The organism is Pseudomonas sp. TE31087 (assembly GCF_057284075.1).
Map to the genome: position 1 here is coordinate 3332083 of NZ_JBXVNN010000001.1, position 54513 is coordinate 3386595.

The following is a 54513-nucleotide window of genomic DNA, read 5'->3' on the forward strand; positions in this document are numbered from 1 at the left end:
AGTCACTGGACCTGGGTGACCTCGACCTTTCACCGCTGCAGGCGCAGTTCGATGAACTGCAGCTGCACGCCGCCACCGCTGCCGATCAGGTCGCCGAACGCCTGCAAGGCGCCACGGCGGTGATCAGCAACAAGGTGATGCTCGACGCCGCGACGTTGGCCGCCGCCACCGATCTCAAGCTGATCCTGGTGGCTGCCACCGGCACCAACAATGTCGACCTCGCCGCCGCCCGTGCCCAGAGCATCACCGTGTGCAACTGCCAGGGCTACGGCACGCCGTCGGTGGCCCAGCACACCCTGGCCCTGCTGCTGGCCCTGGCCACGCGCCTGTGCGACTACAACCAGGCGGTGAAGGCCGGACAATGGGCCAAGGCCAGCCAGTTCTGCCTGCTGGACTTCCCCATCGTCGAGCTGGAAGGCAAGACCCTCGGCCTGCTCGGCCACGGCGAGCTGGGTGGCGCGGTGGCGCACCTGGCCGAGGCGTTCGGCATGCGCGTGCTGAGCGGGCAGATTCCCGGCCGGCCGCCCCGGGCCGATCGCCTGCCGCTGGACGAACTGCTGCCGCAGGTCGATGCCCTGACCCTGCACTGCCCGCTCAACGAGCAGACCCGGCACATGATTGGTGCCAACGAACTGGCCCTGCTCAAGCCGGGCGCGCTGGTGGTCAACACCGCCCGCGGTGGGCTGATCGACGAACAGGCCCTGGCCGACGCCCTGCGCCGCGGTCACCTGGGCGGCGCCGCCACCGATGTGCTGAGCGTTGAACCGCCGGTCGAGGGCAATCCGCTGCTGGCGGCGGACATCCCGCGCCTGATCATCACCCCGCACAGCGCCTGGGGCGCAGTGGAGTCACGCCAGCGCATCGTCGGGCAGCTGGCCGAGAACGCCCAGGCCTACTTCGCCGGCCAGCCGCGGCGAGTGGTCGGCTGATCCGCCGACGCCTCTGCTACACTGCGCCACTTTTTCAGGAGGCGTCGTCCATGGACCCGCGCAGTGAAGTGTTGCTCCGCCAGGCAGAGCTGTTCCAAGGCCCGCTGCTGATCGCCGGCGCCCAGGCCGACGGCCTGCTCGGCCAGCTGCCCGGTGCCCATGGCTGGACCTGGCATGCCGGCGACCAGGCGCTGCTCGAGAGCCGTTTCGCCGGGCGCAGCCACTACGGCGTCGAGGTGCCCGAGGTGGCCTTCGATGCCGCCGTGCTGTTCCTGCCCAAGTCCCGCGAGCTGGCCGCCTACCTGCTCAACGCCCTGGCCTCGCGCCTGGGCGGTCGCGAGCTGTACCTGGTGGGGGAAAAGCGCGGCGGCATCGAAGGCGCGGCAAAGCTTCTGCAGGCGTTCGGCAAACCACGCAAGCTCGACAGCGCCAGGCACTGCCAGCTGTGGCAAGTAACCGTGGACAGCGCCCCTGAGGCCAAGCCGCTGGAAAGCCTGGCCGAACGCTTCGAACTGCCGCTGGAAGATGGTCCGCTGCAAGTCATCAGCCTGCCCGGGGTGTTCAGCCATGGGCGCCTGGACAAGGGCACCGCGCTACTGCTGGAGCACCTTGACGGCCTGCCCGGCGGCCATGTCCTGGACTTCGGCTGCGGCGCCGGCGTGCTCGGCGCCACGATCAAGCGCCGTTATCCGCAGAGCCGAGTCACCTTGCTCGATGTCGATGCCTTCGCGGTCGCGGCCAGCCGCCTGACCCTGGCGGCCAACGGTCTGGAAGGCCAGGTGATCAGCGGCGACGGCATCGATGCCGCGCCGGCCGATCTTGACCTGATCCTGAGCAATCCGCCATTCCACACCGGCGTGCACACCGACTACCAGGCATCGGAAAACCTGCTGAAAAAATCAGGCGAACATCTGCGAAAAGGCGGCGAAATGCGGCTGGTCGCCAACAGCTTCCTGCGCTACCAGCCGTTGATCGAAGGCGCCCTGGGCAACTGTGAAATCCGTGCCGAGGCACAAGGCTTTCGCATCTACCGAGCGACCCGCGGCTAAAATAAAAACAGGGCTTGCCGAAAGCGTTTCGCCTAGGCAGAATCCGCTCCGTCCTAGGGGAGTAGTCTCCCGCGAGCGCCCTGCTCGCCCGGCACGCGTCAACACACTTGGCCCACAGGCCATGGCGCGTGCGACCCACGATCTGCGCAGACAGGTCCAGGGTTTGACAAGACCTATGACACGCACACCTTACCCGGGGCGGGAAGGCTGTACGTGTCATAGCCGTGTCGACCCGCCCCCGTAGGAATCCTGATGCTGGAATCGTTGCTCGTCCCCACCGCCATCGTTGCCCTCGCCGAAATCGGCGACAAGACGCAATTGCTTGCGCTCATCCTCGCCGCACGCTTTCGCAAGCCTTGGCCGATCATTGCCGGGATCATCGCCGCGACCCTGGCCAACCATGCCGCCGCAGGTGCCGTGGGCGCCTGGGTCAGCGGTTTCTTCAGCGAGTCGGTGCTGCACTGGATTCTTGCCGCGAGCTTCACCGCCACCGCGCTGTGGACCCTGGTACCGGACAAGATGGACGATGACGAAACCAGCAACGCGCGCCGCTTCGGGCCGTTCGTCACCACGCTGATCGCGTTCTTCCTCGCCGAGATTGGCGACAAGACCCAGGTGGCCACGGTGATGCTGGCCGCCCAGTATCCGCACCTGATCATGGTCATCATCGGCACCACCTTGGGCATGCTGATCGCCAACGTGCCGGTGGTCCTGGCGGGCAACTTCGCGGCGGAGAAACTGCCGCTGACGCTGATCCGTCGCCTGGCGGCGACCGCGTTCATCGTGCTGGCCATCGTCGCGGTGTATTCGGCGATGAAGACCAGCGGCTGGATAGGGTGAAGCAGCGACAAGTGGCAAGCTACAAGCGGCAAGAAAGAGCAGATGCGTCCTTACTTGCCGCTTGAAGCTGCTTTTACTTCTTGGCCGCTTGATACAACGGCATCACCTTCGGAATCGCTGCCTGCAGCGAGGCGATCCGGCTGCTCGACGCCGGGTGGGTGCTCATGAACTCAGGCGGCGCGCCTTCGGACGCCTTGCTCATCTTGTTCCACAAGGTGATCGCGGCGTTCGGGTCGTAGCCGGCGCGGGCCGACAGCTCGAGGCCGATCAGGTCGGCTTCGTTCTCGTTGGCCCGGCTGTTGGGCAGGGTCATGGCGTAGTTCACCACGGTGTCGGCCATGGCCATGCTGTCCTGGCCCAGGCCGAAGATCGCGCCGGCACCCTGGCGGGCCATTTCCACGCCATAGGCCTTGGACATCGCTTCACGGCTGTGCTCGCGCAGGGCGTGGGCGATCTCGTGGCCCACCACCGCGGCGATCTCGGCGTCGGTCAGCTTGAGCTGATCGATCAGGCCGGTGTAGACGATGATCTTGCCGCCCGGACCGCAGTTGGCGTTGAGCTCGTCGCTCTTGATCACGTTGACTTCCCAATTCCACTGCGCGGCATCCGGCCGGAACTGTGGTGCCTGGGCAATCAGGCGCTTGGCGATGGCCTGTACGCGCTTGGCATCATTGCTGCTCTTGTCCAGCACGCCCTTGCTCGACGCCTCGCCGAGGGTCTGCTGGTAGGACTGGGCGTACATCTGGTTGACCTCATCGGTCGAGAGCATGCTGAACATGTACTGCTGGCGCTGGACGCCCACGGCACCGCCACTGGTGGTATTGACCGCCTGGCAGCCGCCGAGCAGGACGCTGGCCGTCAGCATGCTGACAACGAATGACTTACGCATGAAAACACTCCCTATTTACGTGCCGCGTATCCTAGGCCCTGACGCCCGTGCCTGCCAGAGCCACAGGTAAGATTTCTGACAAGCCCCTCATGCTTTGGTATTAGCCCGCCGATAACCCTCGGTAACGACCTCCTTGCGCGCGGAGCTTTGCCATGAAGTTCAAGTCGATCCAGTTTTCCGTGGCCGCCCTGGCCGGTGCCATCGTGCTGAGCATTGTCGCGGCCCTGGTGCTGTACGCCGTGTATTCCGGGCAGCGGACCCAAACACTGGTGCAACAGCGCACGCAACAGCAGTTCGAGACCGTCATCGAACAGCGTCTCTCGGCCCTGGCCCGCACCCAGGTCAGCGAGATCCAGCGCGGCCTGGAAGCGCCCCTGGCGATCGCCCGCGGCCTGGCCACCGGCAACGCCATGCTCGGCATGCAGGGCGCCGATGGCCAGCCGCTGATGCGCATTGATCGTGAACACCTGATCAACCAGCTCAAGCGCACCGTGGAGGTCAACCCGAGCGTGCTGGGCGCTTACCTGGGCTGGGAGCCGAACGCCCTCGACCATGCCGATGGCCGTTACGTCGGCAGCCACCTGGTGGGCATCGACAGCGCCAGCGGGCGCTTCCTGCCCTGGTGGTTCCGCAATGGCGACGGCAGCCTCGGCCAGGACAAGCTGGCCGATGTCGACGACCGCACGGTGCTCGCCACCGGCGTGCGCGCCAGCGAGTACTACCTGTGCCCCAAGGAGTCGAAGAAGGCCTGCGTGATCGATCCCGCGCCTTATAAGGTGGGCGACAAGATGGTCATGCTCGCCTCGTTCGTCGAACCGATCATGATCGACGGCCAGTTCCAGGGCATGGCCGGCGCCGACCTGTCGGTGAACTTCATCCAGGACCTGCTCAATGCCGCCGACCGCCAGCTCTACGACGGCGCCGGCGAACTGGCGCTGGTCTCCAGCAACGGCCGCCTGGTGGCCTACACCCGCGATCCGGCCAAGTTCGGCGAAAAGGCCGGCGACGTGCTGGACAGCGACGAAGCCAACACCCTCAAGAACCTGAGCGGCGAGGCGCTGCACTATGAAGTGGACGCCGCCAAGGACCGCATCGAGCTGTACCTGCCGTTCAAGATCGCCGGCACCGACGCACGCTGGACCCTGCTGCTGGAGCTGCCGCTGAGCACGGTCATGGCCGACGTCAACCGCCTGCAGCAGGACCTGGCCGAACAGCGCCGCACCGATATCGCCGGCATGACCGTGGTCGGCCTGGGCATCGCCGCTCTCGGCCTGCTGGTGATCTGGTTGCTGGCCCTGGGCATCGCCCGCCCGCTCAAGCAGATGGTGAGCATGCTCGACGACATCGCCCAGGGCGAAGGCGACCTGACCCGGCGCCTGCAGAGCGACCGGGCCGACGAACTGGGCGCCATCGCCAAGGGCTTCAACACCTTCCTGGCCAAGTTGCAGGCGATGATCAGCCAGGTGGTCAGCTCGGTGCAGAAAGTCAGCGACTCCTCGGAACACACCGCCGACATCGCCATCCGCACCAACCAGGGCGTGCACAAGCAGATGGCCGAGATCGACCAGGTGGCCACCGCCGTGCACGAAATGACCGCCACCGCCCAGGATGTGGCGCGCAACGCCACGCAAGCGGCCCAGGCCGCCAGTGAAGCCGACCGCGCCGCCAACCAGGGCCTGGACATCGTCCGCGATACGTCGCACTCGATCAGCGAGCTGGCCGCCGAGATCGGTCGCGCCGTGACCGTGGTCCAGGACCTGGCCCGCGACAGCGAGAACATCAACGCCATCCTGGTGACCATCCGCGCCATTGCCGAACAGACCAACCTGCTGGCGCTCAACGCCGCCATCGAGGCGGCCCGGGCTGGCGAGCAGGGCCGCGGTTTCGCGGTGGTCGCCGACGAGGTGCGCAACCTGGCGCAGAAGACCCAGCAGGCCACCCAGGAAATCCAGCAGATGATCCAGCAACTGCAACTGGGCACCCGCGAAGTGGTCAAGGTGATGGAAGACAGCCAGGGCAAGACCGACATCAGCGTGCAGCAGGCCAGCCGCGCGGCCGAGTCGCTGGCGAGCATCACCCAGGCGGTGTCGGTGATCAACGACATGAACACGCAGATTGCCAGCGCCGCCGAGGAGCAGAGCGCCGTGGCCGAGGACATCAACCGCAACGTGATCAACATCGGCCAGGTAGCCGGCGAGGTGGCCGGCGGCGCCGACGAGTCGAGCCAGGCCAGCGCCGAGCTGACCAAGCTGGCCGAGCAGCAGCGGCGGTTGATCAATCAGTTCAGGGTTTGACCCGGGGGCGCACAGGTACTCCTGTAGGAGCGGCCTTGCGTCGCGAAAGGGCCGCACAGCGGCCCCGGCGATCTTTGCGTCAACGCTGAAACCCTGGGGCCGCTTTGCGGCCCTTTCGCGACGCAAGGCCGCTCCTACAGGGGGTAGCGCACGCCACCTAAGCGGGAGTCAGGCACTCCGGCCCATTGAGCTTCGGATCGTTGACGAAATTCGCCAACGCCCGCTCACGCAGTGCCGTCGGCGGTTTGGCCAACAACTCGTGCAATCTGGCCATCGGTGTTTCAGGATCCAGCCACAGCGCCTGCTCGGCCTCGTCGAGGATCAGCGGCCGACGCTGGTTCATCGCCGCTTGCGTCACTACCACGCAACTCAGCCATTGCTGTTCCTGCACCGGATAGACCTCCCACAGCGCGGCGAAGAACAGCGACGCGCCCTCCCCCGGTGTCACCCAGTACGGGCGCTTGCGCGCCGTGCCGCGCCATTCGTAGAAACCGTTGGCCGGCATCAGGCAGCGCCGCTGGCGCAAGGGTTCGCGAAACATCGGCTGCTCGGCGAGGGTCTCGGCACGGGCCTGGGCCGGGGTGCGGGACAGGTCGGTGAGCCAGGCCGGGGTCAGCCCCCAGCGCGCACCGGCCAGCTGCAGCTGGCCGTCGAGCTGGCGCTGGATCAGCACCGTGGCACCGGGCGAGATGTTCCATTGGGCCTGCTGGCCCGCGGGGAAGCCCGGTAGGCCGGCGAAGCTCTGGGACCAGCGAAACAGGGCGTAGCGTCCACACATGGGCGAAATCAAAACCTAGCAGATCAGGGTTCCGGGATAACTCTCCGGTTCGTCGCCGGCAAGCGGCTGGGCGGCATTGTACGCATCGATCAACTGCCGTGCGTAGCCTGCCTGCTCATCCGGCACCGCCAGCCCCAGCAGTCCGTGCATCGGTAACTCGCCTGCGGCGCCCATCAGGTCGCGCCCGACCAGGTGCACCTCGATGCCCTCGCTGGCCAGCATGCCCACCAGCACCTGCGCCTCCAGCAGGCTTTCCGGCTCATAGATCCGTTGCATCAGTCGTTCTCGCCGTAGACATCGAGCATCCACTCCTCGCCATGCACCTGCAGCACGAAGCGGATCGGCTTGCAGCACACCTGGCAATCCTCGATGTACTCCTGGTCGCCGCCGGACAGGTCCACCGTGGTTTCGACTTCTTCGCCACAATAAGGGCAATCATAGATCGCAGTTTCCAGCATCGCGGCCTCCGAAGTGACTTGTGCGTATAATTGCCGGTCTGTTTACAGGGCCTGTGTGCGTCCGAGCCGTTTTTCGGAGCCCGCCCCTACCTAATTACCCTAGCCGTTTCCAACAAGAGAGCATGATGGGCGAATTCGATGCCATCCGACCGTACGACGACGCTGAGGTCCCTGCCGTTCTGGCACGCCTGCTCAGCGACCCGGCATTCCTCGATATCCTCACCCACTTCCGCTTCCCGCGCGCGGCCGGCGCCTTCGGCTGGCTGCTCAAACCGCTGATCGCCCGGCGCCTGCGCAAGGAATTCGCCGGCGTGAGCTGCGTCTCCACGCTGCAGGACAAGGTCGAGTACTACGTCGACCGCACCATCGACCGCGCCACCGACGGCGTCACCTATACCGGCGTCGAACAGCTCAAGTCGGGGACCGCCTACCTGTTCCTGGCCAACCACCGCGATATCGTGATGGACCCGGCCTTCGTCAACTACGCGGTGTACCACGCCGGCCTGCCGACGCCGCGCATCGCCATCGGCGACAACCTGCTGCAAAAACCGTTCGTCAGCGACATGATGCGCCTGAACAAGAGTTTCATCGTGCACCGCTCGATCAGCGGCCGCCGCGAGAAGCTGGCCGCCTACCAGTTGCTCTCGGCCTACATCAACCACTCGATCCGCAACGATTGCGTGTCGATCTGGATCGCCCAGGCCGAAGGCCGCGCCAAGGACGGTGACGACCGTACCGATTCGGCGATCCTCAAGATGTTCCACATGAGCCGCAAGGACGAGCCGTTCGGCGCGGTGGTCCAGAGCCTGAACCTGACCCCGGTGTCGATCAGCTACGAGTACGACCCCTGCGACCAGGCCAAGGCCCGCGAGCTGTACATCCGCGCCACCACCGGCAGCTACACCAAGGCGCCGGGCGAGGACGACAACAGCATCGCCCAGGGCATCACCGGCTACAAAGGGCGGGTGCACATCAACTTCGCCCCACCGGTGACCGATTACCACGAGGACACCAAACAACTGGCGCAGGCCATCGACCGGCAGATCCTCGGCGGCTACCGGCTATTCCCGGTGCACTACCTGGCCTATGCGATGTGGGCGGAGAAGGACGCGACGCTCGAGGTGCCGAGCGCGGAGAAACTGTTCCCGGCCGACGAGTTGGCCAAGGCGAAGGAAGAATGGCAGCGCCGGCTGGACGCCTGCCCGGTCGAGCATCAGCCGTACCTGGTGCAGCAGTATGCGACGCCGGTGCGTAATCAGTATCAGGTGAAGCGTCAGCCCGCGTCGGCCTGACAACGCAACTGTAGGAGCGGGCTTGTCCCGCGAAGGCGTCAGATCAAGCAATGATGTGATCTGATATGACGCCTTCGCGGGGCAAGCCCGCTCCTACACAGAGCAGGTATCGCCTTCAGATCCAGGTACTGAACCAGGACAAAAGCAAGGCCATCGCCAGGCAGCAGAAGCCCAGGATGTAGTAATAGCGCGGTATCCGCTGCTCCAGCGCATCCACCACGCCTTCATCCACCGCCAGGCTTTCCCGGCTCAGCGCCTCGCGACGCCGGGCGCTGTGCAGCAGCAGCCCGCCAGGGCAGGTAATGAGCAGGGCCAGCAGGTTGATCAGCTTGGCCGGATGGGCGGCCAGGAAGCCCCAGAACACTTGCAACGACATTGCGCGACCTCGGTATCACGTGCGGCAAAGCCCGGCATTCTACCCAAGCCCAGGTTCACTGCCGCCACTTTGCGACCAGCTGTCATTTAATTTCATCTGTCACACGCTCGTCATCAAGGCAGGCCACCCTGTCGGCCTTCAACCGAACCGGAGCTTGTCATGCTGCACGCCGAAAACCAGGACCGCCTCTACCTTGTCGCCCAGAGCGACGAGCAGCAGGCACTGATCGATGGCTTCGCGATCAATGTCCAGGACCGCCAGTGGCTGGTTTACTGCGCGCTGGGTGGGCATGCCCACCAGGACCTGCCTGAGGTCGACCCGTACACCGGGATCAGCCTGTTGGACTTCAATGTGCTGGCTGCCTGAACCGCGCTGCCTGCTCTCCCACTGAAGCCCCACAGCACGCGTGGGAGCGGGCTTGCCCCGCGACAGGCCAGTACAGACAACAAAAAACCCACAGCCTGATCACAGGCTGCGGGTTTTCTTCACTGCAAAAACCTTACTCGCCCAGAACCTGACCGACGGTCGGGTCCTTGAACAGACGGGTCAGGGCATCGCTGAGCACATCACTCACCAGCTTGGTGTTGGTTTCCTGGTTCGGCGCCATGCCGAAGCGCTGGTCCAGCGAAGCACCGTAACGGCCGCTGTAGCGGCGGTTGGCGTTGGACACGTCGGCACGGAAGGTGGCGCCGATGGTCGCCTCGGTCACGTACATCTTGTCCTTGGGCGACTGGTACTTGAGCTCGGCCAGGGTCACGGTCAGCTGCGGCGCGTTGTAGGCGTTTGGCGTCGGGGTAAAACCAAGCAGGCGCACCGCCGCCTCGGCCTGGGCCTGCAGCTTGGGCACGACATCGTTGCCATTGACGGTGATGGTGCTGGTCTCGGGGTACATGCCACCACGGGTGCCGAGCGATTGCGAGGCGCGCCCGTCGACGACCTTGACCACCACCGGCTGGCCATGGCCGACCGGGGCCAGTTGCTGGGTAAGCTTGGGTTGCGGGCTGAGTTGCTGCGGGCTGTGGGCACAACCGGCCAGGCTCAGGCTGGCCACCGCGAACAAACCGACCAACAGACGTTGCAACATGCGCGTTTCTCCAGAAAAAGCGGCAAAGGCCCACAGTATACCTAGCGGCAAGCTTCCAGCGGCAAGCTGCAAGCAAAAGCACCTACGCTTTTCCTTGCAGCTTGCCGCTGGAAGCTTGCAACTGCCCTTCTGTCACAATCGTTTCATGCCCCCCGGTTACTCTGGCGCCAGCCCTCACACACAGGACTGACCACCATGGCCTCGCTCTGGACCCTGCTCTTGCACCGCCCGCGCCACGCCACCTACGCCCGTCTCGACAGCGACGGCATCTGCCTCGGTTTCAAGCACTGCGCCACGCCACCGGGCAACGGCGCCTGGGTGCAGGTGAACGAGGCGCAACTGGCCTGGCTCGGCCGCCCGCTGCCGGCCAGCGCCCGGATTTGCGCCCGTGCAACGCAGCGTTGGCAGCAACGCACCCTGTCCGCCTGACAAACGCTGCAATAAAAACCCAACAAGTACGCCCTTTCCGCCCGCGACATCGTTATAATCTCCCCCCGATTATAAGGACGTCTCCTGATCGGGCCCCGCATTCGCCGCTTGACCCCGGCACCCTCGACGCTTCGCCCACAGAGAGCCTTCCACTCAGGTCTTGCATTGGCTGTCGTGCCTGCTGTTTCCGGCCTTCTGCTTCGCATGAACCTGCGGGTTGCCATCGCGCAGTCCACTTTTGAGGTTCACGACTCCAAAAGAGCGTGAAAAAACGGTTTTTCACAACTTCACGAGAGTGTGGCGAGCAAATGAACAGTCTGGCATGTGCAAGAGCGGCAGATGTGTCCCGAACAGCCCTGAACAGACGGCAAAAGCGCTCATCCCCGATGAGCCTCTGAGGCCGGTCCATAACGCACGACGGAGCACTTGACCATAAGTCGAATTGCCGCACCCGTGGCAATGGGCGTTCAATAGCCGAACACCCAAGACTGATTGGCGGTATCCGCGGAAGTTGCAAGAACTGCGAAGAGTCGGACATGGCGATCCTGGCCCCCCCACGGATCCTATGCTGTCAATTAGGTGCTGTAGATTGTGGAGACGCGTTAATGGCGCAGAACGAATCGGTTGATGTGGTACTGGTAGGCGCGGGCATCATGAGTGCCACCCTGGCCGTACTGCTCAAGGAGCTCGACCCGACCCTGAAGCTTGAGGTCGTCGAGGCGATGGACTCCGGGGCCGCGGAGAGCTCCAACCCCTGGAACAACGCCGGTACCGGCCATGCCGGCCTGTGCGAGCTCAATTACACCCCGCAGGCCGCCGATGGCAGCATCGACATCAAGAAGGCCGTGCACATCAACACCCAGTTCGAGGTCTCGCGCCAGTTCTGGGCCTACCTGAGCCGCAAGAGCGGCTTCGGCTCGCCGCGCGCCTTCATCAACCCGGTACCGCACCTGAGCTACGTCGAGGGTGACAAGGGTATTGCCTTCCTCAAGAAGCGTTTCGAGCTGCTCAAGCAGCACCACGCCTTCGCCGAGATGGAATACACCGAAGACCAGGCGGTGATGAAGGAGTGGATGCCACTGATGATGCCAGGCCGTCCGGCCGACCAGCGCATCGCCGCCACCCGCGTGATGAAGGGCACCGATGTCAACTTCGGCGCCCTGACCAACAAGCTGCTCAAGCAACTGGGCAACAGCCCGGACGCCCAGGTCAAGTACAGCAAGAAGGTCGTCGGCCTGCGTCGCAAAGGCAGCGGCTGGACCGTGAGCATCAAGGACGTCAACAGCGGCGGCAGCCGTGAGGTCGACGCCCGCTTCGTCTTCCTCGGCGCCGGCGGCGCGGCCCTGCCGTTGCTGCAGATGTCCGGCATCCCGGAGAGCAAGGGCTTCGGCGGCTTCCCGGTCAGCGGCCAGTGGCTGCGCTGCGACAACCCGGAAATCGTCAAGCAGCACCAGGCCAAGGTCTACAGCCAGGCCGCGGTCGGCGCCCCACCGATGTCGGTACCGCACCTGGACACCCGCGTGGTCGATGGCAAGACGTCGCTGCTGTTCGGCCCTTACGCCGGCTTCACCACCAAGTTCCTCAAGCACGGCTCGCTCCTGGACCTGCCGCTGTCGGTGCGCGCGGGCAACCTCGGCCCGATGTTTGCCGTGGCCCGCGACAACATGGACCTGACCAAGTACCTGGTCAGCGAAGTGATGCAGTCGATGGAACAGCGTCTGGAATCGCTGCGCCGCTTCTACCCCGAGGCGAAAGCCGAGGACTGGCGCCTGGAAGTGGCCGGTCAGCGCGTGCAGATCATCAAGAAGGACCCGAAGAAAGGCGGCATCCTGCAGTTCGGCACCGAGCTGGTCTCGGCCCAGGACGGCAGCCTGGCCGCGCTGCTCGGCGCCTCGCCGGGCGCCTCGGTGACCGTGTCGATCATGCTCGAGCTGATCGAGCGCTGCTTCCCCGAGCAGGCCAAGGGCGCCTGGGCCGCCAAGCTCAAGGAGATCTTCCCGGCCCGCGAAAAGGTCCTGGCCACCGATGCCGCGCTGTACCACAAGATCAGCGCCGACAACGACGAGGCACTGGAACTGGCGGAAAGCAGCCCGACCAAGCACTACGCCTGATCCGGCTGAAACGAAAAAACGCCCCTCGGGGCGTTTTTTTGTGCCTGTCTCTTTGCCAGCCTGTACTGGCCTCTTCGCGGGTAAACCCGCTCCCACAGGAGCCACCCAATACCTGTGGGAGCGGGTTTACCCGCGAAGAGGCCAGTACAGGTCGTGGATCAGCCCCGGGCGTTGTCGATGATCTCGATGTACTCCGGCGCATTGCGCTGGTCGGCGATCGCCTCGACGAAGGTCTTGCCGTGCTCATCCTTGCCATCGAGGTCGTAACCGGCGGCGACGAAGAAGCCCACATAACGCTCGAAATCATCGACGCGCAGGCCGCGGTAGCCCTTGATCAGCTTGTGATGAGACGGCGAGGTCAGGCCATCGGCCGGCTCGAACTGCAGGAACGTCTTGATGTACTCGTCGCTGATCTCGTCACCAATCACTTGTTTCTTGTCTTTACGCATCGCCGACTCCAACTGGGCCATCACGGACATTTTCGAAGGCCGGCAGTTTACCCCCCGAAACCTGCGGCCCTCAACGCGTACGTACGGTACCGGTGTGCAGGTCGGCCCAGATGTGGCCATTGGCGTAGGTAAGGAACTGCACGTACAGGGTTTCGTTGCGCAGCAAGTCCATGATCACCCGGTAGTCGGCCATCGGGTAGTTGAGGGTCAGGGTCCGGCTCTTGTCGTCATAGGCCGGCTTTTTCAGGCTCTTGCCACCCTCACCGTCGAAGTTGAGCAGCACCTGCGTGATGGTCGAGCCCTTGCTCAACGGCTTGCCCTTCAGGCGCATCTGCAGGGACGAGGTGATCGGAATCGGTTGCTGGTCAGACTGGCGCTGGGTGCCCACCACCACGCTGTAGTCGGTGACCTGCAGCAGTTGCTGGCTGGCCGGAGCCTCCTGGCGCAGGGACAGGTCGTCAGGCGGGAGGAACTGGCTGTGCAGCGGCGCAGCGGAAAGCGGCAGGCTCACCGCCAGCAGGAGGGGGACGATCGCACGCATGTGGGGCTCCTAGGCATGAGCAGGCACTCTACGCACAGGCCCTGTCGCGGGGCAAGTCGCAGCGGCGAACCACCACCCCCACGACAAGGGGGCGCAGGCTCAATCGAACTGCGCGCGCATCCAGGCGTGATACTCGGCAACGCCCGCTTCACCGTCGCGTGGCGCCCACTCGGCCAGCTCACCCTCGCCCACCGGACGGTACGGCCCGGCCTTGCACTCGAACATGATGCTGTCGTCTTCCAGCACCACCAGGCCATGGAAGACCCCCGGCACCAGGTCGACCCCCAGGCAGTCGCCACCGGCCTCGAGCACACGCTTGTCAGTCAGCGTGCCCTGGTCGTCGAAAATCAGCAGGCCCAGGCGCCCCTTGAGCACGATCAGCGTCTCGGCCTTGTCATCGCTCAGATGACGGTGTGGCTGGATGTAGGTCCGCGGCTGCAGCCCCACGGCCATGCGATGACACGGCTCCTCCATCTCGTGGAAGTTGTGGTTCTGCCGACCGCGCGGGCTGGCGGTGGCCCGCTCTGCCAGCCCGGCGAACAACGACTGATCGAGGAATCCGGGCTGGCGCATGATCACAGCCCCTTGACCGCGAAGATGCCGTTGGCGTTGCGCCAGTAGCCCTTGTAGTCCATGCCGTAGCCGAAGATGTAGCGGTCAATGCATGGCAGGCCGGTGTAGGTGGCCTTCAGGTCCGGGCTGGCCTTGCGGTCGTGGTCCTTGTCGATCAGCACCGCGGTGTGCACCGCGCGGGCGCCGGCGTGCTTGCAGAACTCGATGATCGCGCTGAGGGTGTGGCCCTCGTCGAGGATGTCGTCGACGATCAGCACGTCGCGGTCGATGAACGACACTTCCGGCTTGGCCTTCCAGAACAGCTCGCCGCCGCTGGTGGTGTTGCGGTAGCGGGTGGCATGCAGGTACGAGGCTTCCAGCGGGAACTGCAGGTGGGTGAGCAGCTTGCCGGAGAAGATCAGGCCGCCGTTCATCACGCAGAAGACCACCGGGTTCTTGTCGTGCAGGTCCTTGCAGATCTGTTTGCCGACCTCGGCGATGGCGGCCTCGACCTCGGCTTCGTTGTACAGGCAATCAGCCTCGTGCATCACTTGACGGATATGCTCGAGATCGGCGGACATGGCGCTCTCCAGGGGGTGCGTTTTGGAAAAGCGGGCAAAGGTACGCATCCGCTCGTCCCAGATCAAGCCTTTATGGACTAACGTGCACAATGACTGCACGACATCAAGGACTGAATAGATTAATCTAGCGCGGTTTTTTTGCCCGCCTCCCGGAGCCCTCCCCCTATGCCTACTCGTGAGATCCGCCATCCGCTGATCCGCCACAAGCTCGGCCTGATGCGCCGTGCCGATATCAGCACCAAGAATTTTCGCGAACTCGCCCAGGAAGTCGGTGCACTGCTGACCTATGAAGCCACCCAGGACCTGCCGCTCGAAACCTACGAGATCGACGGCTGGTGCGGCAAGGTGCAAGTCGAGAAGATCGCCGGCAAGAAGATCACCGTCGTGCCGATCCTGCGCGCCGGCATCGGCATGCTCGACGGCGTGCTCAGCCTGGTCCCCGGGGCCAAGGTGAGTGCCGTGGGCGTGGCCCGCAACGAGGAAACCCTCGAGGCCCACACCTACCTCGAGAAACTCGCGCCGGACATCAACCAGCGCCTGGCCCTGATCATCGACCCGATGCTGGCCACCGGCGGCTCGATGGTCGCCACCATCGACCTGCTGAAAAAGGCCGGCTGCAAGGAAATCCGCGCCATGGTCCTGGTCGCGGCGCCCGAAGGCATTGCCGTGGTGGAGAAAGCCCACCCCGACGTGCAGATCTACACCGCCTCGATCGACCAGCGCCTGAACGAGCACGGTTACATCGTCCCAGGCCTGGGTGATGCCGGCGACAAGATCTTCGGCACCAAGCAGAAGGACGCCTGACCATGCAGGACGGCTTCAACGACCCGCTCTGGCGCCAGGTCGTCTCGGGCGCGCAGATGCTCTTCGTGGCATTTGGCGCGCTGGTGCTGATGCCGCTGATAACCGGCCTCGATCCGAACGTGGCGCTGTTCACCGCCGGCATAGGCACCCTGCTGTTCCAGCTGGTCACGGGCCGTCAGGTCCCGGTATTCCTGGCCTCGAGCTTCGCCTTCATCACCCCGATCATCCTCGCCAAGGGCCAGTTCGGCCTGGCCGAGACCATGGGCGGCGTGATGGCCGCAGGCTTCGTGTACACCTTCATGGGCCTGATGGTGAAGATCAAGGGCACCGGTTTCATCGACCGCATGCTGCCGCCGGTGGTGATCGGCCCGGTGATCATTTCCATCGGCCTGGCCATGGCACCGATCGCCGCCAACATGGCCATGGGCAAGGGTGGTGATGGCGCTGCGCTGATGCCGTACAAGACCGCCATGCTGATCTCCATGCCGGCACTGCTGACCACGCTGGTCGTCGCCGTGTTCGGCAAGGGCATCTTCCGCCTGGTGCCGATCATTTCCGGCGTGCTGGTGGGCTTCGCCTTGTCGTTTGCCTTCGGCGTGGTCGACACCGCCAAGATCGCTGCGGCCCCTTGGCTGGAACTGCCCAATTTCACCGCGCCGGCCTTCAACTGGCAGGCCATCCTGTTCATCGTGCCCGTGGCCCTGGCCCCGGCGATCGAACACATCGGCGGGGTGATTGCGGTGGGCAGCGTGACCGGCCGCGACTACCTGAAAAAGCCCGGCCTGCACCGCACGCTGCTGGGTGACGGCCTGGCGACCACGGCAGCCGGCCTGTTCGGCGGCCCGCCCAACACCACCTACGCCGAAGTAACCGGCGCGGTGATGCTGACCAAGAACTACAACCCGAAGATCATGACCTGGGCGGCGGTATTCGCCATCACCCTGGCCTTCATCGGCAAGTTCGGCGCGCTGCTGCAGAGCATTCCGGTTCCGGTGATGGGCGGCATTCTCTGCCTGCTGTTCGGTTCGATCGCGGCGGTGGGCATGAACACCATGATCCGCCACAAGATCGACCTGGCCGAGGCGCGCAACCTGGTGATCGTTTCGGTGACCCTGGTATTCGGTATCGGCGGCGTGCTGATCGGCAGCGGCGACGGCCCGGACGACTGGGGCCTGAAGGGCATCGCCCTGTGCGCCGTGGTGGCGATTGCCCTGAACCTGATCCTGCCGGGCAACGATGGCTGGAAGAACAAGAAGCTGGATGATCAGTTGCCTTGAATGACTAGGTAGAAGCACCTTTGTGGGAGCGGGCTTGCCCCGCGATGGCGCCAGCCCAGGCCATCGCCATCGCGGGGCAAGCCCGCTCCCACGAAGCACCACGAACTCACGCTCAAGCCCGCTCGCACATCCCCGCCAACACCCTCACCCACTCCGGGTGATCATTCAGGCACGGCACCAGCACCAGCTCCTTCCCGCCCGCCTCGATGAACTGCTCCTTGCCCCGATCGCCGATCTCCTCCAGCGTCTCGATGCAATCGGCGACGAACGCCGGGCACATCACCAGCAGCTTCTTCACCCCCGCCTTGCCCAGCTCGTCCAGGCGCGTCTCGGTGTAGGGCTCGATCCACTTGGCCCGGCCCAGGCGCGACTGGAACGACACCGACCACTTGCCGTCCGGGATGCCCATCTTCTCGGCGAATGCCCTGGCCGTGGCCAGGCACTGGCCGCGATAGCACACCGCACGCATCTCGGCGCTGGCGTCCTTGCAACAGTCGGCGGCCTGGAAGTCGTGGTTGCCGGTGGGGTCGAGCTTTTTCAGGTGCCGCTCGGGCAAACCATGGAAGCTCAGCAGCAGGTGATCGTAATCCTGTTCCAGGTACGGGCGGGCGCTGGCCACCAGGGCATCGATGTACTCAGGGTGGTCGTAGAACGGCTGCAGAATGCGGGTCTGCAAGGGCAGCTTGCGCTCGGCAATGGTCTGCTTCGCCAACTCCACGACCGTGGTCACGGTGCTGTCGGCGAACTGTGGATAAAGCGGCGCCAGCGTCACCTTGCGCACACCTTGCGCGGCCAGGCGCTCCAGGACCTCCGGCAGCGCCGGCTGTCCGTAGCGCATGGCGATCTCCACCGGCCCATGGGGCCAATGGGCGGTCATCGCCTGCTGCAGACGGCGGGTCAGCACCACCAGCGGCGAGCCCTCGTCCCACCAGATCGAGGCGTAGGCATGGGCCGACTGCTCGGGGCGCTTGATCAGGATCAGCGACACCAGCAAGCGCCGTACTGGCCAGGGCAGATCGATCACGTACGGGTCCATGAGAAACTGGTTGAGGTAACGGCGCACGTCGGCCACCGAGGTGGAGGCCGGCGAACCCAGGTTGACCAGCAGCAGGGCGTGATCGGTCATGCAGCGTCCTATGTCAGAGGCGGCTGGACAGGTTGTCCAGGGCCGATTGCAGATCGTTGAAACGGAACGTGTAGCCCGCCGCCAGCAGGCGCACCGGGCGCGCGCGCTGGCCACCGAGCAGCAGCGTCGACAACTCGCCGAGCCCGGCCTTGAGCAACAGCGCCGGCATCGGCATGAACGCCGGACGATGCAGGATGCGGCCCAGGCGCTTGGCGAACTCGCGGTTGCGCACCGGCTCCGGCGCGCAGGCATTATAGGGACCGCTGGCTTCGTTGTGCTGCAAGAGAAAATCAATCAGGCCGATTTGGTCGTCGATATGCACCCAGGGCATCCACTGCCGACCATCGCCCAACGGCCCGCCCAGGCCCAGCTTGTACGGCAGGCGCAGGCGCGACAAAAAGCCGCCATCGGCAGCCAGCACCAGGCCAGTGCGCACCAGCACCACGCGGATCCCCAGGACCTGGGCGCGCTGGGCGGTTTCCTCCCAGGCGATGCACAACTGGCTGGCGAAGTCCTCCTTCACCGGCGGCGAAGCCTCGGTGAGTTCTCGCTCGCCGCCATCGCCGTACCAACCCACCGCCGAGCCGGAAATCAACACCTGCGGGCGGCGCTCGCGGCGCTCCAGCCAGGCCAGCAACTGCTCGGTGAGGGTCACCCGGCTGGCCCAGAGCAAGTTGCGTCGCGCCGCGGTCCAGGGCCGGTCGGCGATCGGTGCGCCGGCCAGGTTGACCACCGCATCCACGTCGTCGTCATCGGCAATGTCTTCCAGCCGGGCCACACCGCGAACGCCGCTGCCGCAGATTTTCGCCACCTGTTCGGGGCGCCGGCTCCAGACCGTCAGGCGATGCCCTTGCTGGCGCCACAACTGGCACAGGTGTTGGCCAATCAAACCGGTACCGCCGGTCAGCAATATATGCATGGTTGTGTCCTCGCACTTGGCGGCCGTGGTCTATTTTTAAGATCAAGGCACTTTTTTGACCGAACGCTCTCGGATAAACATAGGCCAACCTGCCTATCGAGCGGAATAACCTTATACAAACATTGTGCATTGTACAGGTTTGCCTGGCAGCGTAGGCTGCGTATAGCTAGGTTCGAAGAGGCCATCATGACAGTACCTATTGCCATCATCGGTGCCGGAATCGCCGGCCTGTCCGCCGCCCAGGCCCTGCAGAAAGCCGGGCAGACCGTCCACCTGTTCGACAAGGGCCACGGCAGCGGTGGCCGCATGGCCAGCAAGCGCAGCGACGCCGGCGCCCTGGACCTCGGTGCCCAGTACTTCACCGCCCGCGACCGGCGCTTCGTCGAGCAGGTCCAGCACTGGGTGGCGAACGGCTGGGCGCAGCAGTGGAAGCCGCAGCTGTACAACTACCGCGATGGTGAACTGACCCCCTCCCCTGATGAACAGATCCGCTGGGTCGGCGTACCACGCATGAGCGCCATCACCCGCGGCCTGCTCAAGGATGTCACGGTGAACTTCGGCTGCCGCATCGCCGAGGTGTTTCGCGGCAAACAGTACTGGCACCTGCAGGACACCGAGGGCTGCAGCCACGGACCGTTCAGCCAGGTGGTGATCGCCGTGCCGGCGCCTCAGGCCACCGCGCTGTTGACGGCCGCCCCCAAACTCGCGGCGGTCGCCGCCGGGGTGCAGATGGAACCGACCTGGGCCATCGCCCTGGGCTTCCAGACACCGCTCGACACCCCCATGCAGGGCTGCTTCGTGCAGGACAATCCGCTCGACTGGCTGGCCCGCAATCGGAGCAAACCAGGCCGCGACGAGCATCTCGACACCTGGGTGCTGCATGCCACCTCCAGCTGGAGCAAGCAGCATATCGACCTGCCCAAGGAGCAAGTGATCGAGCAGCTGTGGGGTGAGTTTGCCGAGCTGGTCGGCTGCATAGTCCCCGCGCCGACCTTCGCCCTGGCCCACCGCTGGCTGTACGCCCGTCCTGCAGTCAATCATGAATGGGGCACGCTGGCCGATGCCGACCTGGGCCTGTACGCCTGTGGCGACTGGTGCCTGTCAGGCCGGGTCGAAGGGGCCTGGCTCAGTGGCCAGGAAGCCGCCCGACGGCTGCTGGAGCATCTGGAATAATCGACGGAAAACTTATACAAAAAATTCTACTTGTATAAGTTTTTATCTGTGCTGGAATAGACTTGTACAAACCGTGCAGCCTGTACAAGTCATTCCGGAGACCGCGATGAACGCTTCACCGCCCAGCGGCAAGCCACGCCTGGCCATCAGCGCCTGCCTGACCGGCCTCAACGTGCGCTACAACGCCGGCCACAAAGCCTCCAGCCTGTGTCTCGAGCTGCTCGGCAAGCATTTCGACTGGGTCCCCCTGTGCCCCGAGGTCGCCATCGGCCTGGGCACGCCCCGTGAACCCATCCGCCTGGTGGGGGACCCGGACCACCCCGCCGTCACCGGCACGCGCAACAGCGCCACTGATTTTGCCGGCCCGCTGCGTGCCTACGGCGAACAAATGGCCGACGAACTCGACGATATCTGCGGCTACATCTTCATGCAGAAGTCACCGTCCTGCGGCCTTGAACGGGTCAAGGTCTACCAGGAAGACGGCCGCCCGGCCCACCAGGGTGGCCGGGGCGCCTACGCCGCGGCCTTCTGCGAGCGGCGCCCGGACCTGCCGGTCGAGGAGGAAGGCCGCCTGCACGACCCGGTGCTGCGGGAAAACTTCATTACCCGCGTCTACGCCTACGCCGACTGGCGGCAACTGCTGCGCCAGGGCCTGAGCCGCGGTGCGCTGATCCGCTTCCATGCCCGCTACAAGTACCTGCTGATGGCGCACAATCCCCAGGCGTACCGCAGCCTTGGCCGCCTGCTCGGCAACATGAGCCGCGACGACGACCCGGCGCAGCTCGGCCCGAGCTACTTCAGCCAGTTGATGCAGGCACTGCGCCGCTGCGCCAGTCGCGGCACCCATGGCAACGTACTGCAGCACCTGAGCGGCTATCTGCGCAACGACCTGGGCCAGGCGGACAAGGCCGAGCTGCAGCAGGTCATCGGCCAATACCAGCAAGGCGTGGTGCCCCTGGTCGTACCCTTGACCCTGCTCAAGCACCACCTGCGCCACCATCCCGATCCCTATCTGCTGCAACAGGCCTACCTGCAACCCCATCCGGAAGACCTCGGACTGCGCAATGCCATCTGACCCATTGCTGCCCATCGGCGAAGTGGCCCGCCTGACCGGCGTCAATCCGGTCACCCTGCGCGCCTGGGAGCGCCGGTACGGCCTGATCAAGCCACAGCGCACGCCCAAGGGCCATCGCCTTTATCCACAGGACCAGGTGCAGCGGGTCCAGGCCGTGCTGCGCTGGCTGGAGCGTGGCGCCGCGGTGAGCCAGGTGCGCGAGCTGCTGGACAATGCCGCGCTCGCCACGGCGCCGATCCAGGGCGAATGGGGCGCACGGATCGAGCAGTTGATCGCGGCCATCGCCCGCCTTGCCCAGCGTCCGCTGGACCAGTTGATCAACCAGGTCATGGCCCTCTACCCCGCCGTAACCGTGTGCGAACGCCTGCTGCTGCCGCTGCTCGAAGCCCTCGAACAACGCTGGCAAACGCATTTCGACGCGCGACTGGAACAGGTGTTCCTTCAGGGCTGGCTGCGCAGCAAGCTGGGGGCGCGGGTTTATCACGACAGCCACTCGCTTGGCGGCCCCTGCGTGCTGCTCGCCCGCTCCGATGATTCCCCCTTCGATGCCGAGTTCTGGCTTTGCGCCTGGCTGCTGAGCAGCAACGGCTACCCACTGGAGATCCTCGAGTGGTCGGTCGAGCCCCGTCAACTGCGCCTGGCCGTGGAGCACCTGCAACCACGAGCGCTGCTGCTGCACCTCGGCCGTCGCCCCGACCTCGCCGCGCTGGGCCGCGCATTGAAGGACGTCAACACACTGAAACTGCTGGGTGGTAGCACCGTCAGCCTGCATGAGACGGAACTGCATGCACTGTCGTTGCCTGACCTACACCTGTTCGACAGCCCGCTAACCGCCTTGCGCTGCCTTCAACAACCTCGACCTTGAGCCTGCAACCCATGCAATTGATCTGGCTGCGCAGCGACCTGCGCATCGATGACAACACCGCCCTCGCGGCCGCCTGCCAGCGTGGCCCGACCGTGGCCCTCTGGATCGCCAGCCCCGGCCAGTGGCAGGCCCACGACGATGCGCCGTGCAAGGTCGATTTCTGGCTGCGCAACCTGCGATTGCTGCAACAGTCGCTGGCGGCGCTGAACATTCCGTTGCTGGTTCGCACGACAGACAGCTGGGCGGGTGTCCCGGAGTGCGTGCTCGAGGTCTGTCGCCAGCACGGCATCGAGGCCGTGCACTGGAACGACGAATACGGCATCAACGAGGCCCGGCGGGACCAGGCAACCCATGACGCATTGCAGCAAGCCGGAATCACCGCCACCGGCCACCTCGACCAGCTGCTGTTCAGGCCCGGCAGCGTGCTGACCCGCACCGGCCAGTACTTCCAGGTGTTCGGCCAGTTCAAGCGGGTCTGCCTGGAGCACCTGCACCGCAGCCTGCCCCCCCTTGCCCATTCGGTGAAACGCCAGCAAGCCCTCGGGATCCGCAGCGACGCCATCCCCCTGCAGATCGAAGGCTTCGAGCCCCCTGGCGAAGCCCTACGCCAGCATTGGCCGGCAGGCGAGGATGAAGGCAGGCGGCGGTTACAGCGCTTCGTCGACGAAACCATCGATGACTACGCACAACTGCGCGACCTGCCTGCCAGGGCCGGCACCAGCCAGTTGTCCCCCTACCTCGCCGCTGGCGTGGTCTCGCCGCGCCAGTGCCTGCACGCGGCACTGGCCAGCAACCAGGGCGAGTTCGACAGTGGCAGCGTCGGCGTGCAGACCTGGGTCAACGAACTGCTGTGGCGCGAGTTCTACAAGCACACACTGGTGGGCTACCCCCGGGTCTCCCGGCACCGCGCCTTCCGCCTGCATACAGAAGCACTGCCCTGGCGCGACGCGCCCGCCGACCTGCAGGCCTGGAAGGACGGCCGCACCGGCTTCCCCATCATCGATGCCGCCATGCGCCAGTTGCTGCCACACCGGCTGGATGCACAACCGCCTGCGCATGATCGTCGCCATGTTCCTCAGCAAGAACCTGCTGATCGACTGGCGGCACGGCGAACGGCATTTCATGCGTCACCTGATAGACGGTGATCTGGCCGCCAACAACGGTGGCTGGCAATGGAGCGCCTCGACCGGCACCGACGCCGTGCCCTATTTTCGGATCTTCAACCCCATCACACAGTCGCAGCGCTTCGATCCGAACGGATTGTTCATCCGCCGGTGGTTGCCTGAACTGGAAGGAAAGGACGATAAATCAATTCACTACCCCGTGAAATCCGCCGACCTATTTGCTACTAATAATTACTCGGGCCCGATAGTCGATCTCGATAGTAGTCGCCAACGCGCATTGGAAGCCTTCAAAAGCTTGACCAGCTGGCAGGATCAGGGGGCATAGAGCATGACACGTCGTTTCTGGATTACAGGAGCCAGCCACGGACTCGGCCTGGCCTTGGTGGAACAGTTGCTCGCACAAGGGCACACGGTGGCCGCCAGTGGCAGGGATAGCCAGGAACTCGACACCTTGGGGGAGCGTCACGGCACACGCTTGCTGCGGCTTTTCGGCCCCTTGCAGGATGCCGGTCAGCGGCTTAAGGCCACTTGGGGCGCGCTGGATTGTCTGCTGGTAAATGCCGGGAGCTGCGACTATCTGCCGGACAATATGGCGCATGCAGACCTGTTCGAGCAGATCGTCAGCAGCAACCTGCAGGCCACGCACCAGTGCCTGAACGCCGCGCTGCCGTTGTTGGCCAAGGGCCAGAGGCCGCAGGTCATGGCCATTCTCAGTCGCTACTCGGCATTGCAGCTGTTCGAACCGAACCAGCCGCTCAATGGCGGCAACAGCCTGCCGACATGGCTGAGCGAACAACGCAACACCCTGAGCACACTAGGCATCGACCTGACCGTGGTGGCGCCTCAGTCGCTGAAGACCCCGGTGACCTCGGTACAGGCCATTCCGGAGCCCTGGACGGCGCAAAGCGCAGCGCAGGAGTTGCTGGCGCGCCTGGATGAGCGCCAACCCGAGCTGGTACTGGAGGTGCTCAACCCAGGCGAACTGTGGCCGCTGCCGAAAAGCAGTTGAACCTGCGTTTCATGGCAGGAAGCGCTGCACGCTGCCGGACTGGTTCCACAATAGCGGCAGGACATTCTGCAAGTTGTCCGGCTCGCCGCTGCTCCAGAACGCAGTCGTCCGCGCCGGTCCGTCACTGAGCAGCCCGCGAGCGCCCAGCAGGCGTTGCAGTTGGCGCGCCACGGCAGCGCCGGTGTCGATGATCGCCACATCCGCCGGCACCATCTCGGCCAGCATGGGCCGCAGGAACGGGTAGTGGGTGCAGCCCAGGATCAGGGTGTCGCAACCGGCCGCCAGCAAAGGTTTTACATAGCCCGACAGCAACTGGCGCAGTTGCTCGCTGACCAGATCCCCTGCCTCGATACGCTCCACCAGCCCAGGGCACGGCTGAGTAATCACCCGCACATCGTTGGCGAAGCGGTCAAGCAAGGCAGCGAACTTGGCGCTCTGCAGGGTACCGGTGGTGGCCAGCACACCGACCACGCCGGAGCGGGTTGCCGCGGCCGCCGGCTTGACCGCAGGCTCCATGCCCACCAGCGGCCAGTCCGGATAGAGCTCGCGCAGGTCGGCCACCGCCGCCACCGTGGCCGTGTTACAGGCCAGGACCAAGGCCTTGGCGCCCTGCTCATGGTAGAACCTGGCGATCAGCCGCAGACGCTGGCGAATGTAGTCCGGGGACTTCTCGCCATAGGGCACGTGGCCACTGTCGGCCAGGTAGAGCAGCGACTCGTTGGGCAGCAGGCGCTGGATCTCGGCCAGCACCGACAACCCGCCGACCCCGGAATCCATCACGCCCACCGGCGCCGAGCGCTCAGCCATGGCGAGTCGCGCACACCGCGCAGGCGGGGTCGCGCTTGACCCGCAGCTCGCGCATGCGGGTACTCAGGGCGTCGATCAGCAGCAGGGCGGCCGACCAGCGGCTCGCCGAAACCGACCAGCAACTTCAGCGCTTCCAGTGCCTGCAGGCTGCCGACCAGCCCCACCAGCGGACCGATCACACCGGCCTCGCTGCAGGTCAGCTCGGCCTCGCTGCCATGGCCATACAGGCAGTGGTAGCAGGGGCTGGTATCGCGGCGGGTGTCGAACACCGACAACTGGCCCTCGAGGCGGATCGCCGCGCCGCTGACCAACGGCTTGCCCGCAGCCACACAGGCGGCATTGACCGCCTCGCGGGTGCCGAAGTTGTCGGAGCAGTCGAGCACTACATCGACCGCCGCCACCGCGGCGGCCAGCGAATCCTCGTCCAGCGCCCGGCGATGGGCGACCAGGCTGATTTCCGGGTTGATCGCCCGCAGACGCTTGATGGCTGAATCGACCTTGCTCATGCCGACGCTGTCGCTGTCGTGGATCACCTGGCGTTGCAGGTTGGTCAGGTCGACGGTGTCGAAATCGGCCAGGTGCAGCTCACCGACACCCGCTGCGGCGAGGTACAGCGCCACCGGCGAGCCCAGCCCGCCCAGGCCTATCACCAGGGCCTTGCCGTGTTTCAGACGCAACTGGCCGTCGATATCCACCTGCGACAGGAGGATCTGCCGGCTGTAGCGCAACAGCTCCTGGTCGCTCAGCATGGCAGGCGCCCCAGGCTGATGCGTTCGTGGCCGCCCAGGTCGACGCGGCTGACGACGTCGATGAAGCCGGCCGCCGCCAGCAGGTCGCGTACGGCGGGCGCCTGGTCATAGCCGTGCTCGAGCAGCAGCCAACCTCCGGGCAGCAGGTGCGCCGGGGCCTGGGCGACGATCACCCGCAGGTCGTCCAGCCCGTCTTCGCCGGCCACCAGGGCACTGCTGGGTTCGAAGCGCACGTCACCGGCCACCAGGTGCGGATCAGCGGCGCGAATATAGGGCGGGTTGCTGAGGATCAGGTCAAATTGGTCACCCGAGAGAGCGTCGAACCAATGGCTGGCGCGCACCTGGACATTGCCCAGGCCCAGGCGCTGGCGGTTGCGCTCGGCCAAGGCCACGGCCTCGTCGATACGGTCCACCGCCGTGACCTGCCACCCCGGACGCTCACTGGCCAGGGCCAGGGCGATAGCCCCGGTGCCGGTGCCCAGATCGAGTACTCGGGCAGGCATGGGTGGCACGAGCTCAAGGGCGGTTTCCACCAGCAGCTCGGTGTCCGGACGCGGAATCAGCGTGTGTGGCGCAACTTCCAGGTCCAGCTTCCAGAACCCCTGTTGGCCGAGGATATAGGCCACCGGCTCACCGGCGCGACGCCGTTCGAGGTAGCTGGCGAACACCTGCGCCGCCTCGCTGCTGACGATGCGCTCGGGCCAGGTGTGCAGGAAGCTGCGCGACTTGCCCAGGGCCGCGGCCAGGAGCAGCTCGGCGTCCAGCCGTTCGGTCGGCGAGTCCGGCAACTGCGCGTTGCGCAGCAGGCTGGCGATGATGGTCATTCAATCCCCCAGGGCGGCCAGCTGATCGGCCTGGTATTCGGCCAGCAACGGCTCGATCACCGCGTCTACACCGCCGGCGAGGATATCGTCGAGGGAGTAGAGGGTGAGGTTGATACGGTGGTCGGTGACCCGGCCCTGTGGATAGTTGTAGGTGCGGATGCGCTCGGAGCGATCGCCTGAACCCACCAGCAGTTTGCGCTCGCTGGCGATGGCATTCTGCGCGGCGCTGGTCTGCATGTCGTTGAGCTTGGCCGACAGCCAGGACATGGCGCGGGCACGGTTCTTGTGCTGCGAGCGCTCTTCCTGGCACTCGACCACGATGCCGGTGGGCAAGTGGGTGATGCGGATCGCCGAGTCGGTCTTGTTGACGTGCTGGCCGCCGGCGCCGGAGGCGCGGTAGGTGTCCACGCGCAGGTCGGCCGGGTTGATCTCGATCGCCACCTGCTCGTCGGGCTCGGGCAATACCGCCACGGTGCAGGCCGAGGTGTGGATACGGCCTTGCGATTCGGTTTCCGGGACCCGCTGCACACGGTGCGCGCCGGACTCGAACTTCAGCTTGCCGTACACGCTGTCGCCTTCGACCCGGGCGATGATTTCCTTGTAGCCGCCGTGCTCGCCTTCGTTCTCGGAGAGGATCTCCAGGCGCCAGCCGCGTTTCTCGGCGTAGCGCGAGTACATGCGGAACAGGTCGCCGGAGAAGATCGCCGCCTCGTCACCGCCGGTGCCGGCGCGGATTTCCAGGAACACGTTGCGCCCGTCGTTGGGATCCTTGGGCAACAGCATGCGCTGCAGCTGCGACTCCAGGCCCACCAACTGCTCCTTGGCCTCGCGCACCTCCTCCACGGCCATCTCGCGCAGGTCGGGGTCGGCATCCTTGAGCAGCGCCTGGGCGCCCTCGAGATCGTCCTGGACCTTGCGCCAGTCTTTATAGGCGCCGATCACCGGCTCGACTTCGGCGTACTCGCGGGAGTAGGCGCGAAAGCGCGTCTGGTCGGAAATGACTTCGGCGTCACCAAGCAGCGCGGTGAGTTCCTCGAAGCGATCCTGGAGCGTGTCCAGTTTGTTCAGCAGCGACGCTTTCATTGCGGGGATTTGTCCGTCGAGCCCTCGTGGAGGGCGAAGAGTTCCTGGGCCATGGCCAGCGCATCGAGGCGGCCTTCGGCGGAGAGCTTTTTCAGCTGCACGCTGGGCGCGTGCAAGAGTTTGTTGGTCAGGCCCCGGGCCAGCTGCATGAGCACATCCTCGGGGTTGCCGCCGTTGCCGAGCAGGCGCAGGGCCTTTTGCAGTTCTTCGTCGCGCAGGCGCTCGCTCTGCTGGCGGTAGGCCTTGAGCACATCCACCGCCGCCAGTTCGCGCAGGCGCACCATGAAGTCGTCGGCGCCGGCCGAGACCAGCTCTTCGGCGGCCTGGGCCGCGCCCTGGCGGCTCTTGAGGTTTTCCGCGACCACGTCATGCAGGTCGTCGACGGTATAGAGGTAAACGTCGTCCAGCTCGCCCACCTGCGGCTCGATGTCACGCGGCACGGCGATGTCGACCATGAAGATCGGCTTGTGCCGGCGCTGCTTCAGCGCGCTTTCCACCGCGCCCTTGCCGAGGATCGGCAGTTGACTGGCGGTGGAGCTGATGACGATGTCGCTGTTGGCCAGTTCCTGCGGGATGTCCGAGAGCAGCACGGCATGGGCGCCGAACTGCTCGGCGAGGATGCTGGCACGCTCGAGGGTGCGGTTGGCCACGACGATGCGGCGCACGCCCTGCTCGTGCAGGTGGCGGGCGACCAGGGTGATGGTCTCGCCGGCACCGATCAGCAGCGCCTGGCTGCGGCCCAGGTCGGAGAAGATCTGCCTGGCCAGGCTGACCGCGGCAAACGCCACCGAGACCGGGTTCTCGCCGATGGCGGTGTCGGTGCGCACCTGCTTGGCGGCGCTGAAGGTGGCCTGGAACAGGCGCCCGAGCAGCGGCCCGACGGTGCCGGCCTCGCGGGCCACGGCGTAGGCCGACTTCATCTGGCCGAGGATCTGCGGTTCGCCGAGCACCAGCGAGTCGAGGCCCGAGGCCACGCGCATCATGTGCCGGACCGCGTCGTGCTCTTCGTGGACGTAGGCGCTGGCGCGCAGTTCGTCGAGGCTCAGCTGGTGGTAGTCGGCCAGCCATTGCAGCACGGCGTCGGCGGCGAGGTGGTCCTGCTCTATATACAGTTCGCTGCGGTTGCAGGTGGACAGGATCGCCGCCTCGCGGCTGGCGGTCAGTCGGCAGAGCTGCTGCAGGGCATCGACCAGCTGCTCGGGCGTAAACGCCACGCGCTCGCGTACGTCTACCGAGGCAGTCTTATGGTTGATACCAAGTGCAAGAAAGGCCATGCAAGGTCGCTGGTTGGGACGTGAAGCCGATAATTGTCCTACTTCGCAGGTTTTAGAACAACCACCGTTCGCTATTGTGGCGATGCGGTATGCCTATCGCCCCGCACCGCGCCCCATCCGTGCCGTTGCCGTTGCCGTTGCCGTTGCCGTTGCCGTTGCCGTTGCCGATCAAGAGTCTAGCGCCATACCCAGCTAGCGACAGCTGCGCCAGTTCAGGCGCCGCCCGTACCTTCGCGACTTCAGGAGGCCGAACGCAGGCCTTGCGGAGGGAGGTGACGGGCATGGATGCCCGTCAAGCGCTGGGGCCCAGGATGGGCCCTGCAGCGCGGTCCTCCCGGGAGCAAGGCCGGAGTGAGGGAACCCGGAGCGCAGCGGAGGGCCGGATGAATGGAGCGCCACGGCTTTGGTTACTTTGGCCACGACCAAAGTAACCCGCCGTAAGGGCGGAAAGGTGACTATGCGTCGCCACAGCGAATGAATGCGCATACAGCTTTCAATACACACGCTCTAAAAAGCCAAAGCCAAAGCGTTTTGGAGCGGGTTTTTATAGGTGTAAGCGCATTCATTTGCTATGTCGACGCACAGTCACCTTTCCGCCCTTACGGCGGGTCCCTTTTTGAAGGATCAAAAAGGAACCAAAAAATCCTCGCTCCATTCATCCGGCCCCTACGCTTCGCTCCGGGGTTCCCTCACTCCGGTCTTGCTCCCGGGAGGACCGCGCTGAACGCCCCATCCTGGGGCGCAGCGCTTGACGGGCATCCATGCCCGTCACCTCCCTGCGCAAGACCTGCGTTCGGCCTCCTGAAGTCGCAATTGGTGTTGCCTGGACTACCGCGCGCTTAGAAGCAAAAGCAAAAGCAAAAACAACGGCAAGGGCAACGGCAAGGGCAAGGGCAAGGGCAAGGGCAAGGGCAAGGGCAAGGGCAAGGGCAAGGGCAAGGGCAAGGGCAAGGGCAGGATGCCGTGAGTGGTTGCGAACCACCGCCACGGCTCATTGTCCCTATACTCCGAAGCACCGCTTCACACCACGACCTTCGCAGGTGGGTTTGCCCTCACGCTTGTGTCATCATGCTCCGACCGCCGGTTTAGCCTCTTTAATAAGCCTCTATGAACAAATCCTACGCATTGCTGCTTGCCCTCGCCCTGCTTCAAGGCTGCCAGAGCCTGGCCCCGAAGACGGACGCCCAGTCGCCCGCCGTCGACGCCGGCAAGAGCGCGGAAAAGCCCGTGGTGTACGGATCGTTCAAGCAGGACACCCTGTACAGCCTGCTGGTGGCTGAGCTGGCCGGCCAGCGCAACCGCTTCGACATCGCCCTGGCCAACTACGTCGACCAGGCCGAAAAGACCCAGGATCCGGCCGTCTCCGAGCGCGCCTATCGCATCGCCGAATACCTCGGCGCCGACGAGCCTGCCCTGGACACCGCTCTGATCTGGGCACGCAACGACCCACAGAACCTCGACGCACAGCGCGCCGCGGCCATCCAGCTGGCCCGCGCTGGACGCTACGACGACTCCATGACCTATATGGAAAAGGTGCTGCAGGGCCAGGGCGACACCCACTTCGATTTCCTCGCCCTGGCGGCCGCCGAGACCGACCAGAGCACCCGTGACGGCCTGATGCAGAGCTTCGACCGCCTGCTGGTGAAATACCCCGACAACGGCCAACTGGTGTTCGGCAAGGCCCTGCTGCTGAACCAGGACGACAAGCCGCAACAGGCCCTCGACCTGCTCGAGGCCCATCCGCCGAAGAACGGCGAAATCGCCCCGGTGCTGCTGCGCGCCCGTCTGCTGCAAGCCATGGACCGTGGCCCGGAGGCCCTGCCACTGCTGCGTGGGGCGATCCGCGACAACCCCGAGGACAAGCGCCTGCGCCTGACCTACGCCCGCACCCTGGTCGAGCAGGACCGCATCGACGATGCCAAGGCCGAGTTCGAAAGCCTGCTGCAGCAATACCCCGAAGACGACGAGATCCGCTACTCGCTGGCCCTGGTGTGCCTGGAAACCAAACACTGGGACGAAGCCGAAGGCTACCTGCAGGAGCTGGTCGAGCGTGACGCCAACGTCGACGCCGCCCACCTCAACCTGGGCCGCATCCGCGAGGAGCGCAGCCAGCCGGCCGCCGCCCTGCGCGAATATGCCCTGGTCGGCCCCGGCCCGGACTACCTGCCGGCGCAACTGCGCCAGGCCGATATCCTCATCGCCAACGGCCGCAGCGCCGAAGCCTCGCGGATACTCGCCGAAGCCCGCGAGGCGCAGCCGGACTACGCCATCCAGCTGTACCTGATCGAAGCCGAAAGCCTGGGCAACAACGGCAAGGAGGCCCAGGCCGGTCTAGTGTTGGCGCAGGCGATCAAGCGCTACCCGGACGACCTCAACCTGCTCTATACCCGCTCCATGCTCGCCGAGAAGCGCAACGACCTGGCGCAGATGGAGAAAGACCTGCGCGCGATCCTTGCCCGCGAGCCGGAAAACGCCATGGCCCTCAACGCCCTGGGCTACACCCTGGCCGACCGCACCACCCGCTACAGCGAAGCCAAGACGTTGATCGACAAGGCCCACCAGCTCACTCCGGACGACCCGGCGGTGCTCGACAGCCTGGGCTGGGTGGCCTATCGCATGGGCAACCTCGAGGAAGCCGAGCGCCAGCTGCGCCTGGCCTTCGAACGCTTCCCCGACCATGAAGTCGCCGCCCACCTGGGCGAAGTCCTCTGGGCCAACGGCAAGCGCCGCGAAGCCCGCCAAGTCTGGGCCAAGGGCTTCGAAGCCCAGGCCGAAAGCCCCATCCTGCGCAAGACCCTGCTGCGCCTGACCGGATCCGAGAGCCTGTAAACCATGTTCCTGCGTCATTGCATCACCTTCACCCTCATCGCCCTGCTCGCCGGCTGCGCCGGCTTCGGCAGCAAGGAAGCCGTACAAGGCCAAGGCAACCCGCAGCTGTGGCGCGAGCACAAACAGCAGCTGGGCAGCCTCGACGGCTGGCAGATCAACGGCAAGGTCGGCATCCGCGCCCCGCGCGACTCCGGCAGCGGCACCCTGTTCTGGCTGCAACGCCAGGACTACTACGACATCCGCCTGGCCGGTCCCCTGGGTCGTGGCGCGGCGCGCCTGACCGGACGCCCCGGCGGCGTGGTACTGGAAGTGGCCAACCAGGGCCGCTACGAGGCCGCCAACCCCGAGGCACTGCTGGAAGAACAACTGGGCTGGCGCCTGCCGGTGTCGCACCTGGTCTGGTGGGTGCGCGGCCTGCCCGCCCCGGACAGCAAGAGCCAGCTGACCCTCGACGGCGACAGCCGCCTGGCCAGCCTTCACCAGGATGGCTGGCAGGTCGAGTACCTGAGCTACGTGGAGCAGAACGGCTACTGGCTGCCCGAGCGCCTCAAGCTGCACGGCGAGAACATCGACGTGACCCTGGTGGTCAAGGACTGGCAGCCACGCCAGCTGGGGCACTGAGACAATGCACAAGCTGACCCTGCCCGCCCCGGCCAAGCTCAACCTCTGGCTGCACATCACCGGCCGCCGCGCCGACGGCTACCACGAGCTGGAAACCGTGTTCCAGTTCCTCGAGCACGGCGACGAACTGAGCTTCGCCCTGCGCGAGGACGGCCAGATCCGCCTGCAGACCGAAATTGAAGGCGTGCCCCACGACAGCAACCTGATCGTCCGCGCCGCGCGCCTGCTGCAGGCACAATCCGCCACCCCGCTCGGCGCCGACATCTGGCTGCACAAGGTGCTGCCCATGGGCGGCGGCATCGGCGGCGGCAGCTCGGACGCGGCCACCACCCTGCTGGCGCTCGCTCACCTGTGGCAGCTGGACTGGGACCAAGACCGCCTGGCAAGCCTGGGCCTGTCGCTCGGCGCCGATGTGCCGGTGTTCGTCCGCGGCCACGCGGCCTTCGCCCAGGGTGTCGGCGAGCAGCTGACCCCGGTCGACCCCGAGGAACCCTGGTATGTCGTGCTGGTGCCGCAAGTGTCTGTCAGCACAGCGGAAATTTTTTCGCATCCGGAGTTGACACGTGATTCCCTCCCCCTTAAGATGCGCCCCGTTCCCGAGGGAAACAGTCGAAATGACTGCCAACCGGTAGTAGAGCAACGGTATCCTGAAGTTCGCAATGCGCTGATTTCACTAGGTAAATTCACCGAAGCCCGAATGACCGGAACTGGAAGTTGTGTGTTTGGGGCCTTCCCAAGCAAAGCCGAAGCTGATAGAGTTCTGGCCCTTCTTTCAGAGACCCAAACAGGGTTTGTGGCGAAAGGAAGCAATGTTTCGATGTTGCATCGCAAGCTGCAAGTTCTGATCAAGAAGTCGAGTTCATAAGAATTCGCAGCAACAGATACAGGGGCGTCGCCAAGCGGTAAGGCAGCAGGTTTTGATCCTGCCATGCGTTGGTTCGAATCCAGCCGCCCCTGCCATTTCTTATACTCATCCAGGTTACCCTCAGCCTTCAGGTACTGCGCGTGTCCAAGATGATGGTCTTCACGGGGAATGCCAACCCCGATCTGGCTCGGCGTGTCGTACGTCAGCTGCATATTCCACTGGGTGATGTTTCTGTCGGTAAATTCTCCGACGGCGAAATCAGTGCTGAAATCAATGAAAATGTCCGCGGTAAGGACGTCTTCATCATTCAGCCCACCTGTGCTCCAACCAACGACAATCTGATGGAACTGGTCGTGATGGCAGATGCCTTCCGCCGCTCCTCAGCGTCGCGAATCACCGCCGTGATTCCCTACTTCGGATACGCCCGCCAGGACCGCCGTCCGCGTTCGGCACGTGTAGCCATCAGCGCCAAAGTCGTCGCTGACATGCTCACTGTCGTGGGTATCGACCGTGTACTCACCGTCGACCTGCACGCTGACCAGATCCAGGGTTTCTTCGATATCCCCGTCGACAACATCTACGGCTCGCCCGTACTGGTCGACGACATCGAAGACCAGCGTTTCGAGAACCTGATGATCGTTTCCCCGGACATCGGTGGTGTGGTGCGTGCTCGCGCCGTTGCCAAGTCCCTGGGCGTCGATCTCGGGATCATCGACAAGCGCCGCGAAAAGGCTAACCACTCCGAGGTTATGCACATCATCGGCGACGTCGAAGGACGCACCTGCATCCTGGTAGACGACATGGTCGACACCGCCGGCACCCTGTGCCACGCGGCCAAGGCCCTGAAAGAACACGGTGCCGCCAAGGTCTACGCCTATTGCACGCACCCTGTGTTGTCGGGCCGTGCGATCGAGAACATCGAGAAGTCGGTACTGGACGAGCTGGTGGTGACCAACACCGTTCCGCTGTCCGCCGCTGCTCAGGCCTGTGACCGTATCCGCCAGCTGGATATCGCACCGGTTGTCGCTGAAGCGGTACGCCGCATCAGCAACGAAGAATCGATCAGCGCGATGTTCCGCTAAGCGGAACATGTGTTGATATGAAGCGCCCCGCCCCAGCATGTGTTGGGGCGGGGCTTTTTTGCCATCCCCGTCTGGCGCTGGTCGCAAACGCCCTCGGGGGGCTATTTTGGAGAAACAAAATGACTGATTTCATTCTGAACGCCCAAGCGCGTACTGACCTGGGGAAAGGTGCGAGCCGCCGCCTGCGTCACTCGCTGAACATCCCTGCCGTTGTCTACGGTGGCGATAAAGAAGCCCAATCCCTGACCATCGTGGCCAAGGAAATCGCCAAGCTGTTCGAAAACGAAGCTGCCTTCAGCCACGTGATCGAACTGAACGTCGACGGCGCCAAGCAGAACGTCGTGGTCAAGGCCATGCAGCGTCACCCGGCCAAAGGCTTCATCATGCACGCCGACTTCGTTCGCGTCGTTGCTGGCCAGAAGCTGACCGCCAAGGTTCCAGTTCACTTCGTCGGCGAAGAAGCCCCGATCAAGAAAGGCGGCGAGATCTCGCACGTCGTTTCCGAGATCGAAGTGTCCTGCGAAGCCAAGGACCTGCCTGAGTTCATCGAAGTCGACCTGTCCAAGGCCGAAGTCGGCACCATCATCCACCTGTCGGACCTGAAAGCTCCGAAAGGCGTAGAGTTCGTTGCTCTGGCCCACGGTGATGACAAAGCTGTTGCCAACGTCCACGCCCCGCGCGTTGCCGCTGAAGCTGCTGAAGGCGCTGCCGAGTAATCCACTCGCACGCCGGCGTTGATCGGGTTACAGTGCCGCGCGCACTGTAACCCACCAACTCCAAGGAAGAGCCCCTGACGTGACCGCCATCCAGTTGATCGTCGGCCTGGGTAACCCCGGCCCCGAATACGAACAGACCCGGCATAACGCAGGGGCTCTTTTCGTTGAACGCCTCGCCAGCGCCCAGCGCGTTTCGCTGTCCGCTGACAAAAAGTATTTCGGCCTGACGGCTAAATTCAGCCATCAGGGCAACGATGTTCGCCTGTTGATCCCCACCACCTACATGAACCGTAGCGGCCAGTCCGTGGCGGCTCTGGCCAATTTCTTCCGCATCAAGCCGGAAGCGATCCTGGTGGCCCACGACGAACTCGACCTGCCTCCCGGCGTCGCCAAGCTCAAGAGAGGCGGCGGCCACGGTGGGCACAACGGCCTGCGCGACATCATCGCGCAGCTCGGCAACCAGAACGACTTCCACCGCCTGCGGCTTGGCATCGGCCACCCGGGCGACGCCAAACTGGTCTCCAACTTCGTCCTGGGCCGGGCGCCACGCGCCGAGCAGGAGAAGCTCGACGCCAGCATCGATTTTGCCCTCGGCGTGATGCCCGACGTGCTGGCCGGCGACTTCGCCAAGGCCATGCGCGAACTGCACAGCCAGAAGGCCTGACACTTTAGAAAGGGGAATACCCATGGGTTTCAATTGCGGCATCGTCGGCCTGCCCAACGTCGGCAAGTCCACCCTGTTCAACGCCCTGACCAAGTCTGGCATCGCGGCGGAGAACTTCCCCTTCTGCACCATCGAGCCGAACAGCGGCATCGTGCCGATGCCCGATGCGCGCCTCGCGGCACTGGCCGAGATCGTCAAGCCGAACCGCATCCTGCCGACCACCATGGAGTTCGTCGACATCGCCGGCCTGGTCGCCGGTGCCTCCAAGGGTGAAGGCCTGGGCAACAAGTTCCTCGCCAACATCCGCGAGACCGACGCCATCGCCCACGTGGTGCGCTGCTTCGAAGACGAGAACGTGATCCACGTTTCCAACAGCGTCGACCCCAAGCGCGACATCGAGATCATCGACCTCGAACTGATCTTCGCCGACCTCGACAGCTGCGAGAAGCAACTGCAGAAGGTCGCCCGCAACGCCAAGGGCGGCGACAAGGATGCCCTGGCGCAAAAGGCCATCCTGGAAAAGCTGATCCCGCACTTCACCGAAGGCAAGCCAGCGCGCAGCCTGATGAAAAACATGGCTGACGACGAAAAAGCCGTCATCCGTGGCTTCCACCTGCTGACCAGCAAGCCGGTGATGTACATCGCCAACGTTGCCGAAGACGGCTTCGACAACAACCCGCACCTGGACGTGGTCAAGGCCATCGCCGAGGAAGAAGGCGCGGTGGTGGTACCGGTGTGCAACAAGATCGAAGCCGAAATCGCCGAGCTGGACGACGGCGAGGAGAAGGACATGTTCCTCGAGGCCCTGGGCCTGGAAGAGCCTGGCCTGAACCGCGTGATCCGCGCCGGTTACGAGCTGCTCAACCTGCAGACCTACTTCACCGCTGGCGTGCAGGAAGTCCGTGCCTGGACCGTGCGCGTGGGTGCCACCGCACCGCAGGCGGCCGGCGTGATCCACACCGACTTCGAAAAAGGCTTCATCCGCGCCGAAGTGGTGGCCTATGACGACTTCATCCAGTTCAAGGGTGAGGGCGGCGCCAAGGAAGCCGGCAAATGGCGCCTTGAAGGCAAAGACTACATCGTCAAGGACGGTGACGTGATGCACTTCCGCTTCAACGTCTGATACACCGCTCCTGAAAAAACCCGCTTCGGCGGGTTTTTTTTCGCCCGCAGAAAAGCCCTACAACCCGCGCCCGCAAAGACCGACATGCATATCGGCAAATTTGCATGCCCAAATATTTCCATAAATGCATTGACTGCATATGCATGCATGCATAACCTGTATCTCAAGCCGGACAGCAACCGGTTGTGACACAGGCAGCGATGAACAGGCCTCGACTGTTCAGAGGGTTGGCAACTGGCCCGGGTGTGCAGCGTAAAGCACCACGATCAGTTTTCCGGCGGGCAGACGGCCGCGGTCGGAGTCACCAATTCGAAGCGTAACCGCATGGCGTCACCAGTCGTGGCCAGCGGTTCGACAACGCATTACTGAAAAGCCTGCATGGCGGGCTTTTTGGAATGCCGAGCATGACTTCAGCGGTTCTCCGAACCCTGTGGGAGCGGGCAATCCCCCCCACGTACTCAACGATGAATTTCTCAGCCACCTCGCCCTGTACGGAGGCCTCCCCATGAACCAGTTGAAAGCACTCACCACCTACCTGCTCGAACGCAAGCTGGTGCCTGCCGGGCAACTGCACGCCTGGGCCCAGCAGCTGGACCTGCAACTGGCCTGGACGCAAACCGAACTGGGCCTGCACATGGGCAACCTGCGCTACCGCGCCCTGTTTGACTTCGACGACTTCAGCGGTCATCCCGGGCGCCTGATGGCGCTCGCCGGCAGCTGGCTGGAAAGCAACGACCCCGGGCGTCACCTGTTCGCCCTGCCGGCCCCGACCCTCGCCGTCAAGCAGAAGGTCCCGGGCAGCGACCTGCTCGACGTGTCGCTGGCCCTGGAGTTCGTCGAGCCTCTTTACCTGACCGAGGACGCAGCCGGCGAGATCGAGGTGTTCGGCAAGACCTGGTCATTCCAACCCTACGATCTGTGGGTCGCCGAGCAAGGCGAAATCGCCCTGCAGGCCAGTCCCCTCCCCTGACCCGATTACCCGGGCAACAACGCCCGACCCGCCCGCGACCTGATCGACAGGTCCTGGCACACCCCTTCAATCACCCCGCTAACGAGGCAACCTATGGCACTCGGTAAAATCAGCGTGAACAATCTCAACCTCGGCCAGGGTGCCGTGACCGAGATCGAGCGCTACTTCCTCTTCATCGGCCCCGCCGCCAAGAACGTCGGCAAGCTGTTGACCCTGAACACGGACAGCGACCTGGACAACGAGCTGGGCGTGGCCGCCAGCGACCTGAAGACCCAACTGATCGCCGCCCGGGCCAACGGCGGCGACCGCTGGGCCTGCCTGGCCGCGCCGATCGGCGCCGAAGGCGACTGGGCGAGCGCCCTGGAGTACGCCCAGCAACACGGCTACTCGGTCGAGGGCATCGTCATCACCAAGCCGGCGACCGCCGCCGCGGAACTGCTGGCCATGCACACCGCAGCCGAACAGCTGAACGCCCGCTACGGCCGGCGCTCGTTCGTCCTGGCCGCGTCCGCCGGCATCCTGCCGACCGTGACCTGGTCGGATTACCTGCTCGAGCAGAAGGCGCTCACCGGCGATGTCGCCGCGCCGCGTGTCGTGGTGGTGCCGCAGCTGCACGGCAACGACCTGGGCGTGCTCGCCGGGCGCCTGGCCAACGCCGCCTGGAGCATCGCCGATACCCCGATGCGCGTCGCCAGCGGCCCTGTCCTGGGCCTGGGCGCGGTGCCCGCGGACAAGGACGGCGTGCCACTGCCATCGGCGGTGCGCAGCGAGCTGGACAAGGCACGCTTCTCCGTCTCGCAGACCTACCCGGACTACGAGGGCGTGTACTGGGGCGATGCCAACATGCTCGACACCGCCGCCAGCGACTTCCAGGTCCTGGAATACCTGCGCCTGGCCGACAAGGCCGCCCGCCAGGTCCGCCCGCTGCTGATCCGCCGCATCGGTGACCGCCGCCTGAACAACAGCCCCGCCAGCATGGCCGCCAACACCAGCGCGCTGATGGCGCCGCTGCGACGGATGGCCAAGGCGGTGAAATTCGCCGGCGAAGTGTTCCCCGGCGAAATCCAGCCGCCGCGCGACGGCGACCTGGTCATCGTCTGGAAAAGCCACACCCAGGTGGAAGTGTTCATTCGCATCCGCCCGCACAACTGCCCCAAGGACATCACCGCGAACATCGCGCTGGACCTTTCCCAGGACAACCAGGAGTAACCCATGGCCAAGATCAGTGGCTTGAACTTCGACATCAACGTGGGTGACCTGAAGATCCACGTTGAGAGCGCAACCCTCGACATCACCGACAACAGCGCCGTGGCGCACACCAAGGGCGTGCCGGACGGCTGGGTCGCCGGCGACGTGGCCGCCAGCGGCGAGCTGGAAGTGGACACCAGCAACTTCAACCTGATCATCGAAGCCGCCGCCAAGGCCGGCAGCTTCCGTCAGCTGGGGACCTTCGACCAGCTGTTCTATGCCAAGACCCCCACCGACGAGATCCGCGTCGAGGCCTTCGGCTGCCGCTTCAAGATCTCCAGCCTGCTCAACATCGACGCCAAGGGCGGCGAGAAGACCAAGCACAAGCTGCCGTTCGACGTCACCAGCCCGGACTTCATCCATGTCAACGGCGTGCCGTACCTGTCCTTCGCCGAGGTCGAGGGCCTGAACTGATGGTGTGCCCATTCGACCGCGCCCAGGCTCTGGAACAGCTCAGGCGTGACCTGGCGATCGCCGCCGTCCGTGGCCGACGCGTGGCGACTGGGCCCAGCCTCACCCACTGCACGGACTGCGGCGACGAGATCGCCGAGGCGCGCCGCGCCCTGGGCGGCATGCGCCGCTGCGTTCCCTGCCAACAGCTTCACGAGCGCGGCCGCTGAACACAGCGCCCGCCACGTTTTTTTCGATTCCCGTATTCCAATGGAGTAGTACCCCATGACCCAACGCACCGAAATCTCCCTGGAAGTCGGCGACCTGTCCCTGGACTTCGCCATCGATCCGGCGCTGATGACCAAGTACATCAACGCCCTGACCCCCTCCAACAAGGTCGCCCCGGCCAACAACCTGCTGGTTACCGCCGTGAAGCCCGAGCACAAGGACCAGCTCAAGCCGCTGCTGGCCAACCCGATGACCGTGATCCAGCTGGCCGGCGCCCTGGTCGAGGAGTACGCCCCGACCGTGGAAGTCACCGTAAAAAAGCGCTCGGCCACGCAGAGCGACTGACCGAGGACGGCCTGGGTCAGCTGCTGGCCCTGGCCGAACGCTGGCTGCCCGGTGCCCCGTCCACGCCCGAGAACCTGGGCACGGCCAAGTGGCTGGAGGACGAGCACTGGCGGCGAATGGAAATCGCCATTGCCAACGGCATCGCACGTGCATTCAACGGAGGCTGACACCCCATGAGCACAGTTAACGCAACCAGTCGGCTGGACTACATCCTGCAACTGACCGACAAAGTCAGCGCGCCTCTGGAAAAGATCACCAAAGGCATCAGCGACCTGGCCGATGGAACGAAAAAGCTGCAAGGCTCGCTAAGCGGAATCGGTACCTCGCTGGCGCCAGCCCTGGAAATGAACCGCGCCCTGGCTGACCTCCGCTCGCTTGGCGTGGCCGAAGACGCCCTGGATGCCCTCGACAGGAAGGCCCTCAAATTCTCCATCGCCTATGGCGAGAACGCCCGCAACTTTGTCGCCTCGGCGTACAAGATCGAAGGTGCGATCAAAGGCCTGACCGGCTCCCAATTGGCCACTTTCACCTACACCAGCAACGTGCTGGCCAAGGCCACCAAGTCCGATCAGGGGGTAATGGCCGAGTACGTCGGTACGATGTACAACCTGCAGAAACAGCAGGCCGACGCCATGGGCAAGGGCCAATGGGTCAAGGTACTGGGTGGGCAGACCGCCCTGGCGGTCCAACTGTTCCGCACCAGCGGCGAACAGATGAAGGACGGTTTCAAGGCCGCGGGCGCGAGTGCCTCTGCGGCCGGCATCGATCTGGCCGAACAGATGGCCGTGCTCGGCAGCCTGTCCAGCACCATGCAAGGCAGCGATGCCGGTGGGCTGTACAAGGCGTTTCTCGACAACATCGACAGCGCGTCGAGCAAGCTCGGCATGAAGTTCACCGACGCCGACGGCCATCTCCTGCCGATGCTGGACATTCTGGGCAAGCTTCAGGGCAAGTTCGGCGATCTCAAGGGCGCTGCGGCAAACGCCAAGATCACCAAAGCCTTCGGAGGCGACGCGGCCCGTCTGATCGGCGCGCTGTCTCAGGACGCCGAACGCTTACGCGGCAGCCTGGACAAGCTTGGCAAAGTGCGCGGGCTTGAAGTGGCCGAGCGGATGGCCAAAGGCATGGTCGATCCCTGGCAGCAGCTCGAGGCCTCGGTGATGGCAGTGCGCAGGACATTCGGCCAGGCCCTGATCCCCATCCTGCAGCCGCTGATGACTCGCCTGGTCGATATCGGCAATACCCTGGTTCGCTGGATCAAGCTGTTCCCCAACATCACCCGGGTCATCGGCATCGCCACGCTGACGATCACCGGCATGAGCGCAGCCCTTGGCGCACTGGTGGTCGCCGTCGGCATCGCCCGGGTCGTCGTGCTGGGGATGCAGACCGCCTGGGCGCTGCTCAACCTGACCGGTTTGAAAAGCCTGGCCGTCTTCATCCTCCACTCCATTCAATGCGTACTCCTGGTTGGCCGGGTGCTGGCCATGATCACAGTGCTCGGGACCCTGCGGCTGGCCATGCTCGCCTGGCAAACCGTGACCTGGTTGGTCAACGCCGCCATGTACGCCAACCCTATCGGTGTCGTTGTCGCCGGCATCGCCGTATTGATCACGATTGTCGCCCTGGTCGCCAGGTACTGGGACGACTTCAAGGCGGCCCTGCTCGAGAACTCGGCGTTCCAGTGGGTCTCCTCGCAATTCACGGAGCTGGGCACATTGTTCGGTTCGATGAGTGGCTGGGCCGACTTCGCGAAAAGCGCCTGGGACAGCATTACCAAGATATTCCGCAGCGCACTGGACGGCCTGATCGATATGTTGAACAAGATCCCTGGCGTGAACATCGAAACACGTTTCGGCGATCTGCCAAAGGCACCCGAGGTGCCTCAGTTGCCTGGCCAGGTCGCGCCGATCGGTATCCGCCCCATCACCAGCCAGCCAGCGTCCATCAGGCAGTTGATGCAGGTGCCGACACCCACCCCGCTGATGGCTCCGATCGAGCAGATCGACCAACAGCGCCAGCGTATGACCCAGACCGCACTCAACCTCTCGCCGGCCAGCCCGACGAGCGTTCCCCAGGGAGGCCTGATGACCCAGATCCAGAACACCACCCAGGCGCAGGACCGGCGCATGCATGTCGAGAAGGTGGAGATCAACACCAGCAAGGCCATGAACCCGCTGGAGCTGGAACAGATGATGGCAATGGCGGTGGGCTGATGAGTGACTACATCGACCTGCTGATCCACGACAACGACCTGGTCCTGGACCCTTCCCACCAACCGAGGCTGATCGAGGACCGGGCCAGCATCGCCCAGGACATCGCCCACATGATCCGCGACAGCGGCCTGCTGGTGACCCTGGTGGCCGAGCGCAGCCGCCAGCGCCAGGCCGACTGCATCCTGCAACTGGAGCTGCTAGTGGAGGACGACGAGCGCCTGCTGCCGGGTACCGCGCGCGTCCTGGAAGAGCATCCGGGCCGCTACCTGGTCACGGCGAAAACCCTGAAATTCGGTGATATCGAGGTATACCTGTGAGCGACATGGACTTTCGCAAGGTGCTGGCCGACGCCGGCATTCCCACCACTGAGGCGGCCCTGCACCAGGCCTGGGAGGCCGAAGTGGCCGCCCAGGGCAGCAAGCTCAGCAACACCAGCGCCTACTCGCCATTCTGGCGCGTGGTGACGGCGCTGGTGACCAAGCCGGTGCTGTGGCTGGTCGGTTTCATCAGCGACACCGTGCTGCCCAACTTCTTCGTCAAGACGGCCAGCGGCGCCTGGCTGGACAGCCTGGCCTGGGCGGTGAACGTCGAGCGTAAAGGCGCGACCAAGGCCCAGGGCCAGCTGTTGTTCACCCGTGAAAACAGCGCCGGCGAGCTGCTGATACGCGCCGGCGTGGTGGTGCAATCCGCCGCGATCAACGGCCACGTCTACCAGCTGGTAACGGTCGAGGATGCGCTGTTCCCCGAGGGCCGCCTGCAACAGTCGGTCAAGGTCCAGGCGCAGCAGGTCGGCAACGGCTACAACCTGGCGCCCGGCTACTACGCCATCCTGCCCGAGCCGGTGCCGGGGATCGTCCAGGTGGTCAACGACGACGGCTGGATGACCTCGCCCGGGGCCGACCCCGAGCCCGACGACCAACTGCGCCTGCGCACCCGCAATCAGTTCAGCGCGGTCAACCAGTGGCACACCGACGCGGTTTACCGCGCCATGATCGCCGCCTTCCCGGGGGTGCGCCCCGATGGGGTGTACTTCCTCCATGACGCACCGCGTGGTCCGGGCAGCGCCAACGTCTACGTGCTGTTCGACGCCGACGTGCCGGCGCAGGCGTACCTGGAGCAGATCAACGCCCACGTGCGCGACCAAGGCAACCACGGCCACGGCGACGACCTGCTGGTAATGGTCATGCCCGAGACCCGGCACGACATTGCGCTGACGGTCTGGCCGCGGGCGAACCTGACGGCGAAACGGCGCGAAGAGTTGCAGCAGGGCATCACCCAGTTCATCCGTGCGGCGTTCCGCGAAAGCACGGCCAGCGACTATCGCCCGACGCTGACCTACCCACAGTCGCGGTTCTCCTTCAGCCGCCTGGCCGAGGAACTGCACCAGGCCTTCGCCGACATCGAGTCGCTGCATTTCGCCAGCGAGGACATCGTCTCGCAGCTGAGCATCGCGCGCATCGCCAACCTGCGGGTGGGCCTGGTATGAGCCCGCTGAAACTGCCGTTCTGGCTCACCGGCCCCGAACTGACCAAGCTCAAGGACGCCGCCCAGACCTGGTGGGCCAGGGTGACCGAGTGGCTGCGCTGGCCGCTGCTGCAGATGGACGCCGAGACCTGCCACCTCACCGTGCTGGACCTGCTCGCCTGGCAGCGGGACATCACCCGCTTCAAGGACGAACCGGAAAGCCTGTATCGGCTGCGGGTGAAGTACGCCTTCATCAACGCGGTCGATGCCGGCAGCACCGCGGGGCTCAAACGCATCCTGCGCCGGCTCGGCGTGGGCTATGTCGAGATCGACGAACGCCTGGCCGGCCGCGACTGGGATGTGGTCCTGCTGCGCCTTTCCGACTCGCAGCTGTCGGAGAACCCCGAGCTGCTGCGGGTACTGATCCAGCAGTACGGCCGGACCTGCCGCCGCTACGACTTCGTCAGCATCACCCCCGTGACCCTGCGCATTGGCGCAGCTCAATTCAACGACGACCAGCAGACGCTGGTCGCCACGCTTTAGGAGTCCGCCGTGGCCAGAATCACTTTCGCGGGCGAAAGCCTGATCGCCCAGAAGCAGGGGGCCAAAGAAGTCCTGCAAATCACCCGCTTCATCTACGCCAATGTGCCCGGGCTCGACCCGAACACGCCAATCGACCGCGCCGCGACCAAACCGCCGGCCAGCCAGATCGTGCACAGCTACGACATCCCGGCGGGCAACAGCGGCTACGTGAACCCCAACCAGGTCGTCTACAGCTCGATGCTGGGCAGCGACATCGGCGACTTCGACTGGAACTGGATGGGCCTGGAAAGCGCCGAGGGCGTGCTGTTCGCCGTGGCCTACCTGCCGCTGCAGCAGAAGCGGCGCAACATCCCGCCGCTGCAGATCGGCAACAACGTCACCCGCAACATCCTGGTGGAGTACAGCGGCGCCCAGGAACTGACCGGCATTACCATCGATGCCAGCACCTGGCAGCACGATTTCACCGTGCGCCTGAAGGGCATCGACGAGCGCGAGCGCCTGAGCAACCGCGACGTGTATGGGCGAGCGTGCTTCTTCGGCGACGGCCTCGGGGTCGTGAAAAGCGGTACAGGTTATCAACTGGCAACTGGTCTAGCCTATCTTGAAGGCATTCGCATCGAACTGGCCAGGCCCCTGCCCCTCCCTCAGGCCAAGACGCCATCTCAGGTATGGCTACATGTATCGCTGCATCGTGAACGGAACGATGTTGTACCCAGTTGGACTGTGGTTTTCGAACCTGACCAGCTGGACTACCTGAAGAATGACAGCTGGGTCTACTGCATTCCGCTCGCAGATATATCAGCCTCTGGAACCATCACGGACCGTCGCCGATCATTCCCGATCAACACCCCGCTGGTGGAGCACTTCGCCGCCAAGACCGGTTACTACAATGGCATGCGTGTCGGTTCGGCTGACAAACTGCAGTTCCCACGCAAGATCAACGGAATCCCGTTTGACGGCTCAACGGATATCACCGTAGGAGACACTACGAAGTTGCCGTTAACGGGCGGCAATATGTCCGGCACCATCAGCTTCGAGAACCAGCAGATGGGCGGCTTTTTCGTGGACTGGGCGACGCGTGTACCAGCCCTGCAGTTGAATTGCCCCGCCAACGTCCATGCTTACTCTCTGTGGAAAGCATCAAACTTGGGCGAAAGACATCTGGCTGCCTTGGACGTATGGGCCGGTGGTACAACCCAGAGTCAACCCTCTGTGGTGATGCATGTTGGCACCACAACTAATGCATTCACATTCGACGGCACAGGGTCGCTGACCATCAAGGGTAGCTACGGTGGTGATGCCGGATCTCTAACCGGCTTGAATGCGAACCAGCTGAGTAAGGGTTACGTGCCTGCGGAACGACTAACAGGCACCTATACCATCGATATCGCCGGGGTTGCCGCCAAAGCGGTCAAACTCTCTGTCCCTCGCAAGATCAATGGTGTGTCGTTCGACGGCAGCTCAGACATCACTGTTGTTGATGCCTCAAAATTGCCACTGGCAGGTGGCACGGTAACAGGGCCGATTACCTTCACAAGTCCGGGCATGGGCGGCGCATTCGTTGATTGGCGACAGCGTACTCCAGCCGTGCAGATAAACAGCCCAGAGGATGGAGGAGCTTATCTGCTCTGGCGGGCGACCAATTGGGGAGTTCGTCACTTGGCTGCCATGGAGGCATTTTCCGGAGGAGGACCTACGACGCCCGCCCAAGTAGTCACCCATGTAGGGGCAACCAACAATGCAATGACCGTCGTGGAAGGTGGTCACCTGTGGATTTCCGGGACCTACCACGGTGATGCCTCAGGCTTGACCAATTTGCCGCAAGCAACTCCAAGCTTGCCAGGCGCAGTTCAGAAAAATACAGCATCACTCGGGCAGAACGGTTGGTGGCGGTGTGCCCAAACTGGCCTTATCAAACAGTGGGGACTTACCCAGGGTGCGTCGGACATGACCACCCATCGCAGCTTCCCCATCGCCTTTCCAAACCGCTGCGTTTCTCTGGTGGCATCTCGAACCAGCCTCTTCTATGCCGATGCCAACACCGGTACTAACACACTGATCGTTAGCAATAGCCAATTTTCCGTTATCTCCGGCCCATTCAACTCGCCCGATGACATCTACTGGGAGGCAACAGGGTACTGATGACTATCTACTTTCATGCAGCAACCGGTGGATTCTATGACACCAGAGTCCACGGCGAGCGAACAATGCTGATCCCTGATCCCGATTGGAAACCAGCCATGATCGAGGTGCCAGACCCGAAATGGATACAGCCAGAGGGTACCGTTGGCAAGACCAAAGCGCCCACCGTCAGGGAAAGGGATCCGAAGTCGGCTCATCCTAACGTCCAAGTCAAAAACCCTCTGTGTTGTTTGCCGCCAGCGGCCGAACTGATGGAAATCACTCTGAACGAATATCAAGCACTGTTCAGGGCTCAATCAGCCGGAAAAGTTATTGCCACCATGGACGGCCGGCCCACGGCAATAGAACCGCCTCCGTTAACTTGGGAACAGCGCAAAAATGGATACCTCGCAGCCGTACAGCAGTTTATGGACAAAGCTGCGCAAACAGCGGGATACAGCGATATCAAGGATGCGATCAGCTACGCAGAGGAAGCCGCAGTTCCGAAGTTCCAGGCTGAAGCACTCGCGTTCCGCGCCTGGCGTTCACTGTCCTGGGCCTACTGCTACGAGCAGTTGGAGGTGATCGAACACGGCAGGCGCGAAGCCCCTACCAGTGTAGAGTTCGTTACCGAATTGCCTGAGCTGGTACTGTCCAATGTCTGACTGGACAGCTGTAACGATGCGCTGGCCAGCCGAAGCGACCCGCTGGATGGGCCAGCTCGACGCCGCCAAGGCCCTGGCCGGTAGCGAGCTGGCCAATACCGCACAGCGCCTGAGCGGCCTGCAGGGACTGGCCAGCACCAACCCCGGCCCGGTCGGCGCCGCGGCCAAGGGCGCGATCGAAGCCGGGCGCCAGGCGCTGGCAGAGCAGCTGGGCGAAGTGCCCAGGTGCCTGGTGGTGACGCCGTTCCAGAGCGGTATCGGCCAGGGGCGTGGCTACCAGCGCTTCCTGTCCGCGCCGAACCTGCTGCAGCAACTGGCCAACAAGCTGACCGACGCCACCGACGACGGCAGCCCCCAGGGTGAGCAGCACGCGTTGTGCCTGCTGTTCCTGGGCACCCGCCACGATCAGCTGGCCGCCGGCCTGGCCCGCTTCAACGCCCTGATGCCGATCCCCGAGCTGGTGCGCGCGCAACGCCGCGCCGAGCACCTGGCCCGGCTCGAAACCGAGAAATGGCAGATTCCCCAGGCCACCACCCTGCCGCGCTGGGAGGCCTTGCCGCTGGAGCGCTGCACGGTGTTGAAGGCGGCGCAGCAATCGCTGGCCGGGCAGATCGCGGTGCTGGAAAGCTACGCCGCCGACAGCTCGCCCATGAGCGACCTGGCCGGGCTGGCGGCGCGCAAAGCCAGCCAGCAGCAGGTCCGCGACCAGCGCCTGGCCGACCTGCGCCAGCTGCTGGAAGGCGGCCAGGCCGACAGCTCGGTACGCACCCGCCTGCTGGGTCCGGGCAACAACACACAACTGCGCCGCATGCTGCTCGAAGGCGATGCCCCGGGGCATGAATGGGTGATGAGCGCTGGCGTGATCCTGGTCGGCTCGGCCAAGGGCCTGAGCTTCGTTCGTGAAATGGTGGGTTTATGACACTGCTACTGTTGGACGGCCAGCCCGTCGAAGGCAAGACCCTGAAAGTCACCGGCAACCTGCGCATCGAAGCCGAGGACCTGTCCGGCCAGACCAGCAACACCGACTCCGCGCACAAGGGCTTCAAGCCCAAGACCCTCACGGTCACCCTGACCATCCCCTACGTCAACGGCACCTGGCTGCGCAGCCTGATGCGCCTGGCCGAAGCCACCGAGAGCGGCGGACAGCTCAAGACCTACCGCATCGTCAACGACACCGCCGAGGCCTTCGGCATCCGCCAGGTGCGCTTCGCCGACAGCGTCAGCGCCCGGGAAGACGACTCGCTGGCCTGCTGGCGGGTGCAGTTTGGCCTGGCCGAAAAGACCTCCAACCCGGAAAAGGTCGAGAAGCGCCGCGCCAAAAAACGCGTCAAGGCCCAGGCCGCTCCAGGGGCGGCGGTGGGCGCGAAAGAGGAGGAAGAGGAGAAGGACCCGGAGCTGACCAGCTTCGAGCGCCTGCTGAAAAAAGTGGATGACTGGCTGGGAGAGAAGTCATGAAGCTGCATCAGGTACTCAATGTCGGCGGCGAGCGTTACGACCTGGTCAGGGCGGACGTGCGCCTGGAACTGCGCAACCCGGGGCGGGCGACCTTCATCGTCCGGGCCGAGGCGCCCCTCAAGGGCCTGGTCACCCTCGACATCGGCTACAACGACAGTCCCCTGCAACGGCATTTCATCGGCTACGTCGAGCGCTGCACCAGCGCCAACGCCAGCCAGCAGTTGCTGTTCTGCCGGGAGCTGGCGGCGATCCTGGCCAGGCCGTTGCCGATGAACCTGCGCCACGTCGACCTGCGCGGCGTGCTCGATCAGGTCGGCCAGCAGACCGGCCTGCGCTTTCGCGTGCCCGAGCGGCCCTACGCGTCGGTGCGTGCGCCGTTCTTCTACAGCCTGGCCGCCGGCTTCCAGGCCATGGAAAGCCTGGCCCAGGTCTTCGACATCCCCGACTTCATCTGGCAGCAGCAGGGCAACGGCGAGGTATACGTGGGCAGCTGGGCCGACAGCTACTTCGGCGCGCGCCCCGCGCTGCAACTGCCCATGGAGCTGTTCGACAACTACCAGGGCAACCAGAGCGCCAGCATTGCGGCCCTGCCGGGGCTGCGTCCGGGCGCACCGATCAACCACGGCGAGCGCGTGACCCACGTCGCGCTGGCCGACAGCCAGATGGCCATACGATGGAAGACGCAATCCGCCGCGCCGTAGCGCGCCAGTTCCCCGAAATCACCGGCGGCTATCACCTGCCGCGCTTCGGCCGCGTGGTCGCGGTGCCCGATGCGCCGACGGCGCCCGGGCTGTGCGACGATTTCCGCCCGCGCTTCGGCGTCGATGTCCAGGTGCTGCTGCCGGACGGCGAGCCCGACCCGGCGTTGCCGGTGTTCACCAGCCTGCCGCTGCCGGCACCCATGGGCGGCCAGGAGCGCGGCATGTTCGGTTTCCCCGAGGAAGGCACCACCGTGGTGCTGTCGTTCGCCTACGGGCTGCCGCACAAGCCGTTCATCCAGCAGATCCTGCCCCACGGGCTGAGCCTGCCCAAGGTGCCGAAGGGCGACCTGGTGTGGCAGCACAGCGAGGCCTGCCAGCAACGCGCCGACGCCGACGGCAACTGGCTGCGACAGACGGACGGCCGGATCCGCGACAAGGCGATCGAGCGCGAGGTCGAGGCGCTGGCCAACACCGAGCAGTTCCAGAGCCATGCCCGGATGGTGGACGACCACTCGACCGAGACCGTCGGCGGGGTGAAGAAGATCGAGGCCCTCGGCGCGCTCAAGCTGCTGTCCGGCGGCTCCGCCAGCCTGGCTGCCCTCGATGACTTGCACCAAGCCACCGGGCGCGACCTGAACCTGGCGGTGGGGCAGAAGCTCAACGCAGCGATTGGCGGCGACGTCCAGGAGCGGATCGAGGGCCTGCGCCACAGCGTGGTGAAGATCAGCCAGCGCCTGCAGGCGCCGAAGACCTGGCTGGGCTCCGAGACGGTGAACGTGCTGCAGGTGCTCTGCGACCTGCTCGACCTGGTTCAGGAAATGAACACCGAGCTGGCCGGGCATGTGCACGGTCCCACGCCACCACCTGGCAATGCGGCAGCCTTCAGCGGCGCAGCGGTGCGGGCCAAGGCCATGGGACTCAAGTTGAAGCCGATCACGCTGTGATCTTCAAGGCATTTCGTATTCGCGGGGCCAGCCCGCTCCCACAGGTTCAGCCTTGAGCCTGTGGGAGCGGGCTGGCCCCGCGTTGCGTTTGGGGCGGAAAAAGTTGAGTGTTCACACGACTGACTGCCAGCAGACTTGGATTTAATCCATCGGGAACAGCTTTGCAGCATCACCAGCGTGGGAGCGGGCTTGCCCCGCGATCACCGGCGAAGCCGGTGCCATGCAGATAATCGCGGGGCAAGCCCGCTCCCACGCTGGTGATGATGCCCTGCGCGACCTCCCAGCCCATAGAGTCCTGTTCAGCCTGAAAGAATCCAAGGCTTCATCGCCTGCGCACAACCGTCTACAATCCCTCCTGCTTGAACCGGGATAACCGAAGCACTGCCTCGAAACCCGATGGACCTGACCACTGCCGGTCAACCGTCGGGACAAATGGGTCCGGACCTTGGCCGGCCCGTTTATCGGAGGCAACATATGAGCCCGCGTATCTGGCTGCTGGCCCTGGCGACATTCGCCACGGGCATGGCGGAAAACATCACGGTCGGCATCCTGCCGGCCCTGGCCGATGGCCTGCAGGTCCCGCTGGGGATCGCCGGACAACTGACCACGGTCTTCTCCCTGAGCTTCGCCCTCGCCGCACCCTTCTCTCCCCTGCTGACCACCCGTTTCCCGTTGCGGCGACTGCTCTGCATCACCCTGGCCCTGTTCGCCATGTGCAACCTCGCCGCGGCCCTGGCGCCGGGCTACACCGCGCTGCTGCTTGCCCGCATCGGCATGGCCACGACCAGCGCCCTCACCTGCCTGACCTGCACCCTGATGGCCACGCGCCTGGTGCCCGAGGCCCTGCGTGGCCGAGCCATTGGCGTGATCTTCATGGGTATCTGCAGTTCACTCGTGCTGGGCGTGCCCGCCGGAATGCTGCTATGCGACGTGCTGGGCTGGCGCGGGGTGTTCACTGGCCTGAGCCTGCTGGCGATCGCAGTGCTGCTGATGGCCTGGCACGGACTGCCGCAACTGCAGAGCAGCGAACGCATCGCCCTGGGCAGCTACCTGCGCCATCTGCGCGACAGCCGCCTGGTGGCCGCCCAGGGCGTGTCGCTGTTGATGATCGCCGGGCACTTCACGGTGTTCGCTTACCTCGCCCCCTATGCCCGACAGGTCGCCGACATACCGGTGCAATGGCTGGCGGCCCTGTTTGCCGTCTTCGGTATCGCCGGCGTCTCGGGCGGCTATGTCGGCGGCTGGATGGCGGACCGGCTCGGTGCAGGTCGCTCCATCACCCTGGCGCCACTGCTCTATCTCGCCAGCCTGCTGGTATTGCCCCTGAGCGTCGGCACGCCCTGGCTGTTCCTGCCGGCGATGATGCTCTGGGGCGGGCTGAGCTGGACCACCTCGCCAGTGGTGCAGAGCTACCTGGCGACCCGTGGCGCGGACACCTTCCCGGCCGGCATGAGCCTGAACATGTCGGCCATGCACCTGGGCGTCGGGCTAGGCTCGGCCATCGGCGGCGCGGTGATAACCGGGGCGACGCTGGCGGCCACCCCCTGGGCTGGCGCCGCGCTGACCGCGTTGGCGGCGGGCCTGGCGTTCTGGTCGGCGCGTCCACCTGCCGTGCCTGGCTTCAGCGAGCGCGAACCGGCGTAGCGGCCTGCTGCTGCTCGAAGGCATCGGCCAGGTAGTCGATCAGCTTGCGCACCGCGGGCATCAACCCGCGACGGGAAGGGAACAGCGCCACCACCTCCCCTTCCCGGGGCGCCCAGTCGTCGAGGACATGCGCCAGCCGCCCGCCAGCCAGATCGTCGCGCACTGCCTCCTCGGGCAGCAGCACCACACCCACGCCGGCCAGGGCGGCCTCGCGCAGTACCGCGAGGTCGTCCGACACCACACGGGGGCGATGGCGCACGGCAACCTCGGCGCCTGCGGGCCCGACCAGCATCCAGCTGGCGTCCTGCACATTGGCGCCCCAGTTCAGGCTCGGCAGGGCCTGAAGCCCTTCCGGCGACATGGGCCGCCCGTGTTCGGCCAACAGGCCCGGCGCGGCTACCAGGCACTGCCGGCTCGGGGCCAGGCGACGCATGATCAGCTCGCTGCTTTCCAGTGGCTGGTGCTGCACGCTCAGCACCAGGTCAAAACCCTCGCCGATCACATCCACCCGCCGGTTGTAGCTCTTGACCAGCAGCTCGACCACCGGGCATTGCGCCATGAAGCTCGCCAGCATCGGCGCCAGGCGCGAATCGAGCAGCGCGGTGCTGCTGGCCAGGCGCACGATGCCGCGAGGCTCGGCGCGGTTGCGCTCGACCGCATCCTCGGCGGCAACGGCCTGCTCGAGCATGCCCAGGCAATGGCGGTAATACTCCAGGCCCACCTCGGTCACCTGGAACTGCCGCGTGGAGCGCTGGATCAGGCGCACACCCAGGCGCTCCTCGAGCTTGGCCACGCGCCGGCTGAGGCGTGACTTGGGCAGGCCAAGGATGCGCCCGGCAGGCGCGAAGCCGCCATGCTCCACCACCTTGGCGTAGAGATAAAGGTCGTTCAGATCGAACATCGGCAACACTCGTCCACGGCTCACCGCTGCATCATCCGTCATTCTTCGAGGATCGTCACAGTGGCGGTGGTCCCGGCCCGCAAAGGAGGCGCCTCGGCAGCCTGGGGCTCCAGGCGCAGGCGTACCGGCACGCGCTGGGCCAGCTTGACCCAGGTGTAGTTCGGGTTGACGTTGGCCAGCAGGCGGTTGCCCGGCTGGTTCTCACGGTCGGTGATGGCGTAGGCGATGCTCTCCACCGTGCCCTGCAACGCCTGGCCATTCATCAGCACGATGCGCGCCCGACTGCCGACGGCGATGCGCGGCAGCTTGGTCTCTTCGAAGTAGCCACTGACATGGAACGAATCGCTGTCCACCAGCGCCAGCAACGCGGCCCCCGGTTGCGCGAAGTCGCCCTGACGGGTCAGCAGGTTGGTGACATGACCATTGACCGGCGCCAGCACCTCGGTGCGCTGCAGGTCGAGCTGTGCCTGTTCCAGCGTGGCTTCGGCCAGTTGCACATTGGCTTGCGCCAGGCCGAGGCTGGACTGCTCGCGCAGCAGGTCGGCCTGGGCCACAGCCACATCAGTCTTGGACTTTTCCCACTCCTCGGCGGAAATGGCCGACAGTGACTGCAGCTTGCCGCGGCGCTGTTCCTCGCTACGCCGCTGCTTGAGCAACGCCTGGTTGGCAACGATGTTCGCCTGCGACTGCCCCAAGGCTGCCCGTGCCACCTCGACCGCGCGCCGGGCATGCAGCACGGCCAGTTCATAGCGCGCCGGGTCGATGCGCAACAGCAGGTCGCCCTTGTGCACGAACTGATTGTCCCGCACCGGCAGGGCGACGATCCGGCCGCTGACCTCCGCCGCCAGGGTGACCACATCGGCCCGCACCCGTGCGTCGCGGGTCCAGGGCGCCTGGGTATAGTGCGTCCAGGCCAGCCAGCCCAGCACGATGGCAACGGCCAGCATGACCAGGGTCAGGCTGCGCGACAACAGTGGCTTGATCGACGACATCTACCTGCTCACTCCCATCCACAACAACAAGGCCGCGCAAATCGCGGTGTACAAGGCACCTTGGAACAGCGCCGGATGCCAGACGAATGCCAGCACGCCCACCCGGCGCAACAAGGCATCGACCAGCACAAACAACGGCAGCGCCAGCAGCAGCGCCTGGGCGATGGGCGGCAGGTAGACCCCGCCCACCTCGAAATCAATGGGCATTGGCCACCTCCGGCAACAGCCGCGATCGTTCAGCTTCCAGCACCTGGCGATAACGCGCCAGCAACTGTCCGGCCACCGCCAGTGCCACCCGCAGGATGAACAGTCGGCGCAAGGCGTCACGCCCCATCTGCCCTGACGCGCCATGCAGGGCATCGAGCAACTGCGCCTGATCGTCCAGTTCCCGCAACAGCGGATCAAGCGCCACCGCGCCCTGGCCACCGACGAAGTCGGCGACGCCCTGCAGGCTTTCCCGCAAGCGTGTGCGGGTCGCCGCCGGCAACGCCAGGTCACTGTTGCACAAGGCACGCGCCTGGCCCAGGGCGATGGCCAGCGCCGGGCATACCAGCGCGCACTCGACACGCTCGCGCGAGGTCATGTCCGCAGCGGCCGGCAACAGACCAATCAGCGCCGACAGGCGATCAAGCAGCAGGCTCTCGAAGGCGAACTGCCCGGCCAGCGAACCGCTCCCGAGCACCTGGCGGCGCACATCCTCACGGGTCTGGCGAAACAATCGGGCGATGCGTTTCTGCGCATTGAACGGAAAGACCAGCGCGAACACGGCCATCGCCAGCACCCCGGCCACCAGGTAGCCACCGGCGAACTCGAACCACTGGATATCGCTGTTGTGATAGGCCCCGATATTCTGCGGCCCGATCATCAACAGGCTGATCAGACCGATGCCCATGCCGATCCCCGCGGTCATCGGGTTGGCCAGGCCGACCGCCGCCAGGTACAGCAACGGTGCCAGGCACAGGGCAAGCATCTCGAAGTCGGTGAACAGCGGCAGCAGGGCGAACTGATAAAGCGCGGACAAGCCCATG

The 54513-nt window shown here is 64.9% G+C and carries 58 protein-coding genes, 1 tRNA gene, 3 pseudogenes and 1 riboswitch (2 of these 63 cut by a window edge); of the genes and pseudogenes, 41 read left to right on the forward strand and 21 right to left on the reverse strand.

Translation table 11 applies throughout. The annotated features are described in order from the left end of the window. The 3 genes from ACZ899_RS14910 to ACZ899_RS14920 all read left to right on the forward strand — a co-directional run. Positions 1–929: the 3' portion of a 2-hydroxyacid dehydrogenase gene (locus ACZ899_RS14910; RefSeq protein WP_234560450.1), read on the forward strand. 37 nt of this gene lie to the left of the window's left edge; only the last 929 of its 966 coding nucleotides appear in the window; its start codon lies off the left edge, out of view; it ends in the stop codon at positions 927–929. 50 nt (positions 930–979) lie between these two features. Next, the gene (locus ACZ899_RS14915; protein WP_203647976.1) at positions 980–1978 is read left to right on the forward strand and encodes a methyltransferase; all 999 of its coding nucleotides are present in this window, start codon (positions 980–982) and stop codon (positions 1976–1978) included. A 43-nt stretch (positions 1979–2021) separates the two neighbouring features. Continuing rightward, positions 2022–2143: riboswitch (yybP-ykoY riboswitch) on the forward strand. Positions 2144–2233: 90 nt separating this feature from the next. Beyond that, positions 2234–2818 carry a TMEM165/GDT1 family protein gene (locus ACZ899_RS14920; protein ID WP_203652706.1) on the forward strand — a complete coding sequence of 195 codons (585 nt, stop codon included), beginning with the start codon at positions 2234–2236 and terminating at the stop codon, positions 2816–2818. A 73-nt stretch (positions 2819–2891) separates the two neighbouring features. Here ACZ899_RS14920 and ACZ899_RS14925 read toward each other — a convergent pair whose 3' ends face one another. Continuing rightward, entirely contained in the window at positions 2892–3707 is an 816-nt protein-coding gene (locus tag ACZ899_RS14925; RefSeq protein ID WP_110735860.1) for a M48 family metallopeptidase, read from the reverse strand. Positions 3708–4942: 1235 nt separating this feature from the next. On the opposite strand from ACZ899_RS14925, the pseudogene ACZ899_RS14930 reads away from it, so the two are divergent. Both ACZ899_RS14930 and ACZ899_RS14935 read left to right on the forward strand, forming a co-directional pair. Next, positions 4943–5146: pseudogene (locus ACZ899_RS14930) on the forward strand (HAMP domain-containing protein); the annotation flags it as partial. Between the two features lie 111 nt (positions 5147–5257). Next, positions 5258–6001 carry a methyl-accepting chemotaxis protein gene (locus tag ACZ899_RS14935; protein WP_442964115.1) on the forward strand — a complete coding sequence of 248 codons (744 nt, stop codon included), beginning with the start codon at positions 5258–5260 and terminating at the stop codon, positions 5999–6001. Between the two features lie 157 nt (positions 6002–6158). On the opposite strand, the gene ACZ899_RS14940 is transcribed toward ACZ899_RS14935, so the two are convergent. The 3 genes from ACZ899_RS14940 to ACZ899_RS14950 are packed head-to-tail and all read right to left on the reverse strand — an operon-like array spanning position 6159 to position 7237. Beyond that, positions 6159–6779, reverse strand: coding sequence for an SOS response-associated peptidase (locus ACZ899_RS14940; protein ID WP_234560449.1), 621 nt, complete (start codon positions 6777–6779; stop codon positions 6159–6161). Between the two features lie 15 nt (positions 6780–6794). Continuing rightward, a complete protein-coding gene (locus ACZ899_RS14945) occupies positions 6795–7055 on the reverse strand; it encodes a putative signal transducing protein (protein ID WP_203647979.1) in 261 nt (86 codons plus the stop codon). Next, positions 7055–7237, reverse strand: coding sequence for a CPXCG motif-containing cysteine-rich protein (locus ACZ899_RS14950; RefSeq protein ID WP_010225771.1), 183 nt, complete (start codon positions 7235–7237; stop codon positions 7055–7057). Before ACZ899_RS14950 ends, ACZ899_RS14945 begins: the two co-directional genes overlap by 1 nt. Positions 7238–7362: 125 nt before the next feature. Here ACZ899_RS14950 and ACZ899_RS14955 point away from each other — a divergent pair, with 125 nt between their 5' ends. Beyond that, complete coding sequence (locus tag ACZ899_RS14955) at positions 7363–8529, forward strand: 1-acyl-sn-glycerol-3-phosphate acyltransferase (protein ID WP_232854720.1); 1167 nt, start codon at positions 7363–7365, stop codon at positions 8527–8529. A 115-nt stretch (positions 8530–8644) separates the two neighbouring features. Here ACZ899_RS14955 and ACZ899_RS14960 read toward each other — a convergent pair whose 3' ends face one another. Beyond that, a complete protein-coding gene (locus tag ACZ899_RS14960; protein ID WP_186733875.1) occupies positions 8645–8905 on the reverse strand; it encodes a hypothetical protein in 261 nt (86 codons plus the stop codon). A gap of 159 nt (positions 8906–9064) precedes the next feature. Here ACZ899_RS14960 and ACZ899_RS14965 point away from each other — a divergent pair, with 159 nt between their 5' ends. Then, positions 9065–9271, forward strand: a complete 207-nt coding sequence (locus ACZ899_RS14965) for a hypothetical protein (protein ID WP_203647981.1) — start codon at positions 9065–9067, stop codon at positions 9269–9271. 133 nt (positions 9272–9404) lie between these two features. Here ACZ899_RS14965 and ACZ899_RS14970 read toward each other — a convergent pair whose 3' ends face one another. Next, a complete protein-coding gene (locus ACZ899_RS14970; RefSeq protein WP_011532230.1) occupies positions 9405–9989 on the reverse strand; it encodes a YajG family lipoprotein in 585 nt (194 codons plus the stop codon). Between the two features lie 195 nt (positions 9990–10184). Here ACZ899_RS14970 and ACZ899_RS14975 point away from each other — a divergent pair, with 195 nt between their 5' ends. Further along, on the forward strand, positions 10185–10418 hold the full coding sequence (locus ACZ899_RS14975) for a hypothetical protein (protein WP_203647982.1): 234 nt from the start codon (positions 10185–10187) through the stop codon (positions 10416–10418). 605 nt (positions 10419–11023) lie between these two features. Further along, positions 11024–12529, forward strand: coding sequence for a malate dehydrogenase (quinone) (gene mqo, locus ACZ899_RS14980; protein ID WP_234560448.1), 1506 nt, complete (start codon positions 11024–11026; stop codon positions 12527–12529). A gap of 158 nt (positions 12530–12687) precedes the next feature. On the opposite strand, the gene ACZ899_RS14985 is transcribed toward mqo, so the two are convergent. The 4 genes from ACZ899_RS14985 to ACZ899_RS15000 form a co-directional block, all read right to left on the reverse strand. Continuing rightward, positions 12688–12978 carry a PA4642 family protein gene (locus tag ACZ899_RS14985; protein WP_102685300.1) on the reverse strand — a complete coding sequence of 97 codons (291 nt, stop codon included), beginning with the start codon at positions 12976–12978 and terminating at the stop codon, positions 12688–12690. Between the two features lie 70 nt (positions 12979–13048). After that, on the reverse strand, positions 13049–13519 hold the full coding sequence (locus ACZ899_RS14990; RefSeq protein WP_203647984.1) for a hypothetical protein: 471 nt from the start codon (positions 13517–13519) through the stop codon (positions 13049–13051). A gap of 99 nt (positions 13520–13618) precedes the next feature. Beyond that, on the reverse strand, positions 13619–14092 hold the full coding sequence (locus ACZ899_RS14995) for a WbuC family cupin fold metalloprotein (RefSeq protein WP_232854722.1): 474 nt from the start codon (positions 14090–14092) through the stop codon (positions 13619–13621). 2 nt (positions 14093–14094) lie between these two features. Then, complete coding sequence (locus ACZ899_RS15000; RefSeq protein WP_110735869.1) at positions 14095–14652, reverse strand: hypoxanthine-guanine phosphoribosyltransferase; 558 nt, start codon at positions 14650–14652, stop codon at positions 14095–14097. Between the two features lie 165 nt (positions 14653–14817). Here ACZ899_RS15000 and upp point away from each other — a divergent pair, with 165 nt between their 5' ends. Together upp and ACZ899_RS15010 are read left to right on the forward strand one after the other, a co-directional pair. After that, a complete protein-coding gene (gene upp, locus ACZ899_RS15005) occupies positions 14818–15456 on the forward strand; it encodes a uracil phosphoribosyltransferase (protein ID WP_028691132.1) in 639 nt (212 codons plus the stop codon). A 2-nt stretch (positions 15457–15458) separates the two neighbouring features. After that, entirely contained in the window at positions 15459–16733 is a 1275-nt protein-coding gene (locus ACZ899_RS15010) for a uracil-xanthine permease family protein (protein ID WP_203647986.1), read from the forward strand. 112 nt (positions 16734–16845) lie between these two features. On the opposite strand, the gene hemH is transcribed toward ACZ899_RS15010, so the two are convergent. Together hemH and ACZ899_RS15020 are read right to left on the reverse strand one after the other, a co-directional pair. Next, positions 16846–17859 carry a ferrochelatase gene (gene hemH / locus ACZ899_RS15015; RefSeq protein ID WP_234560447.1) on the reverse strand — a complete coding sequence of 338 codons (1014 nt, stop codon included), beginning with the start codon at positions 17857–17859 and terminating at the stop codon, positions 16846–16848. Positions 17860–17872: 13 nt separating this feature from the next. Continuing rightward, positions 17873–18778 (reverse strand): TIGR01777 family oxidoreductase, encoded by a 906-nt coding sequence (locus ACZ899_RS15020; RefSeq protein ID WP_203647988.1) that lies wholly within the window; start codon positions 18776–18778, stop codon positions 17873–17875. 186 nt (positions 18779–18964) lie between these two features. Between ACZ899_RS15020 and ACZ899_RS15025 the strand changes: the two genes are divergently transcribed. The 5 genes and pseudogenes from ACZ899_RS15025 (at position 18965) to ACZ899_RS15045 (ending at position 24024) form a co-directional block, all read left to right on the forward strand. After that, positions 18965–19951: an NAD(P)/FAD-dependent oxidoreductase gene (locus tag ACZ899_RS15025; RefSeq protein WP_232854723.1), complete on the forward strand. Its 987-nt coding sequence runs from the start codon at positions 18965–18967 to the stop codon at positions 19949–19951. Positions 19952–20057: 106 nt separating this feature from the next. Then, complete coding sequence (locus tag ACZ899_RS15030; RefSeq protein WP_234560446.1) at positions 20058–21026, forward strand: DUF523 and DUF1722 domain-containing protein; 969 nt, start codon at positions 20058–20060, stop codon at positions 21024–21026. Further along, positions 21016–21891, forward strand: a complete 876-nt coding sequence (locus ACZ899_RS15035; RefSeq protein ID WP_234560445.1) for a MerR family transcriptional regulator — start codon at positions 21016–21018, stop codon at positions 21889–21891. Before ACZ899_RS15030 ends, ACZ899_RS15035 begins: the two co-directional genes overlap by 11 nt. Before the next feature lie 11 nt (positions 21892–21902). Continuing rightward, positions 21903–23340, forward strand: a pseudogene (phrB, locus tag ACZ899_RS15040) (deoxyribodipyrimidine photo-lyase). A gap of 3 nt (positions 23341–23343) precedes the next feature. Beyond that, the gene (locus tag ACZ899_RS15045; protein WP_203647990.1) at positions 23344–24024 is read left to right on the forward strand and encodes an SDR family oxidoreductase; all 681 of its coding nucleotides are present in this window, start codon (positions 23344–23346) and stop codon (positions 24022–24024) included. A 9-nt stretch (positions 24025–24033) separates the two neighbouring features. Here the strand turns inward: ACZ899_RS15045 and murI are convergent, their stop codons facing one another. The 5 genes and pseudogenes from murI to hemA all read right to left on the reverse strand — a co-directional run bounded on the left by murI (position 24034) and on the right by hemA (position 28761). After that, positions 24034–24831 (reverse strand): glutamate racemase, encoded by a 798-nt coding sequence (gene murI, locus ACZ899_RS15050; protein WP_234560443.1) that lies wholly within the window; start codon positions 24829–24831, stop codon positions 24034–24036. Beyond that, positions 24824–25580 (reverse strand): annotated as a pseudogene (locus ACZ899_RS15055) (molybdopterin-synthase adenylyltransferase MoeB). Before ACZ899_RS15055 ends, murI begins: the two are co-directional and overlap by 8 nt. Beyond that, positions 25574–26404 carry a peptide chain release factor N(5)-glutamine methyltransferase gene (gene prmC / locus ACZ899_RS15060; protein ID WP_234560442.1) on the reverse strand — a complete coding sequence of 277 codons (831 nt, stop codon included), beginning with the start codon at positions 26402–26404 and terminating at the stop codon, positions 25574–25576. Before prmC ends, ACZ899_RS15055 begins: the two are co-directional and overlap by 7 nt. Continuing rightward, on the reverse strand, positions 26405–27487 hold the full coding sequence (gene prfA / locus ACZ899_RS15065) for a peptide chain release factor 1 (RefSeq protein ID WP_203647994.1): 1083 nt from the start codon (positions 27485–27487) through the stop codon (positions 26405–26407). After that, complete coding sequence (gene hemA, locus ACZ899_RS15070; protein ID WP_203647995.1) at positions 27484–28761, reverse strand: glutamyl-tRNA reductase; 1278 nt, start codon at positions 28759–28761, stop codon at positions 27484–27486. Before hemA ends, prfA begins: the two co-directional genes overlap by 4 nt. A gap of 1107 nt (positions 28762–29868) precedes the next feature. On the opposite strand from hemA, the gene ACZ899_RS15075 reads away from it, so the two are divergent. The 25 genes from ACZ899_RS15075 to ACZ899_RS15195 all read left to right on the forward strand — a co-directional run bounded on the left by ACZ899_RS15075 (position 29869) and on the right by ACZ899_RS15195 (position 51592). Continuing rightward, positions 29869–31590, forward strand: coding sequence for a tetratricopeptide repeat protein (locus ACZ899_RS15075; RefSeq protein ID WP_234560441.1), 1722 nt, complete (start codon positions 29869–29871; stop codon positions 31588–31590). Between the two features lie 3 nt (positions 31591–31593). Next, a complete protein-coding gene (gene lolB / locus ACZ899_RS15080; RefSeq protein WP_028691147.1) occupies positions 31594–32211 on the forward strand; it encodes a lipoprotein insertase outer membrane protein LolB in 618 nt (205 codons plus the stop codon). Between the two features lie 4 nt (positions 32212–32215). Continuing rightward, positions 32216–33076, forward strand: coding sequence for a 4-(cytidine 5'-diphospho)-2-C-methyl-D-erythritol kinase (gene ispE, locus ACZ899_RS15085; protein WP_203647998.1), 861 nt, complete (start codon positions 32216–32218; stop codon positions 33074–33076). Between the two features lie 20 nt (positions 33077–33096). Continuing rightward, a tRNA-Gln gene (locus tag ACZ899_RS15090) sits at positions 33097–33171 on the forward strand. 45 nt (positions 33172–33216) lie between these two features. Further along, a complete protein-coding gene (locus ACZ899_RS15095; RefSeq protein WP_016391678.1) occupies positions 33217–34158 on the forward strand; it encodes a ribose-phosphate pyrophosphokinase in 942 nt (313 codons plus the stop codon). A 119-nt stretch (positions 34159–34277) separates the two neighbouring features. Then, entirely contained in the window at positions 34278–34874 is a 597-nt protein-coding gene (locus ACZ899_RS15100) for a 50S ribosomal protein L25/general stress protein Ctc (protein WP_232854730.1), read from the forward strand. Between the two features lie 79 nt (positions 34875–34953). Beyond that, positions 34954–35538, forward strand: coding sequence for an aminoacyl-tRNA hydrolase (gene pth, locus ACZ899_RS15105; protein ID WP_023629555.1), 585 nt, complete (start codon positions 34954–34956; stop codon positions 35536–35538). 22 nt (positions 35539–35560) lie between these two features. Next, positions 35561–36661 carry a redox-regulated ATPase YchF gene (ychF, locus tag ACZ899_RS15110; protein ID WP_203648000.1) on the forward strand — a complete coding sequence of 367 codons (1101 nt, stop codon included), beginning with the start codon at positions 35561–35563 and terminating at the stop codon, positions 36659–36661. 505 nt (positions 36662–37166) lie between these two features. After that, positions 37167–37631: a phage tail protein gene (locus tag ACZ899_RS15115; protein WP_234560440.1), complete on the forward strand. Its 465-nt coding sequence runs from the start codon at positions 37167–37169 to the stop codon at positions 37629–37631. A gap of 93 nt (positions 37632–37724) precedes the next feature. Then, positions 37725–38840 carry a DUF2586 domain-containing protein gene (locus tag ACZ899_RS15120; protein WP_234560439.1) on the forward strand — a complete coding sequence of 372 codons (1116 nt, stop codon included), beginning with the start codon at positions 37725–37727 and terminating at the stop codon, positions 38838–38840. A gap of 3 nt (positions 38841–38843) precedes the next feature. Further along, complete coding sequence (locus ACZ899_RS15125) at positions 38844–39293, forward strand: phage protein (RefSeq protein ID WP_234560438.1); 450 nt, start codon at positions 38844–38846, stop codon at positions 39291–39293. Then, complete coding sequence (locus tag ACZ899_RS15130) at positions 39293–39499, forward strand: TraR/DksA family transcriptional regulator (RefSeq protein ID WP_050703721.1); 207 nt, start codon at positions 39293–39295, stop codon at positions 39497–39499. The genes ACZ899_RS15125 and ACZ899_RS15130 overlap by 1 nt, the downstream gene beginning before the upstream one ends. Before the next feature lie 55 nt (positions 39500–39554). Beyond that, a complete protein-coding gene (locus ACZ899_RS15135; protein ID WP_234560437.1) occupies positions 39555–39842 on the forward strand; it encodes a putative phage tail assembly chaperone in 288 nt (95 codons plus the stop codon). A gap of 20 nt (positions 39843–39862) precedes the next feature. Then, complete coding sequence (locus ACZ899_RS15140; RefSeq protein WP_371263118.1) at positions 39863–40009, forward strand: DUF6890 family protein; 147 nt, start codon at positions 39863–39865, stop codon at positions 40007–40009. 6 nt (positions 40010–40015) lie between these two features. After that, positions 40016–42055, forward strand: coding sequence for a phage tail tape measure protein (locus ACZ899_RS15145; protein WP_234560436.1), 2040 nt, complete (start codon positions 40016–40018; stop codon positions 42053–42055). After that, positions 42055–42372, forward strand: coding sequence for a DUF2590 family protein (locus tag ACZ899_RS15150; RefSeq protein ID WP_062364661.1), 318 nt, complete (start codon positions 42055–42057; stop codon positions 42370–42372). Before ACZ899_RS15145 ends, ACZ899_RS15150 begins: the two co-directional genes overlap by 1 nt. Continuing rightward, on the forward strand, positions 42369–43541 hold the full coding sequence (locus tag ACZ899_RS15155) for a baseplate J/gp47 family protein (RefSeq protein WP_234560435.1): 1173 nt from the start codon (positions 42369–42371) through the stop codon (positions 43539–43541). The genes ACZ899_RS15150 and ACZ899_RS15155 overlap by 4 nt, the downstream gene beginning before the upstream one ends. Continuing rightward, entirely contained in the window at positions 43538–44062 is a 525-nt protein-coding gene (locus tag ACZ899_RS15160) for a phage tail protein (protein WP_234560434.1), read from the forward strand. The genes ACZ899_RS15155 and ACZ899_RS15160 overlap by 4 nt, the downstream gene beginning before the upstream one ends. Before the next feature lie 9 nt (positions 44063–44071). Next, on the forward strand, positions 44072–46204 hold the full coding sequence (locus ACZ899_RS15165; RefSeq protein WP_234560433.1) for a phage tail protein: 2133 nt from the start codon (positions 44072–44074) through the stop codon (positions 46202–46204). Further along, positions 46204–46848, forward strand: coding sequence for a hypothetical protein (locus ACZ899_RS15170; protein ID WP_232854740.1), 645 nt, complete (start codon positions 46204–46206; stop codon positions 46846–46848). Before ACZ899_RS15165 ends, ACZ899_RS15170 begins: the two co-directional genes overlap by 1 nt. Positions 46849–46864: 16 nt before the next feature. Continuing rightward, on the forward strand, positions 46865–47767 hold the full coding sequence (locus ACZ899_RS15175; RefSeq protein ID WP_234560432.1) for a hypothetical protein: 903 nt from the start codon (positions 46865–46867) through the stop codon (positions 47765–47767). Then, a complete protein-coding gene (locus ACZ899_RS15180; RefSeq protein WP_232854742.1) occupies positions 47764–48303 on the forward strand; it encodes a baseplate complex protein in 540 nt (179 codons plus the stop codon). Before ACZ899_RS15175 ends, ACZ899_RS15180 begins: the two co-directional genes overlap by 4 nt. Further along, positions 48300–49004 (forward strand): hypothetical protein, encoded by a 705-nt coding sequence (locus ACZ899_RS15185; protein WP_234560431.1) that lies wholly within the window; start codon positions 48300–48302, stop codon positions 49002–49004. The genes ACZ899_RS15180 and ACZ899_RS15185 overlap by 4 nt, the downstream gene beginning before the upstream one ends. Then, positions 48977–49948, forward strand: coding sequence for a hypothetical protein (locus tag ACZ899_RS15190; protein ID WP_234560430.1), 972 nt, complete (start codon positions 48977–48979; stop codon positions 49946–49948). Before ACZ899_RS15185 ends, ACZ899_RS15190 begins: the two co-directional genes overlap by 28 nt. A 474-nt stretch (positions 49949–50422) precedes the next feature. Further along, entirely contained in the window at positions 50423–51592 is a 1170-nt protein-coding gene (locus ACZ899_RS15195; RefSeq protein ID WP_234561334.1) for an MFS transporter, read from the forward strand. Here ACZ899_RS15195 and ACZ899_RS15200 read toward each other — a convergent pair. The 4 genes in view from ACZ899_RS15200 to ACZ899_RS15215 are tightly spaced (at most 38 nt apart) and all read right to left on the reverse strand, a layout consistent with a single transcriptional unit that may run on beyond the window. After that, positions 51570–52493: a LysR substrate-binding domain-containing protein gene (locus ACZ899_RS15200; RefSeq protein WP_234561333.1), complete on the reverse strand. Its 924-nt coding sequence runs from the start codon at positions 52491–52493 to the stop codon at positions 51570–51572. The genes ACZ899_RS15195 and ACZ899_RS15200 overlap by 23 nt on opposite strands. 38 nt (positions 52494–52531) lie before the next feature. Then, complete coding sequence (locus tag ACZ899_RS15205; RefSeq protein WP_110735947.1) at positions 52532–53476, reverse strand: HlyD family secretion protein; 945 nt, start codon at positions 53474–53476, stop codon at positions 52532–52534. Between the two features lie 9 nt (positions 53477–53485). After that, positions 53486–53692, reverse strand: a complete 207-nt coding sequence (locus tag ACZ899_RS15210; protein ID WP_110735900.1) for a DUF1656 domain-containing protein — start codon at positions 53690–53692, stop codon at positions 53486–53488. Next, a protein-coding gene (locus ACZ899_RS15215; RefSeq protein ID WP_234561332.1) for an FUSC family protein crosses the window boundary here: on the reverse strand, positions 53682–54513 show its final stretch. 1325 nt of this gene lie beyond the right edge of the window; the window shows 832 of its 2157 coding nt (coding positions 1326–2157); its start codon lies off the right edge, out of view — the gene reads right to left on this strand; the stop codon is at positions 53682–53684. Before ACZ899_RS15215 ends, ACZ899_RS15210 begins: the two co-directional genes overlap by 11 nt.

What these genes read in the sequence shown, in the direction of transcription:
- ACZ899_RS14960 (WP_186733875.1), bottom strand. Translation starts at nt 8,905, where the DNA reads ATGTCGTTGCAAGTGTTCTGGGGCTTCCTGGCCGCCCATCCGGCCAAG.
- ACZ899_RS15195 (WP_234561334.1), top strand. Translation starts at nt 50,423, where the DNA reads ATGAGCCCGCGTATCTGGCTGCTGGCCCTGGCGACATTCGCCACGGGC.
- ACZ899_RS15125 (WP_234560438.1), top strand. Translation starts at nt 38,844, where the DNA reads ATGGCCAAGATCAGTGGCTTGAACTTCGACATCAACGTGGGTGACCTG.
- ychF (WP_203648000.1), top strand. Translation starts at nt 35,561, where the DNA reads ATGGGTTTCAATTGCGGCATCGTCGGCCTGCCCAACGTCGGCAAGTCC.
- ACZ899_RS15200 (WP_234561333.1), bottom strand. Translation starts at nt 52,493, where the DNA reads ATGTTCGATCTGAACGACCTTTATCTCTACGCCAAGGTGGTGGAGCAT.
- ACZ899_RS15010 (WP_203647986.1), top strand. Translation starts at nt 15,459, where the DNA reads ATGCAGGACGGCTTCAACGACCCGCTCTGGCGCCAGGTCGTCTCGGGC.
- ACZ899_RS14975 (WP_203647982.1), top strand. Translation starts at nt 10,185, where the DNA reads ATGGCCTCGCTCTGGACCCTGCTCTTGCACCGCCCGCGCCACGCCACC.
- ACZ899_RS14935 (WP_442964115.1), top strand. Translation starts at nt 5,258, where the DNA reads ATGGCCGAGATCGACCAGGTGGCCACCGCCGTGCACGAAATGACCGCC.
- prfA (WP_203647994.1), bottom strand. Translation starts at nt 27,487, where the DNA reads ATGAAAGCGTCGCTGCTGAACAAACTGGACACGCTCCAGGATCGCTTC.
- ACZ899_RS15115 (WP_234560440.1), top strand. Translation starts at nt 37,167, where the DNA reads ATGAACCAGTTGAAAGCACTCACCACCTACCTGCTCGAACGCAAGCTG.
- ACZ899_RS15180 (WP_232854742.1), top strand. Translation starts at nt 47,764, where the DNA reads ATGACACTGCTACTGTTGGACGGCCAGCCCGTCGAAGGCAAGACCCTG.
- ACZ899_RS15175 (WP_234560432.1), top strand. Translation starts at nt 46,865, where the DNA reads ATGCGCTGGCCAGCCGAAGCGACCCGCTGGATGGGCCAGCTCGACGCC.
- ACZ899_RS15075 (WP_234560441.1), top strand. Translation starts at nt 29,869, where the DNA reads ATGAACAAATCCTACGCATTGCTGCTTGCCCTCGCCCTGCTTCAAGGC.
- ACZ899_RS15185 (WP_234560431.1), top strand. Translation starts at nt 48,300, where the DNA reads ATGAAGCTGCATCAGGTACTCAATGTCGGCGGCGAGCGTTACGACCTG.
- ACZ899_RS15030 (WP_234560446.1), top strand. Translation starts at nt 20,058, where the DNA reads ATGAACGCTTCACCGCCCAGCGGCAAGCCACGCCTGGCCATCAGCGCC.
- ACZ899_RS15190 (WP_234560430.1), top strand. Translation starts at nt 48,977, where the DNA reads ATGGAAGACGCAATCCGCCGCGCCGTAGCGCGCCAGTTCCCCGAAATC.
- ACZ899_RS14985 (WP_102685300.1), bottom strand. Translation starts at nt 12,978, where the DNA reads ATGCGTAAAGACAAGAAACAAGTGATTGGTGACGAGATCAGCGACGAG.
- ACZ899_RS15135 (WP_234560437.1), top strand. Translation starts at nt 39,555, where the DNA reads ATGACCCAACGCACCGAAATCTCCCTGGAAGTCGGCGACCTGTCCCTG.
- ACZ899_RS15210 (WP_110735900.1), bottom strand. Translation starts at nt 53,692, where the DNA reads ATGCCCATTGATTTCGAGGTGGGCGGGGTCTACCTGCCGCCCATCGCC.
- ACZ899_RS14915 (WP_203647976.1), top strand. Translation starts at nt 980, where the DNA reads ATGGACCCGCGCAGTGAAGTGTTGCTCCGCCAGGCAGAGCTGTTCCAA.
- ACZ899_RS14955 (WP_232854720.1), top strand. Translation starts at nt 7,363, where the DNA reads ATGGGCGAATTCGATGCCATCCGACCGTACGACGACGCTGAGGTCCCT.
- upp (WP_028691132.1), top strand. Translation starts at nt 14,818, where the DNA reads ATGCCTACTCGTGAGATCCGCCATCCGCTGATCCGCCACAAGCTCGGC.
- ACZ899_RS15025 (WP_232854723.1), top strand. Translation starts at nt 18,965, where the DNA reads ATGACAGTACCTATTGCCATCATCGGTGCCGGAATCGCCGGCCTGTCC.
- ACZ899_RS15020 (WP_203647988.1), bottom strand. Translation starts at nt 18,778, where the DNA reads ATGCATATATTGCTGACCGGCGGTACCGGTTTGATTGGCCAACACCTG.
- prmC (WP_234560442.1), bottom strand. Translation starts at nt 26,404, where the DNA reads ATGACCATCATCGCCAGCCTGCTGCGCAACGCGCAGTTGCCGGACTCG.
- ACZ899_RS15145 (WP_234560436.1), top strand. Translation starts at nt 40,016, where the DNA reads ATGAGCACAGTTAACGCAACCAGTCGGCTGGACTACATCCTGCAACTG.
- ACZ899_RS14925 (WP_110735860.1), bottom strand. Translation starts at nt 3,707, where the DNA reads ATGCGTAAGTCATTCGTTGTCAGCATGCTGACGGCCAGCGTCCTGCTC.
- ACZ899_RS14990 (WP_203647984.1), bottom strand. Translation starts at nt 13,519, where the DNA reads ATGCGTGCGATCGTCCCCCTCCTGCTGGCGGTGAGCCTGCCGCTTTCC.
- ACZ899_RS15170 (WP_232854740.1), top strand. Translation starts at nt 46,204, where the DNA reads ATGACTATCTACTTTCATGCAGCAACCGGTGGATTCTATGACACCAGA.
- ACZ899_RS14950 (WP_010225771.1), bottom strand. Translation starts at nt 7,237, where the DNA reads ATGCTGGAAACTGCGATCTATGATTGCCCTTATTGTGGCGAAGAAGTC.
- hemA (WP_203647995.1), bottom strand. Translation starts at nt 28,761, where the DNA reads ATGGCCTTTCTTGCACTTGGTATCAACCATAAGACTGCCTCGGTAGAC.
- ACZ899_RS15120 (WP_234560439.1), top strand. Translation starts at nt 37,725, where the DNA reads ATGGCACTCGGTAAAATCAGCGTGAACAATCTCAACCTCGGCCAGGGT.
- ACZ899_RS15150 (WP_062364661.1), top strand. Translation starts at nt 42,055, where the DNA reads ATGAGTGACTACATCGACCTGCTGATCCACGACAACGACCTGGTCCTG.
- murI (WP_234560443.1), bottom strand. Translation starts at nt 24,831, where the DNA reads ATGGCTGAGCGCTCGGCGCCGGTGGGCGTGATGGATTCCGGGGTCGGC.
- hemH (WP_234560447.1), bottom strand. Translation starts at nt 17,859, where the DNA reads ATGACCGATCACGCCCTGCTGCTGGTCAACCTGGGTTCGCCGGCCTCC.
- ACZ899_RS14945 (WP_203647979.1), bottom strand. Translation starts at nt 7,055, where the DNA reads ATGCAACGGATCTATGAGCCGGAAAGCCTGCTGGAGGCGCAGGTGCTG.
- ACZ899_RS14965 (WP_203647981.1), top strand. Translation starts at nt 9,065, where the DNA reads ATGCTGCACGCCGAAAACCAGGACCGCCTCTACCTTGTCGCCCAGAGC.
- ACZ899_RS15130 (WP_050703721.1), top strand. Translation starts at nt 39,293, where the DNA reads ATGGTGTGCCCATTCGACCGCGCCCAGGCTCTGGAACAGCTCAGGCGT.
- ACZ899_RS14940 (WP_234560449.1), bottom strand. Translation starts at nt 6,779, where the DNA reads ATGTGTGGACGCTACGCCCTGTTTCGCTGGTCCCAGAGCTTCGCCGGC.
- ACZ899_RS15100 (WP_232854730.1), top strand. Translation starts at nt 34,278, where the DNA reads ATGACTGATTTCATTCTGAACGCCCAAGCGCGTACTGACCTGGGGAAA.
- mqo (WP_234560448.1), top strand. Translation starts at nt 11,024, where the DNA reads ATGGCGCAGAACGAATCGGTTGATGTGGTACTGGTAGGCGCGGGCATC.
- lolB (WP_028691147.1), top strand. Translation starts at nt 31,594, where the DNA reads ATGTTCCTGCGTCATTGCATCACCTTCACCCTCATCGCCCTGCTCGCC.
- ACZ899_RS15035 (WP_234560445.1), top strand. Translation starts at nt 21,016, where the DNA reads ATGCCATCTGACCCATTGCTGCCCATCGGCGAAGTGGCCCGCCTGACC.
- ACZ899_RS15000 (WP_110735869.1), bottom strand. Translation starts at nt 14,652, where the DNA reads ATGTCCGCCGATCTCGAGCATATCCGTCAAGTGATGCACGAGGCTGAT.
- ACZ899_RS15160 (WP_234560434.1), top strand. Translation starts at nt 43,538, where the DNA reads ATGAGCCCGCTGAAACTGCCGTTCTGGCTCACCGGCCCCGAACTGACC.
- ACZ899_RS15045 (WP_203647990.1), top strand. Translation starts at nt 23,344, where the DNA reads ATGACACGTCGTTTCTGGATTACAGGAGCCAGCCACGGACTCGGCCTG.
- ACZ899_RS14970 (WP_011532230.1), bottom strand. Translation starts at nt 9,989, where the DNA reads ATGTTGCAACGTCTGTTGGTCGGTTTGTTCGCGGTGGCCAGCCTGAGC.
- ACZ899_RS14995 (WP_232854722.1), bottom strand. Translation starts at nt 14,092, where the DNA reads ATGCGCCAGCCCGGATTCCTCGATCAGTCGTTGTTCGCCGGGCTGGCA.
- ispE (WP_203647998.1), top strand. Translation starts at nt 32,216, where the DNA reads ATGCACAAGCTGACCCTGCCCGCCCCGGCCAAGCTCAACCTCTGGCTG.